Raw genomic sequence first — 57377 nt, forward strand, 5'->3', positions numbered from 1 at the left:
GGTTCGTTAGAGCGCGGAACTGCTCCTCGAAGCGGAACTCCTTGCGGTGCTGACCGATGAAGTCCAAGACGGTGAGGACAGCCTTGTCCTCGGTGCGACGCAACCCGCGGCCCAACTGCTGAAGGAAGACCGTGGCGCTGGAGGTGGGGCGCAGCAGGAGCAAGGTGTCAACGTCGGGGATGTCGAGGCCCTCGTTGAACAGGTCGACCGAGAAGATGACTTGGAGCGCCCCGGAGCGCAGATCTTCCAGTGCGGTCTTGCGGTCAAGCGGCGGAGTCTCGCCGGACAGTGCGATGGCGTTGAGGCCTGCCTGTCGGAAGTAGTCAGCCATGAAGTGCGCGTGCGCAACCGACACGCAGAACCCCAGGGCGCGCATCGAGCCAGGGTCGGTGACCTTGTCCTTCACTGCTTGCACGACGAGCCGAGCTCGTGCCTTGTTGCCTGTGAAGAGATTGCTCAGCGCTGTGGAGTCGTAGGCCCCACGCTTCCACGTGACAGCGCTCAGGTCCGTGTTGTCCGTGACGCCGAAATAGTGGAAGGGGCTGAGAAGTTCGTTCTCCAACGCTTCCCAGAGCCGCATCTCCGCCGCGATCCGGCCATGGAAGAACTCGTCCTGGATGTTCAAGCCATCCATGCGTTCCGGTGTCGCCGTCAGGCCCAAAAGCTCCTGCGGTTGGAAGTGCTCCACGATCTTGCGGTACGTGGGCGACGTGCCGTGGTGGAACTCGTCGATCACGATGCTGTCGAAGTGGTCTGGTGCGATACGGTCCAGAGCCTGCGCTGTGAGGGACTGGACGCTGGCGAACACATGGTTCCAGCGGCTAGGGATCTCGCCGCTGAACAACAACTCACCGAAGTTCGCATCGATGAGGACATTCTGGTAGACGCGCAAGGACTGCTCCAGGATCTCCTTGCGGTGCGCTACGAAGAGCAGGCGCGGGTTGCGACCGAGCGCCTGGCGCAGGCGCTTGTAGTCCAGCGCCGCCATGACTGTTTTCCCAGTGCCCGTGGCTGCGACAAGGAGATTTCGGTGCCGGTCGTGGACCTTGCGTTCGACTTCGAGGCGTTCGAGCATGTCTCGCTGGTGAGGATACGGGCGGACCTCTAGGCCGGAAAGAGTGATGCCCGTAGACCCGGGGCGGCTGTTGCCACCGGCGCGAGACAAGGCGTCGTCCAGCCTCTGTGCGTCCTTGTCAGGGTCGTACGACTCGAAAGCGGCCTCACTCCAATACGCGTCGAAGGTCGCCTCGAACTTACGGATCACCGACGGTGTAGCGACAGACGAGAGGCGGACGTTCCATTCGAGCCCGTCCAGGAGTGCGGCCTTGGAGAGGTTCGAGCTGCCGACATATGCCGTGTCGAAGCCGCTGTCCCGGCGGAAGAGCCACGCTTTGGCATGGAGACGGGTCGAGCGGAGCTCATAATTGACCTTTACCTCGGCGCCGAAGTCTCGCACCAGGCGGTCCAGCGCCCGGCGTTCGGTGGCGCCGATGTACGTCGTCGTGAGTACACGGATCGGAATACCGCGCTCACGCGCCGATGACAGGGACTTCTCCAGGACGCGGAGCCCGTGCCACTTCACGAATGCGCAAAGGAGGTCGACTCGGTCGGCGGTGGCCAACTCGGCACGAAGCTCGAAGCCGAGGCTGGGATCCTCAGGGGAGTTGGTAATGAGTGCCGTCTCGGACAACGGTGTTGCTGGGCGTATCGCGTAGACGCCCGGCGCCTCCTGTTCCGCCACGGCCAACAGTTGCCGCGGCCCGTCGATGACGAGATCGACCCACTCTGTCGCACCCTCGATAGTGTTGAGCGATTCCAGGATGTGATTGGCCGCAATCACCTGCTCGGTAGGTGAGAGGCCCTGCAGTACCTGCCGCACTGTGGCCCCGATATGGCGGGAGAGTACGTGAGGCGCCGATTCCTTGCCAACCGAGGCATCGATGGAGCGCCAGCCCGTGGAGTCGAGATGCTTCATCCGTTCAGCGAGCCGATGTGTGATGAGTGACTCGTAGAGCCCAGCAACTGGTGCGTCGTCCGAAATGTCGTTGGGCATGCCCCGAGTCCCCCTCATTTGGCTGCGTACTACATGAGCAGTTGTATCAAGGGGAACTGACAGCCGAGGCGACAGCTTGCGACACCAGCAGGGGCCACCACCGCTACATCACGGTCGGCGGCCCCTGCCAAGGACGTGCGGTAGACGTCACCCGCCCCCGTGGCACCCCCCATAAGCCTCCCCCGACCCGCACCAGCAGGCAGCCGTGCGCGAAGGCGGCCAAGGGGTGGCGCGGCCTCGGGCGGCGAGGGTGGTGGCGTATTGGGGGAGCAGGCGCGCGTCGGCGGGGGACGCGGCTTCCGAGGCGGCGAAGGCCTCGTACGAGGGGACCGTGCCCGTCACGATGCCCAGGTTCGGGGTGCCCGTCGCGTTGAGGTCGCGCAGGGACGCCTCCAGGCGGGACAGGTGCGTCGCGCGGTCCACGTACTCCTCGGTCAACTCGGGGTACGCCGTCAGGAGTTCGCGGAGTTCCCGCTCGGGCCAGTGCAGCACCGCCACAGGGAACGGGCGCGACAGCGCCGTGCGGTACGTGCCCAGTTCCGCGCGCAGGCGGGTGATCTCCGCCTTCAGCTCCACCGGGTCCGACGAGCCCAGCGACCACAGGCGCTTCGGGTCGTGCAGCTCGTCCAGGGGGACCGGGGCCGTGTGCAGCGCGCCGGCCAGTTCGTCCCAGGCGTCGTGGTCCAGGCCCATCAGCCGGCGCACCCGGTGCCTCCCCGTCAGCAGCGACTGCGTGGCGTACGGGACCTCCTCGCCGGGGGCCAGCAGCAGTGTCAGCGCGGTCGAGAAGTAGTCGTGCGCCGACTCCAGCTCGTCGTGCGACTCCAGGGTCTCGGCGGCGACCTGCCAGGGCGCCGCGTCCAGCGGGCCCGCGGCGCGGATGCCCTCGATGATCGCGCGGGCCTCGGCCTCGTGCCCGTACTCCCAGAGGTTGGACGCCTTCAGGGCCTTGATCAGGTGCGGGTTCTCGACGGTGGACTCGGGGGCGGCCAGCAGATCGTCGTAGAGCGTGCTCGCGCGGGAACGGTCACCGGCGAGTTCCAGATGGGCCGCGGCCTGGAGGACCAGCGGTTCCTGGTCCTCGGGGTACTGCGCCGCGGTGCGCAGCAGGCGCTCGGCTTCGGTGGTGTGGTCGGCAGGCGTGTCGGGGCGCATGGACCACACGGTACTGCCGGACCGCGGCCGTCGGGAGGAGAGGTCGAAAGCGGGGTCCCGAGCGGGAGGGGAGAGGTGGGGGAGGGATTCGGCGGGCAGGTGCGGGGATGGATGTGCGGAGAGGTATGGAGAGTTCCGGGGGTTGGTCCTATCGTGCCCGCCGTGTGGGAACGGGAACGGGGGCGCGATCGGGGGCGGGCACCGGCGCGTGGTGGTGCGGGGCCGGGAGCGGGTGCGTGGTGCGCTGCGGAGTCGGGGCCGGGACCCGGTGCGTGACGCGGTGCGGGGTCGGGGCCCGGAGCCGGTCCGGGGCCGGGACCCGGCGCGTGGTGCGGTACGAGGTCGGGCACCGGTACGGGGTCGGGTGTCGGTGCGTGGCGCGGTACGGCGGTGGGGGGCGCGGTCCGGTCGTCGCGGGCGACACGTCCTCGCGCGCGGGCTCTGGGTCTCCGCGGAGCTCGTCGTCACCCTGGGCGTCGTGCTCCTGCTCCTTGTCGTCCATCAGCTGTGGTGGACCAACCGGCAGGCCCGCGAGGACGCCGGGCACGCCGTCGAGGCCCTTCAGCGCGGGTGGGACCTGCCCCCTTCGGAGCTGCCCCTCGCGGAGTCGCCTTCTTCCGCCGCCCGAAGCGGCGATCCCTCGGTGCGCGAGTCGCCTTCACCCGTCCGTCCCGCCGTCACCGCGCACCCGGCCGCCCCGCCCGCCCCCGCCCGCGCCTCCCCCCGCCGGGACCAGGCCTACGCCGTCCTGCGCATCCCCCGCATCGGCCTCACCGCCCCCGTCGCCGAGGGCACCAGCAAGGGCGGCGTCCTCGACCGTGGGTACGTCGGGCACTACACGCGCACCGCCCAGGCCGGGCGGGCCGGGAACTTCGCGCTCGCCGGGCACCGCAACACCCACGGCGAGTCCTTCCGGCGCATCGACCGGCTGCGGCGGGGCGACCGGATCAGCGTCGAGACCCGGGACGCCGTGTACACGTACACCGTCGACAAGAGCCTCGCCCGGACCGCGCCCTCCGACAGCGGGGTCATCGCCCCCGTACCGCGCAGCAACATCACCACGTCCGCCGGGTACAGCGCGCCCGGCTACTACCTGACCCTCACCACCTGCACCCCCGAGTTCAGCTCCCGCTACCGGCTCGTCGTCTGGGGCAAGCTCACCGCCATGCGGCCGCGGTGACCGGCAACCTCCGACCGCAACCGGGCCCGGCCGATCATCGTGTATAACGAATGGAGTGCCAGGATCCACCCGAACGCCGTACGGAAACGGAAAGGAGACGCCGATGCGTGACGCCAACCGTCTGCGCGGCGCCTTCGCCCGGCTGCTCCGGCCCCTCGGCCTCCTGGCCCTCCTCCTCGCCGAGGTCCTCCTCGCCGAAGGCGGCAGCCTCTCCGCCGCGGTCGCGCTCGCCGCCACCGCCGCGGCCGGCACCGCGCTCCTCGCCTGCTCCGTCATCAGCGCCCGCTGCGCGCCCCTGGTGCCCCGCACCCGGGTCCGTACGGCGATCAGGGACCGCGAGAAGCGCACCGCCTTCCTGCCCCAGCGCGACCCCGACGCGCGCGGCCGGACCAGGCCCCGAGCGCCCGGGCACGCCCTCCTGACGGCCGCCGTCGCCGCGTAGGGCGCTCCCGCACCACCACGTGACACCTCGTAGCGCCCTTCCGCACCGGTCGTCATGCCGAGTACCGCACCACGTACCTCGCCCGGCACGACGAGACCCCCGGAGGGCTCACCCATGTCCGCCTTCATGTCCGCTTTCGCCGACCTGGTCGGCTCCCTCGCCGATCTGCTCCAGCCGCTGTTCCACGGCGCGTCCGCCGCCGCTGCGATCGTCCTGTTCACCGCCCTCGTCCGGCTCGCCGTCCACCCCCTCTCGCGGGCCGCCGCGCGCGGGCAGAAGGCGCGCACCCGGCTCCAGCCGCAGATCGCCGAGCTCCGCGAGAAGCACGGGAAGAACCCCGAGCGGATGCAGAAGGCGATCATGGAGCTGCACGCCGCCGAGAAGGTCACGCCGCTCTCCGGCTGCCTGCCGAGCATGCTCCAGATGCCCGCCTTCTTCCTGCTGTACCACCTGTTCTCCAGCGGCTCCATCGGCGGCGAGCCCAACGCGCTCCTCGGCCACGACCTCCTCGGTGCCCCGCTCGGCGGGCGCTGGCACGACGCCCTCGCCGCCGGCGGGGTCCTCGGGGCGCACGGCCTGGTGTACGTCGGGCTCTTCGCGCTCGTCCTCGCCGTGGCCACCTTCAGCTACCGGCTGACCAAGCGGCAGATGGCGGCCAACCCGATGGCCCCCGTCCTGGGGCCCGACGGGCAGCCCGTGCCCGGTATGGGGGCGATGGTGAAGATGATGCCGCTGCTCTCGTTCGCCACCCTGATCACCGTCGCCGTCGTACCGCTCGCCGCCGCCCTGTACGTCGTCACCACGACCGCCTGGAGCGCCGTCGAGCGGGCCTTCCTCTACCGGGACCTGTACCGGGACCCGTCCGTGGCGGGCAGCGCCATGGCCAAAGCGGCGTAATCGGGCCGGGCCACCGCGCCGGTCCAGTGTGTGAACGAGGTCTTGCGGAGTGATCGCAACTCTTGGAGGATCAGCCAAGCCCGTCGCCGGCCGCAACCCGCCGAAGGGCCCCACCTCGAACAAGAGGAGTTGGACCGTTGAAGCTGCTTCGAGTCGGTACGGCGGGCGCGGAGCGCCCCGCGCTTCTCGACCGCGACGGGACTCTGCGTGATCTGTCGGGGATCGTCCCCGACATCGACGGCGATCTGCTCGCCGACGCCTCCGCCCTCGCCCGGGTACGGGCGGCCGCCGACGCTCCCGGTGTGCTGCCCGCCCTCGACCCGGCGGGGCTGCGCGTCGGGCCGCCGCTGGGACGCATCGGCAAGATCGTGTGCATCGGGCTGAACTACCACGACCACGCCGCCGAGACCGGGGCGGACATCCCGGCGGAGCCGATCCTGTTCTTCAAGGCTCCCGACACCGTCGTCGGGCCCGAGGACACCGTGCTCGTGCCACGCGGCAGCCGTAAGACGGACTGGGAGGTCGAGCTCGCCGTCGTCATCGGGCGCACCGCCCGCTACCTGGACTCCGCCGAGGAGGGGCTCGCCCATGTCGCCGGGTACGCGACGGCGCACGACGTCTCGGAGCGCGAGTTCCAGATCGAGCGCGGCGGCACCTGGGACAAGGGCAAGAACTGCGAGACCTTCAACCCGCTGGGCCCCTGGCTGGTGACCGCCGACGAGGTGCCCGACCCGCAGGCCCTGCCGCTGCGCCTGTGGGTCAACGGCGAGCTGAAGCAGGACGGCACCACCGCCGAGCAGATCTTCCCGGTCGGCGAAGTCGTCCGCTACCTCAGCCACTTCATGACGCTCTACCCGGGCGACGTGATCAACACCGGTACGCCCGCCGGGGTCGCCATGGGGCAGCCCGAGCCGAAGCCGTACCTGAGGGCGGGGGATGTGGTCGAGCTGGAGGTGGCGGGGCTCGGCCGGCAGCGGCAGGTGCTGAAGGGGGCGTAGGGCGGGAAGCGGAGGCGCCGTCACTTCTACGGTGACGGCGCCCCCGGTCAGGTACGTACGCCCCTCACGCCCCCAGCGTCGCCGCGAACTGCTCCAGCGCCTCGACCACCATCGCGTGGTCCTCCGCCTGCGCCAGCCCCGAGACCGTGACCGTGCCGATCACGCCCGCCCCCGCCACCGCGACCGGGAACGAACCACCGTGCGCCGCGTACGTGTCCGGGTCCAGGCGGGACGACTCCTCGAACGTCGTGCCCTTCGCGCGGAACCGGGTGCCGACCAGGTACGAGCTCTCGCCGTACCGCTCGACCACCTTGCGCTTGCGGTCGATCCACGCGTCGTTGTCCGCACTCGAACCCGGCAGCGCCGCGTGGAACAGCTGCTGCGCGCCGCGCCGGATGTCGATCGCCACCGGGGCGTGCCGCTCCCGGGCCAGTGTGACCAGCAGGCTGCCGAGTGCGAACGCGTCGTCGTAGCCGAAGTGCGGGAGCGTGAGCCGGCGCTCCTGGGCGATCAGCTCGGAGATCGCGGGGGAGGTGGTGGTCATGAGGTGTGCTGCTCCTTCGTCTGCCGGCCGGGGTGGGGGAGGAGGGTGACGGAGACGCCTTCGCGGGCCGAGCGGCGGGCGGCCTCCAGCACGTCCAGCGCGGCGGCGGCCTGGAGCGCGGTGACCGGGTTGCCGCCCGTTCCGCGCAGGGCGGCGGTGACGGCGGCGTAGTACGCGGGGTAGTCGCCGGGCAGCGTGCGGACCGGGGTGCCGCCGCCGGTCAGCGGGGACTCGCCGGAACCGAGCCGGCCCCACAGCTCCTCGCCCTCCTCGCCCCACGGCTCACCGGCCGCCGGGCGCCTGCCCTCGCGCAGGGCCGCCTCCTGCGGGTCCAGGCCGTACTTCACATAGCCGGCCGCCGAGCCGAGCACCCGGAAGCGCGGGCCGAGCTGGGCCGTGGTGGCGCTGACGTACAGGTGCGAGCGGACCCCGTTCGCGTGCGTGACCGCGATGAACGTGTCGTCGTCGGCCGCCGCACCCGTACGCCGCACGTCGGACTCGGCGTACACCCGGACCGCCGGGCCGAACAGGACGAGCGCCTGGTCGACGACGTGGCTGCCCAGGTCGTAGAGCAGACCGCCGATCTCCTCCGGGTCGCCCGACTCGCGCCAGCCGCCCTTCGGCTGCGGGCGCCAGCGCTCGAACCGGGACTCGAAGCGCTGGACCTCGCCCAGCTCACCGTCGGCGATCAGCGTGGCGAGCGTGCGGAAGTCGTTGTCCCAGCGACGGTTCTGGAAGACCGAGAGCAACAGCCCGCGCTCCTCGGCGAGGGCCGCCAGCTCGCGGGCCTCGGCGGCGGTCCCGGCGATCGGCTTGTCCACGACCACGGGGAGGCCGGCCTTGAGGGCGGCCGTCGCCAGCGAGACGTGCGTCCTGTTCGGGGAGGCGATCACGACCAGGTCCAGCTCGTCCGCGCGCTCCCACAGCTCGTCCGGTGAGGCGGCGAACCGGACCTCCGGATACGCGGCGCGGGCCTCGGCCCGGCGCTCCTCGTTCGATGTGACGACCGTGTCGAGGACCAATCCCTCGGTCGCGCTGATCAACGGGGCGTGGAAGACGGAGCCGGCCAGGCCGTAGCCGACGAGGGCGACGCGGAGAGGGGCGTTGGCAGTCATGCCCGCCACTTAAGCAACGCTGTTGCCAAAGTGCAAGCGACCGGCACAATGGGACGGGTGAAGGGGAGTGGACCGTGAACACGAGCAGGGCGAAGGCCCCGGCCGGAGTGAACCTGCCGGCGCTGCGCGACCACAACGCGGCGCTGGTGCTGGACCTGCTGCGGGCCGCCGGGACGGAGGGCATCAGCCGGCTGGAGCTCGCCGAGCGCACCGGCCTCACCCCGCAGGCCGTCAGCAAGATCACCGCCCGGCTGCGGGCGGAGGGCCTGGCCGTCGGCGCGGGCCTGCGCCCCTCCACCGGCGGCAAGCCGCGCACGGTGCTCCGGCTCGTCCCCGACGCCCGGTTCGCCGTCGGCCTCCACCTGGACCGCGACGGGCTCACCGCCGTCCTGGTCGACCTGGCCGGGCGCCCGGCCGCGGTCACCACCGCCCCGCTCGACTTCGGCGCCCCGGCGGAGCAGGTGCTCGCCGACGCGGCGGACGCCGTACGGGACCTGGGCGCGGCCGAGCCGCACAAGCCGCTGCTGGGGGTGGGGGTCGCCGTACCCGGCCCGCTCGACCACCGGGACGGCGTACTGCACCGGGTCACCGGCTTCCCGCGGTGGGACGGCTTCCCGCTCCGTGACGCGCTCGCCGAACGGACCGGGCTGCCGGTCACCGTCGACAAGGACACCAACGCCGCCGCCCTCGCCCTGGCCCTTTCGTCGAGTGAGCCGCTCGGCGACTTCGCCTACCTCCACCTCGGTACGGGGCTCGGCGCCGGGCTCGTCCTGGGCGGCGAGGTGCACCGGGGCGCGCGGACGGGGGCGGGCGAGTTCGGCCACCAGACCCTCCAGCTGGACGGGGTCCGGTGTGAGTGCGGCGGGCGCGGCTGCATCGAGGCGCTCTGCCTGGCCGCCGAGGCGCGCGGCGACCGGGCGGAGGCCGCGCGGATCCTGGGCGCCGGGGCGGCGAACCTGGTCGGGCTGCTCGACATCGACCGGGTGGTGCTGGGCGGGCGGACGGTGGCCGCCGACGAGGACGCGTACGTACGAGGCGTCCGGGCCGTGATCGAGGAACGGGCCGCCCGGGGCCAGGGCGGGGGCGAAGTGACGGTCACCGTCGCGGGGGGCGGGGACCGGCCCGTAGCCGAGGGGGCGGCGCAACTGGTGCTCGCGCCGGTGTTCAGGCGGGTGGGCGAGCGGGGGTAGGCGAGGAGGGGGGCAGACCCTCTGATCGGCTGCGGGGGTGTCCGGAGTCGGAGCCGGTCCCGGTCCCGGTCCCGGAGCCGGTCCCGGAGCCGGTCCCGAATCCCGAGCCGGACCCGGAGCCGGACCCGAATCCCGAGCCGGACCCGGAGCCGGACCCGGACCCGGAGCCGGACCCGAAGCCGGTCGGGTGATCGTATGAACGGTATCGGCATGTCGATTTTCTGAGTTCGCGCGCGCGTGCTTGCGTCGAAGGCCACAACCGGTGGCCCCCGCCCCGGTCGTCAGCGAGCGGCGAAGGGTGTCCCCATGTCCCCCACCTCCTGCGCGCGGCTGCGTGACGCCCGTGCGCTCGCCGCCCTCGGGCTGGCCGCCGGGATCGCGGTGCCCGCCGCGCTCCTGGGCGGCGGCCCGCAGGCCGCCGCCAGCGCCGCCCCGGCCGCACCCGCGCCCTTAGTGGCCGAGACGACGGCCGGGTCAGCGGCCGAGGCGCCGGCCGGGACGGCCGCCGAGGCAGCGACCGAGACCGCCGACGAAAGCGCCGCCGGGACCGCCGCCGAGCAGTCCGTCTGCGGTGATCCGGGCGCCAAGGAGTTCCCCATCGAGACCCGGATCCAGGGCGCCCCGAAGACGTACGCCTCCGGCAGCGGCTACGGCACCTGGTTCCTCCAGCTCACCAACAGCACCGACACCCCCTGCCGTGCCCTGCACCCGGTGCTCGTCCTCAACGACGAGGACCGCAGGCTGACCGCCGAACAGATCCAGCTGAAGTTCTCCGAGCCCGGCCGCCCCGGCACCGAACACCGGGTGACCTGGGAGACCACCGACCGGCACGAGCAGATCGGGGTCTTCGACGGCGGTGCCCCTGATCCCGTCCGCGCCGAAGACTCCGGCGACTCCGAAGACTCCGGCGACTCCGGCGACTCCGGCGACTCCGGCGGCTCCGGTGAACCCGACGACGGCTTCCTCGGGTTCACCATCCCCGCCCGGGGCACCATCGGCGTCCGGGTCCAGCTGGCCTTCACCTCCGATACCCGCCCCGGTCGGGTCACCGCCCACGCCGCCGTCGTCCAGCGCCGGCACCAGGACAAGGCCAAGGGAGGCGGCCGCGAGGACGGCGACTGGGTGGGGGAGTCGGAGGCGTACCGGTTCGTGATCGCCGACGGTTCCACGGGCGAGGTTCCCCGGCCGGAGCGCACCGAGGAGGACCGCGACAGCCGTACGGACGTTCCCGCCGAGCCCCGACCCCGTACGGACACGTCCTCCGGCGCCGCCACGCCCAGGCCCCCGGCTACGCCCCAACCCACGGCTACCCCCATCCCCATCTACACAGGCCCTGGCAAAGAGCCCGCCCCCACCCACCCAGGCCCTGGCAAAGAGCCCGCCCCCACCCACCCAGGCCCCGGCAAAGAGCCCGCCCCCACCCACCCCGGCCCCGGCAAGGAGCCCGCCCCCGGTCTCAGCTCCCTTCCCCGCCCGGACGGTTCGTCGGCCCCCGGGGAGGGTGGCGGCGGCAAGGAGCGGCCCATGCGGCCGCCCCACTACGGGACCGGGCGCCTCCTCCCCGAACTCGCCCGTACCGGGCCGGAGCTCCTGCCCTGGGCCGGAGCCACCGCGGCGGCGCTCGTCCTCTGCGGAGGCGCCCTCGTGCTGAAGGGCCGCCGGATGCGCCGGACAGCGGGCTGACAGCGGCTGGGCCCGGGCCGTTCACCGGCGTCTGCCACCATCGGGCGGTGGACTACCCGAACGACCAGGCACCTGGCGCACCGATCCGCTCCGGCATCCCGGAGCACGGCCGCATTCCCAAGTACTACGCGGTCAAGGCCCAGATCTCGCTGCTCCTCGACGAGTTGGGGGAGGGCGGGCTCCTGCCCACCGAGCGGGACCTCGCCCTGCGCCACGAGGTGTCGCGCGAGACCGTCCGGCAAGCGCTGCGCGAACTCCTGCTGGAGGGGCGGCTGCGGAGGCAGGGGCGCGGCACCGTCGTCGCCGGGCCCAAGCTGGAGCAGCCGCTCTCGCTCGCCAGCTACACCGAAGGGGTCCGGCGCCAGGGCAGGCGCCCCGGCCGGCACCTCATCGGGCTGGAACGCTTCCCCTGCCCCGAAGCGCTCGCCGCCGAGATCGGGGTGGGCCGCGGCGAACCCGTCTGGCACCTGGAGCGGGTGCTGCTCGCCGACGACGAGCGGGTCGGGTTGGAGAGCACCTACGTCAGCTTCTCCCGACTCCCGTCACTGGATACGGAGTTCGACCCGGACTCCTCCTTCTACGCCTACCTCCGCGACCGGCTCGGCATCGCGTTCGGGGACGCCGACGAGCGCATCGAGACCGTGCTCGCCACCCCGCGCGAGGCGCTGCTCATCGGGACCCCGCCCGCCCTGCCGATGCTCCTGCTGCACCGGCTCTCCCGGGACCCGGAGGGGCGGCCGCTGGAGCGGGTGCGGACCCTGTTCCGGGGGGACCGGTTCTCCTTCACCACGCACCTGGGCGGTGGCGGACGGGAGTGACGGAGGCGAGGGTCGCCTGCGACCCTCACCCCGCAGCGGGCCGCCCTCGGGGACGCGGTCGATAACGGAAATGTAACGGGTCTGGTCCAAGCTTGGGGGGTCGTTCACCGTCCCGTCGTCGACCGGATGTGTCCGGGACACCCGCCCCGAGGAGCGTGGCCGCCGTGAGAGTCATCGTCGTAGGAGCCGGCGTGGTGGGAACCATGCACGCCTGGCACGCAGTCAGCCGCGGCCACGAGGTCGTACAGATCGAGCGCGAGAGCGAGGCGCGCGGGGCATCGCTCCGCAATTTCGGACAGATTTGGGTCAGCGGCCGTGCCGGTGGCGAGGAGCTGGAGACCGCCCTGCGGGCGCGGGAGCTGTGGGAGGGCCTCGGACAGCGGGTGCCGGGGCTCGGCTTCCGGGCCTGCGGTTCGCTCACCCCCCTGCGGACCGCGGCCGAGGTCGCCGTCGCCGAGTCGGCGCTCGCCCGGCCCGACGCCGCCGCGCGCGGCTACCAGCTGCTCACCGCCGGGGAGGCCCGCGCCCTCAACCCCGCCCTGCGCGGCACGTTCACCGCCGCCCTGTGGTGCGAGCGCGACGCGGCGGTCGAACCGCGCACCGCCCAACTCGCCCTGAAAGCGGAGCTGCTGGCCTCCGGGCGGTACACCTACCTCGGTGGCCGCGAGGTCCGCGAAGTCGTCGGTGCCGCATCCGTGCGCGACGACCACGGTGACGTCCACACCGGTGACGCCGTGATCCTGGCGACCGGCGCCTGGCTCGGCGGGCTCGTCCGCGAACTGGCCGGACCGGAACTGCCCGTGCGCCGCGTCCGGCTCCAGATGATGCAGACCGACCCGCTCGGCGAGCCCCTCACCACCTCGGTGGCCGACGCCGACAGCTTCCGCTACTACCCCGCCTACCGCGGCGAGGCGCTCGACGCCCTCAACGCCCGCCAACCCCAGGACCCGGTCGCCGCCGAGCACCGCATGCAGCTGCTCATGGTGCAGCGGAGCGACGGCGGGCTGACGATCGGGGACACCCACGAGTACGAGCACCCCTTCGCGTTCGACACCGTCGAGGAGCCGTACGAGCACCTCACCCGGGTCGTCGAGGCCTTCCTCGGCCGGCCGCTGCCGCGCGTCAGGCACCGCTGGGCGGGCGTCTACGCCCAGTGCACCGACACCTCACGCGTCGTCCACCGCCGGCAGGTGCGCGACGGGGTCTGGCTGGTGACCGGACCCGGCGGCCGGGGCATGACGTGCTCGCCCGCCATCGCCGAAACGACCGCCGAACAACTGGGCTGGTGAGACAAGTGACTTCAGCACCGCAGGCACCGAACGACACCTCCTTCGGCCTCGTCGTCCTCGACATGGCCGGGACCACCGTCGCCGACGGCGGACTCGTCGAGCAGGCCTTCTCCGCCGCCGCCGGACGCCTCGGCGTGGAGCCCGGGACCGAGGAGCACGAGCGCCAACTCGGCTACGTCCGGGCCACCATGGGCGAGTCCAAGATCTCCGTCTTCCGGCACCTCTTCGGGGACGAGGAGAAGGCCCGGTACGCCAACACCGCCTTCGAGGAGGCGTACGGGGAGCTGGTCGACGGCGGCCGTATCGCCCCGATCCCCGGGGCCCGGGAGGCCGTCGAACGGCTCACCGCCGAGGGTCGGACCGTCGTCCTGACCACCGGGTTCGCCCGCACCACCCAGGACGCCATCCTCGCCGCCCTCGGCTGGCAGGACCTCGTCCCCCTCACCCTCTGCCCGGCCGACGCGGGCGGCCGCGGGCGCCCCTACCCGGACCTGGTGCTGGCCGCCTTCCTGCGCACGGGTGCGGTGGACGACGTGCGCCGGATGGTGGTGGCGGGGGACACCTCGTACGACATGCTCTGCGGCGTACGCTCCGGCGCCGGGCTCGTCGCGGGCGTCCTCACCGGCGCCCACGACCGCGAGCAGCTGACCCGGCACGGCGCGACCCACGTCCTCGGGTCCGTCGCCGAGCTGCCCGACCTCATCGCCCGGGCCGAGGCGGCCGAGCTGCCCGACCTCATCGCGCGGACCGAGTCATGAGCGGCGGACCCGCCACCGCGCCCAGCGGCATCCGGTTCGACGGGGTCAGCGTCGCCTACGGGGACACCACCGTCCTGGACCGGCTCGACCTCACCGTCGAACCCGGCGAGTTCATGGCCCTCCTCGGGCCCTCCGGCTCCGGCAAGACCACCGCCCTGCGCGCCGTCGCCGGATTCGTCCGGCCCGCCTCCGGGCGCGTGCTCATCGGCGGGCGGGACGTCACCCGGCTGCCCCCGCACCGGCGCGGCATCGGCATGGTGGTCCAGCAGTACGCCCTCTTCCCCCACCTCAAGGTGCGGGACAACGTCGCCTTCGGCCTGAAGGCCCACCGCACCCCCAGGGCCGAGATCGCCGGGCGGGTGACCGAGGCCCTCGAACTCGTCGGCATGGCCGCCTACGCCACCCGCCACCCCCGCGAGCTCTCCGGTGGCCAGCAGCAGCGCGTCGCCATCGCCCGCGCCCTGGCCATCCGCCCCGGCGTCCTGCTCCTCGACGAACCGCTCTCCGCGCTCGACGCCCGGCTGCGCTCCGGCATGCTCGCCGAACTCGCCCGCCTGCACCGCGAGTTGCCGGACGTGTCCATCCTGTACGTCACCCACGACCAGGTCGAGGCGCTCACCCTGGCCGACCGGATCGCCGTCATGGACCGCGCCCGGCTCCAGGACCGCGGCACCCCCGAGGAGCTCTACCGGCGGCCCCGTACGGAGTTCACCGCCTCGTTCGTCGGCAACGCCAACCTCCTCCCGGTCACCGTCACCGGCCCGGGGCGCGTCGAGCTGGCGGGCGCCGCCCTCGACGTCCCCACGGAGACCGCCTCCCCCGGAGCCACCGCCACCCTCTGCGTCCGGCCGCACCTGGTCGGGCTCGGCGCCGGGCCCAACGCGCTCACCGGCACGGTCACCGAGGTCCAGTGGCGCGGCTCCACCCACCGCGTCCACGCCGACATCGACGGCCACCGCCTCCTGGCCGACCTCCGCGAACTGCGCGACCCCCCGGCCATCGGCGACCCGGTCACCCTGCACTTCGCGGCGCAGGACGCGGTGCTGCTCCCGGCGGGCACCACCCCGGAAGCCACCCCGGCCAAGGAGCGGGAGGTGGCCAGTGGCTAGCACCACCGCCCCCGGCCGCACCACTCCCGTCCGCCGGAAACCCGCAGGCCCGCCCACTCCCGTCCGCCGGAAGCGCGTAAGCCGCACCGGGCTCCCCACCTGGGCCTGGGCCCTCCCGCCCGTCCTGATCCTCGCGCTCGGCTTCCTCTACCCCCTGGCCCTCGTCGTCCGGCAGTCCCTCACCCCCGACTCCCTGGACGAAGGCGGCGGTGTCTCCCTCACCCCCTACACCGAGGTCTTCGCCTCCACCGCCTTCCGCGAGGCGCTCACCACCACCGTCTGGCTCGCGGCCGGCGCCACCGCCGGCTGCCTGGTCCTCGGCTTCGTCCTCGCGCTGGTCATCGCCTTCGTCCCGTTCCCCGGCGGCAAGGCCGTCGCCCGGTTCATCGACGTCTTCCTCTCCTTCCCGTCCTTCCTCATCACGCTGGCCCTCCTCTTCGTCTACGGGTCGGTCGGGATGGCCAACGGCGCCTGGACCGGCGTCACCGGAGCGGCCGAAGGGCCCTTCCACTTCCTGACCACCCCCTGGGGCGTCCTGCTCGCGGAGATCACCTACTTCACGCCCTTCGTGATGCGCCCGCTGCTCGCCGCGTTCTCCCAACTCGACACCGCCCAGCTGGAGGTGGCCTCCTCGCTCGGTGCCGGACCCGGGCGGATCGTGCGGCAGGTGATCCTGCCCGAGGCGCTGCCGGCGCTCGCGGCGGGCGGCAGCCTGGTCCTGGTGCTCTGCCTCAACGAGTTCGGGATCGTCCTGTTCACCGGGGCGAAAGGGGTCACGACGCTGCCGACGCTCGTCTACAGCGAGGCGATCCTGGAGTCGGACTACCCGGCCGCCTGTGTCGTCGCCGTCGTCAACATCGCTCTCTCCGTGGGCCTTTACAGCCTGTACCGGGGGGTGAGCCGTCGTGCTGGTGCATAGCCGGGCGGGCAGGTGGGCCACCTGGTCCGCGTTCGCGCTCCTCTTCGTGCCGCTCTTCGCGGTGCCCCTCCTCGTCATCCTCGCCGCCTCGTTCTCCACGAACTGGTCCGGCGCCCTGCCCTCCGGCCCCACCGCCGAGCGCTACGCCGCCGCCACGAGCGGCGACTCCCTCCGGGCGCTCACCACCAGCCTGGTGACCGCGCTGTGCGCCAGTGTGTTCGCCCTGGTCCTCGGCGCTTGGGCGGCGCTCGCCGCGAGCTCCCTCGGCCGCCGCGGCAGACGCCTCCTGGACGCGCTGTTCATGCTGCCGGTCGCCGTGCCGTCCGTGGTCGTCGGCCTCGCGGTGCTCGTCACGTTCAGCCGGCCGCCGGTGCTCCTCAACGGCACCCGCTGGATCGTGATCATCGCGCACACCGTCCTGGTCACCGCCTTCGCCTACCAGTCCGTCTCGGCCGCGGCCCGCCGGCTGGACCCGATGTACGAACAGGCGGCGGCCGGCCTCGGCGCGAGCCCGGCCCGGGTCCTGTGGCGGGTCAGGCTGCCGCTCCTGCTGCCCTCCCTCACCGCGGCGGCCGGGCTCTGCTTCGCCCTGTCCATGGGGGAGCTGAGCGCCACGATGATGCTCTACCCGCCCGACTGGACCCCGCTGCCGGTGCAGATCTTCGCCGCCACCGACCGCGGTTCGCTCTTCACCGGCGCCGCCCTCGCCGTGGTCCTGATGGGGACGACGCTCCTCGTCCTGACCGCCGTCTCCCGCATCCGGATCCGCGCCTCCTACCGCTGAGACTCCGGCCCCTTCCCGTAACCCTTCCGCCGCTCCAGGAGAAGACATCCCATGCGCACCCCTGCCCTCCAGCAGCCCCTCGCCGCCCTCGGCGCCCTCTCCCTCGCCGTCGTCACCCTCACCGCCTGCGGGGGGACCTCCGCCGCCTCCGACGAGAGGGTCGTCACCGTCTACAGCGCCGACGGCCTCAAGGGCGAGAGGGGTGACGGCTGGTACGACAAGGTCTTCGCGGACTTCGAGAAGAAGACCGGCATCAAGGTGAAGTACGTGGAGGGCGGCTCCGGCGAGATGGTGCAGCGGGCCGTCCGCGAGAAGTCCAACACCCAGGCCGACGTGCTCGTCACCCTGCCGCCCTTCATCCAGCAGGCCGACGCCAAGGGGCTCCTCGCGGCGTACGAGCCCGAGGGCGCCGCCCAGGTCGCAGCGGCGGACAAGGCGCCCGACGCCAAGTGGACCTCCGTCGTCAACAACTACTTCGGCTTCGTCTACAACAAGAAGCGGCTCACCACCCCGCCCCGCACCTGGGAGGAGCTGCTGGACCCCTCGTACCAGGAGAAGGTCCAGTACTCCACCCCCGGCGTCGCCGGTGACGGAACCGCCGTCCTCGTCAAGGCGATGCACGACTTCGGCGGCCAGGAGCCGGCGATGGCCTACCTCAAGCGGCTCCAGACCAACAACGTCGGCCCGTCCGCCTCCACCGGCAAGCTCGCCCCCAAGGTCGACAAGGGCGAACTGCTCGTCGCCAACGGGGACGTACAGATGAACTACGCCCAGTCCAAGGACATGCCGAACCTCGGGATCTGGTTCCCGGCGAAGGGCGACGGGAAGCCCACCAGCTTCGCCCTCCCCTACGCGGCCGGGCTCCTGGCCAAGGCCCCGCACAGCGAGAACGGCAAGAAGCTGCTCGACTTCCTCCTCTCCGAGCCGGCGCAGCGCGATGTCAGCGCGGTCGGCGGGGGCTTCGCGGCCCGCCAGGACATCGAGGCGTCCGACCCCGACGCCGTCGAGCTCGACGGCCTGATGAAGGGCGTCGAGATCTTCGAGCCGGACTGGTCGGACATCAGCACCGGCCTGGACACGTACATCGACGCCTGGAAGTCGGCCACCGGCAGCTGACCGGCCACCTTTCGGCCACAGACCCCTGCGAAGGTCTGGACCCGGCCCGCTCGTCTCGCCAAGGTAACGGGTCTGGTCCACAGAGCAGTTCACGCCCGACCCGCCCCGCTCGTCCCCTGGAGGATCACGTGTCCCGAGGCATGTCCCGACGCTCCGTGCTCGCCACCACCGCCGCCGCGGCCTCCGCCGCGGCCGTCGGCCCCCTCGCCACCACCGCGTACGCCGCCCCGCCCACGCTCCCGAACGGCACCAGCAAGGACAAGGTCCTCGTCGTCGGCGTCGACGGGCTCCGCCACGACGTCATCGCCGCCGCCGGCGCCCCGCACCTCAAGGCGATGATGGCCAACGGCACGTACGGCACCTCGCTGCTGTACACCAACCCGATGGCCGCCACCTCCTCCGGCCCCGGCTGGTCGACCATCTCCACCGGCGTCTGGCCCGACAAGCACGGCGTGAAGGACAACACCTTCGCCGGCAAGAACTACGCGAAGTACCCCGGCTTCCTCGCCCGCCTCGCCCAGGTCCGGCCCCAGCTCTCCACGTACGCGGCCGTCGACTGGAAGCCGCTGGACGCCCAGGGCACGGTCACCCCGGGCGCCGACGCCAAGCTCGTCCTGGACGGTGACCGCGACGGCTACACCGGCCACGACGCCACCATCGCCGCCGACACCGAGTCGATCCTGCGCAACCAGAACCCGGACGTGGTCTTCGCCTACCTCGGGCAGGTCGACATCGTCGGCCACAACCTCGGCGCGGCCAGCCCCCGCTACCGCGAGGCGATCGACGTCGTGGACGGCTACCTCGGCCGGCTCCTCGCCGCGATCAAGGCCCGCCCCTCGTACGCCACCGAGCGGTGGACCGTCATCGTCACCACCGACCACGGCCACACCGACCCCGGCGGCCACGGCGGCAGCTCCATCGAGGAGCGCCGCACCTTCGTCCTCGCCCAGGGCCCCGGCATCGCGGCCGGTGCCCGGCCCGCCGACACCCGGCTCGTCGATGTCGCCGCCACCGTCTTCAAGCAGCTCGGCATCGTCCCCGACCCTGCCTGGGGCCTGGACGGCAAGCCCATCCAGGAGCGCTCCACCGACCCCTTCGAAACCCTGTACCCGGCACTCACCGGCCGCGTCGACGAGACCGGCATCCCGGCCGACGTCCTCGGCTGGACCCACACCGCGCCCAGCGGCTGGTCGGTCATCAACTCCGCGATGGGCACCGGGGGAGTGGCCGAGTGGCGCGGCTGGTCCTTCGCCACCGACGAGTTCTGGAGCCGCTCCCAGCGCGACCAGTCCCGTGAGCTGAACGTCCGCTCGCGCGGGATCTTCGCGGTCGCCGACTCCGACGAGTGGGACGACAAGGCCTCCTCCGGCCCGTACGACTCCACGCTCGTCACCCCGGCGTACGCGGTCGGCGGCAAGGCGTCCGTGACGCTGGACTTCACCACCCTGTACCGGCAGGAGGGCGGCCAGAGCGCCCGCGTCCTCGCCTCCTGGAACGGCGGAACCCCGGCCGTCGTCAAGAGCTACACCTCGGACGTGATCTCCCAGCCGCAGTCGCTGAACCTGACCGTCCCGGCCGGGGCGACCAGCGTGAGCTTCCGCTTCCACTACACGGGCAGCAACAACTGGTACTGGGTGATCGACGGGGTGAAGATCACCGCGGGCTAATTATGCTGGGGGTGCCGGGACGGCGTGGTCCGGGCACCCCCAGCGTGCAGTACGTACGGCAGGAGTCCCCGCACATGGCAGACCGCAAGCCGATCAGTTCCTGGCTCACCGACATGGACGGCGTCCTCATCCACGAGGGGACCCCCATCCCCGGCGCCGACGCCTTCATCAAGCGGCTGCGGGATTCCGGGCTCCCCTTCCTCGTCCTCACCAACAACTCCATCTACACCGCGCGCGACCTGCACGCCCGCCTCGCCCGCATGGGCCTGGACGTGCCGGTGGAGAACATCTGGACCTCTGCCCTGGCCACCGCCCAGTTCCTGGACGACCAGCGTCCCGGCGGCACCGCGTACGTCATCGGCGAGGCCGGGCTCACGACCGCGCTGCACGACATCGGCTACGTGCTGACCGACCACGCCCCCGACTACGTGGTGCTCGGCGAGACCCGTACGTACAGCTTCGAGGCGCTCACCAAGGCGATCCGGCTGATCAACGCGGGCGCCCGCTTCATCTGCACCAACCCGGACGAGACCGGCCCGTCCGCCGAGGGCCCGCTCCCCGCCACCGGTGCGGTCGCCGCCCTGATCACCAAGGCCACCGGCAAGAAGCCGTACTTCGCGGGCAAGCCCAACCCGCTGATGATGCGGACCGGGCTGAACGCCATCGGCGCCCACTCCGAGACCAGCGCCATGATCGGCGACCGGATGGACACCGACGTCCTGGCGGGCCTGGAGGCGGGGATGCAGACCTTCCTGGTCCTGACCGGGCTCACGACGGTCCCGGACATCGACCGCTATCCGTTCCGGCCCTCCCACGTCGTCGACTCCATCGCGGACCTCGTCGACCTCATCGACCTGCCGGACCGGTCCGACCGCCCCTGACCAGCGGGGATCGCATCCGCAGTCGCACGAGCGCCACGCGAGCTCAGTTCGAGCGTCACGCGAACGTCGCCCGAACGGAGGACTGCGGATGCGGGCCGCCGCACCAGGCGTGACCCTTCCCGTAGGAGGTTCACGATGCGTTCAGCACCCACCACGTTCTGTGCCGCGGCGGCGGCCGCACTCATAGCCCTGCCCCTGCCCGCCGCTCAGGCATCCCCGGCCGCCCGGACCGGTGACGGTGACCGGGGCACCCTGTCGGTCACCCCGTCCACGATCGCCCCGGGCGGGCAGGTGGAGCTCTGGGCCGACGTCTGCGGCAAGGACCGGCAGGCCAAGGGCAACTCCGACGCCTTCGTCTCGGAGGCCCATTTCACCCCCGCCGACGACAAAGGCCTCTTCGCCGAGGCCACCATCCGCTCCGACGCCGAACCCCGCACCTACGACGTCTGGGTGACGTGCAAGGACGGCAGGGGCAAGGCGACCGGCACCCTGACCGTCATCCACCACACCCGCCCCTCGCCCGTGGCCCCCGTCAAGGCGGGCGGCGGAGGCACCGCCACCCTCGCCGAGCGGGCCGCCGAGTCCGAGGGCCCCGGCACCCGGCACGCGGTGATCGGCCTGGCGCTCGCCGCCGTCGCCTCCGTGGCCGTCGCCCTGCGCACCTCGCGCCGCCGCCGCGACCCGGCCGCGGACTGACGTGTCCGCCCCGGACCGCCCGGCGGGCACCGGGCGACTGCTCACCGGTGTGGCCTGGGCCGTACTGCTGCTCGGCCTCTGGCTGTGGGGGCGCGATATGTCGGGCGGGCTGTCGGCGCCCACCACCGGCGACGTCGCCGCGGTCGGCCGCCCGCTCGGGGCGCCGCTGCCCCCCGCGCGCGAACCGCTCGACGGCGCCGCCCCGCGCAGCGTGCGGGTTCCCTCGGTCGGGATCGACGCCCCGGTCGTCCCGCGCGGCCTGGACGAGGACGGGGCCATCGACCCGCCCCCGTACGACCTGCCGCAGACGGCCGGCTGGTACGGCAAGGGCACCCGGCCCGGCGCCGAGGGGCCGGCCCTGCTGGTCGGCCACGTCGACACCGAGACCAGACCGGCCGTCTTCTACGGGCTCAGCGCGGTACGCCCCGGCGAGAGGGTGGAGGTGACCCGCGACGACGGCAGCGTCACCGAGTTCACCGTGGACGACGTCCAGGTGGTCACCCGGGAACGCTTCGACGCGGAGCAGGCGTACGGGCCCCGCGTGGCCGGCCGGGCGGAGCTTCGGCTGATCACCTGCGGTGGCACGTACGACGAGAAGTCCCGCTCCTACACGGCGAACGTGGTGGTCTCGGCCTACCTCACGGGAGCGCGGGACACCTAGGGGCCACGCGGCCCGCGAAGGACATCCGGCCCGGCCGGCACGCCCCGCCAGGGGTGCGCCGCCCGGGCCGGCCTCGACCGCGTGCACCGGGCCGCGGGAGTTGCCCGGCGCGGTACGGGAGGTCCGTGAGGTACGGCGTCGATCTCCGCCGCCACTGTAGGGGGACGGGTACCCCGGGGACGCGGTTTCGAACAGGATGTCCGGAACCCGGCGCCTTGGGGGGACGGTGGGGGCGTCGGCACCGGGCGCCCGGCGGCCGGGGTACCCGCTGCCGCCCGGCCGTACCGTGCGACCCGCTGCCGCCCGGCCGTACCGTGCGACCCGCTACCGTCCGGCCGTACCGTGCGAGCCGCTGCCGCCCGGCCGTACCGTGCGACCCGCTGCTGACCGTGGCAGGGCGACCAGGTGAACACCTGTCGACCGGCCCCTCCGGTCTTCCGCCACCCACACGATCCCCACTGGCCATGAGCTCGTTCCAGCTCAAATACCGCCGATAAGTCGCTGATACGCTAATAGCGCTGCCGCGAACCGCCGGGGTGGGGGAGAGGGCGGGAGGCTGCCGCCCGCACACTGATCCCCGGCACCACGGGGCAGCGTCGGCACAGGCATCGCAGCACATCGGCGCCCTGAACGCTGGGCCATCCCAGCGCCGGGGTTCGTGATGGGCGTACAAGAACGCGTGGACCGTCACAGAGCTACGCGGCTAGCCGGAGGAGCAGCGGGGTTGGGGACCAGGCCGGTGGTCGGAAGAAGTGCCAAGGGGTGGGTGACCGGACGTTCCGCCAGTCCGAAGGGATGCGGACCGGGGGCCGTTCATGGCAGACGCGGAGCACGGGCGCCGAAGGTACGCACGGTGTGGGGGGTGTCGTGAGCGCAGGAACGAGGAGTGACGCGGACCGGCAGCCCGGCTCGCGGCGCCGTGGGGCCCGCCGAAAGCCCACGCGCGCCTCTGCATCGGTCGGGCGGCTGGCTACGGCCGTCCGCGGCTTCCGGATCTCCTATCCCCGACCGGGGCGCGCCGGCTGGCGGCGGTGGGTGCCTTCGTGGCGCCAGTCTCTCGCAAGCTGCGGACTGGTCATCGGACTGAGCGGTTCGATGCTCGGCATCGCCTATGCGACCACCAACATACCGCATGATCTGAATACCTATGCCACCCAGCAGGACAACGTCTATTTCTGGGCGGATGGAACTCCCATGGCCCGGACCGGATGGGTGCGACGTCAGGAGATGCCGCTGAACGGCGTGCCGGAAAATGTGCGCTGGGCGGTTCTGGCAGCGGAGAACGAGAACTTCTACTCCGATCCGGGCATCTCCGTCAGCGGTATCGGCCGGGCCCTTGCGCGGACCGTGGGAGGGGGAAGCGTGCAGGGTGGGTCGACCATTACCCAGCAATATGTGAAGAACGTCTACCTGAACCAGGACCGTTCGATCAGCCGCAAGTTCACCGAGGCGATGATCGCGCTCAAGCTCGATCAGAAGATGACTAAAGACGAGATCCTGGAGGGTTACCTCAACACCAGCTGGTTCGGGCGCGGCACCTACGGCATCCAGCGGGCCTCCCAGGCCTACTACGGCAAGGAAGTGGGTCAGCTGAACGCCAGCGAGGCGGCGTTTCTCGCTTCCCTGCTCAAGGGTGCAGGGCTGTTCGATCCGTCCTTGAGCCGTGCGAACCATGCGCGCGCTGTGGAACGCTGGTCCTGGACGCTGGACCGTATGGTCGACATCGGGAAACTGTCCTCCGCCGAACGGGCGGGTTACCAGAAGTTCCCGGAACCTCTTGCGAAGTCCCAGGCGTACGACACGGGAAAACAGAGCGACTACCTGCTGGTGTTGGCCACCCAGTACGCCAAGAAGGCGGCGCGTATCTCGGACAGGGACTTCGATCTGGGCGGCTACCAGATCTACACGACCTTCGACCGGAAACGGGAGACAGCCCTCACCGACGCCGTGACCAAAGCTCGTAAGAAAGCTTTGAAAAGCCACCCCGCTGTCGCAAGGACGGCGCATTACGGCGCCGCCTCGGTGGCCGACGACGGCAAGATCCTGGCAGTCTACGGCGGGCCGGACCACCGCAAGCAGGGGTATAACGAGTCCAACGCATCGACGATCCCGGCCGGTTCGGCTTTCCTGCCGTTCGTCTATGCAGCCGGCCTGGAACACGGCATTCGCACGACCCGTGAGGGTTCGACGACCCCGGTCTCGCCGGACTCCCTTTACGACGGCAACGACGGCGTTCCGGTCCGCACGCCCGAAGGTCCCTACTGGGACCGCAGCGGAAAGAAGGTCGTCGCACAAAACGACGGCAACATATCCTACGGGCAGATCACTCTGCACAAGGCGCTGGCGGCGTCGGTGAACGGCCCGTTCCTGCAACTCGGCGTGGACACCGGTCTGGACAAGGTGCGCCGGACCGCCGCGGCGGCGGGAATGCTGCCCTCCAGCCTGGGGCCCCAAGTGCCCGCCCTGTCTTTGGGCAGCTCGACACCCAGCGCCATCCGGATGGCCAACGCCTACGCGACCTTTGCCGCGGAGGGGCTGCACGTCGAGCCGTACTCGGTGCGCCGCATCACCCGGAACGGCTCCCGGATCGCGCTGGACACGCCCGCGCCACGCCGCGCGATGCGCGCCGGCGTGGCGCACCAGGTCACCGAAGCGCTGAAGGACTCCTACCGGCTCGCGCACGGTGACTCCAACCCCGCCTCGGCGGAGGTGGCCGGGAAGGCCGGCCTCACCCGCGACGATCTGGCGGCCTGGTACGTAGGCACCAGTCGGTCGGTGTCGACCGCCGTCGTCGTGTACCGGATGGATCTGGCCAAGAGCCTTGAGCCGTTGCCGCTCAAGGGCATCGACGGTCCGTCCGAAGCCCCGGTCCCCTACGGCATCTGGTCGAGTGCCATGACTCCTCACTGATTCCGAGGACCGATCCCGCCCGCTCCTCGGCGCCGGGCTTCCCTGGCCGACGGCGGTGGTGGCCACCACCCCCCGACTTCCTCATTGCCTCGCAGAATGTGCCCCGATGAAACCGAAACAGAGTCGCCACCGCCGTCGCCGCCGCACGTCTGTTGCGGGCTCGTTCAGCTTCTCCAACCGGAAGGCGTTCGCCGCCTCCGCGGTCGTCCTCGTCGTCGCTTCCACAGCCATAACCTACGGCGTAGTGAAAAGTGACGGCACCACACCGGCGATATCCTCTGCGCGTCACTCGGAAGTAGCCGACAGCAAAGCTGAGAAGCAGCCGGAGTGGGACGGCCGGACCAAGCTGATCGGTGACGGCTCCACTTCCTACACCGGACCGCAGAAGGGACGACTCGAACCGGTTCGGCTCAAGCCCGGGGAGAAGCCGCCCCAGTTCGTGGTCTTCTCCTGGGACGGCGCCCTTCAGGGGGATGACGAACTGTTCTCGCACTACCGCGAGCTGGCCAAACAGTACGACGCCCATATGACCTTCTTCCTCACGGGTATCTATGTGGTACCGAAGGACAAGAAGACGCTTTATGAGCCGCCCATGCACTCATCGGGCGCTGCGGCGATCAGCTATCCGACCGATGAGCACATCCGCACCACGCTGCTCGAACTGGGGAAGGCGTGGAAAGACGGACACGAAATAGGGACCCACTTCAACGGTCACTTCTGCGGCGAAAAGGGGGGAGGTGACTGGAGCGTGGAGGACTGGAAGAGCGAGATCGATCAGTTCTTCTCCTTCGTCGGTAATTGGAAGACCAATACCGGGTACACCGACCTGCCGGCCCTGCCCTTCGATCCCGCCCGCGATGTCAGCGGCGGCAGGGCGCCGTGCCTCGAAGGCCAGAAGAACCTTCTCAAGGCGATGAAAGCCACCGGGAAAAAGTATCAGTGGCGCTATGACGCCAGTTCTGCGGGCGACTTCCAGATATGGCCCGTCAAGAAGGAGGGTGTATGGGATTTTCCCCTCCAGATGCTGCCCTACGAGGGCGGCAAATATCAGGGCCTGTCCATGGACTTCAATTTTCTCTACAACCAGTCAGGGGGCGAGACGACCGGAGACCCGGCCAAGTACCCGCAGTGGCAGGAAGAGACCGTGAAATCGTATATGAACGGGTTCAACCGCGTATATTACGGAAGCCGGGCGCCACTGTTCATCGGCAACCATTTCGAGGACTGGAACGGCGGGATCTACATGAAAGCCGTCGATCAGGTCGTCAAAGACGTGTGCTCGAAGAAGGACGTTCGGTGCGTCTCGTTCCGTGAACTGTCCGACTGGCTCGACGCACAGAAGAGCGAAACGCTGGAGCGGCTGCGCAGCCTGGATCCGGCACAGTCCCCGGACTGGTCTTCCGTGGTGAAGTGACCAAATCTCAACCGGAACCTCCTTTACAACAAGCGCACACGACGTGCGAAGATTCTGCCCCCGGCACTGGTGTGCCCGGGTAGAGGGGAATCTTCAGTGAAGTCAAGAAAATTGAGCCGGAAGAAGCAGCGCGTCACGATATTGACCGCTTTGTCCGCTTCCGTTATTTCAGGTGTGGCGCTGCTTCCGAACTGGAGTGCCGGCGCGTCGACTACGGCGGCCGACGTTCCCAGCGTCAACCAGGACACCCGGGCCACCTTCCAGCGGCTGGCGGACGCGGTCCTCACCGATCGCACCGAAGCCCTGGTGGACGCGCGGCGCTCCACACGGCACAGGTCGCTCAATGACCGCTTCTCCGGTGAGGTCCGCATATCCTCCGGCGTCCGGAGCGCGGAGAACTCGGCGGTCTCCGAGCTGCGCGGGCGCAAGTCCCGTCTCGCGGCGCTGGGCGAGAAGTACAGCGACGCCAAGACCAGCGTCTCGCTCGACAAGACCGTCGTGCGGGGCCGGCACGCCATCGTCGACGTCACCGAGACCACGACGCTGACGTACGGGCATGTCCGTGGCGACGAACCGCGGACCACCGGTTTCCAGGCGCGCCACGAGCTTCGGTTCTCGGCTGACCGGCACGGCAACTGGCAGCTGACGAAGGTGCGCTCCGAGGACGAGGGCTACGCGGCGGTCAACCAGCCCAGCAAGCCCGTCGCCGCACCTGCCGTCAAGGATGACGGCATGCCCGCGGCTGCGCGCGCGGCCATCACCTGGCCCGCGCCCTCCGCGACCAAGAAGCTGACCGGCGGCGCCTACGACTACAAGGCCATGGCGTCGTACGCGGAGAAGTACTGGAGCAATTACAACCCCGCGTACCCGAACTACAACTCCAAGGGCGGCGACTGCACCAACTTCGTCAGCCAGGCGTTGCGGGCCGGCGGGTGGAAGGACGTGACCGGCTCGTCCTCGAACGTGCGCAGTTGGTTCTCCACCTCGGCCGGCCAGTCCGCCTCGTTCGTCGGTGTCAATGAGCTCTCCTGGTTCACCCTGAACTCGAAGCGAGCCACCAACCTCGCCAACGTGTACCAGATGGGCGTGGGTGACGTTCTCCAGATGGACTTCAACAAGGACGGGTCCAAGGACCACGCCATGATCGTCACGTACCGCAGCGCGCGGGGCGTGCCGTACCTGACCTACCACTCCACCAACACCTACCGCAGGTCGGTGGCCAGCATCATCGCTTCGTACCCCAACTCGGCGTACTACGCGTACCGCACCTGAGTATCTGCTGCAGTGGTCTCCCCGCGGGCGGCCACTGCAGCACCGGTCACCCGTCGTGGCGCAGAAAACGATCAAGGCCCCCTCACGCTCGGTGAGGGGGCCTTGATGGTGCGTGCGCCGTCAGGGACTCGAACCCCGGACCCGCTGATTAAGAGTCAGCTGCTCTAACCAACTGAGCTAACGGCGCCTGCTGACCTGGAGAACTTTACCCGACCCCAGCAGGTGCTCCGAACCATTTACCCTCCGCCACGCCCCGTCGGATGGTCGTTTTTTTCCACTGATCCGTCAAAATGCCTTATGTCGGGAGAGTTAAGACACTGACGCCCGTCGCGGCTGCGCCCAAGGATCTTGACGAGTGACGAGTGCGGAGGGGAATCGCATGACTGTGCCGGTCTTCGAGGAGTACGAGCCCGCCATCGACTGCACCTGTGCGGGGTGCGCCGTGCAGCGGCGGACCGCCGCGCGCGCGGTCGCGGTGCGGTACGGCGGCCACCCCGCCGCCCACGGCGCCCGCCGCGCCCTGGTGCTGGCCGCGGCCGCCGGGGTGGTCCTCTCCTGCGGGGCCGCCGGAGCCGCGGCAGCCGCCGGCCACAGCACCGGCGCGCCCCGGGTCAGCAAGGACCCCGAGCCCGTACCGGACACCCCGCAGGGCGAGAAGGGTCCGCTGAAGGGCTCCGGCGCCTCCGGGCCGCCGTCCGACAGCGCGGTCCTGCGCAAGACCACCCGGGCCGAGATCATCGACCGGGCCAAGCGGTGGGTCGCCGCGAAGGTCCCGTACAGCATGGGGAAGTACTGGTCGGACGGGTACCGGCAGGACTGCTCCGGCTATGTGTCGATGGCCTGGAACCTCGGCACCAACGAGTGGACCGGCAGCCTGGCGAGCTTCGGGACCCGGATCGCCCGCGCCGACCTCCAGCCCGGCGACATGCTCCTCTTCCACAACGCCGCCGACCCCTCCCAGGGCTCCCACGTCACCCTCTTCGGCGGCTGGACCGACCACACGCACACCCACTACATCGCCTACGAGCAGGCCCGCCCGCAGACGCGGAAGCAGTCGACGCCCATGGCGTACTGGAACAACTCCGACCGGTACGCCGCCTACCGCTACAAGGGCGTCAGCGCCGGCTCACCCGGCTCGGGCTCCGCCACGGCCTTCCCGGGCACCGACCAGTTCGGCCCCGGCGCGGACAACGCCCATGTCACCCGGCTCGGCGAGCTGCTGGTCGAACGCGGTGGCAAGCGGTTCTACGAGGTCGGGCCCGGGCCCGTGTGGAGCGCGTCGGACCGGCGGGCGACACAGGCGTTCCAGCAGGCCCAGGGGTGGCAGGGCGCGGAGGCGGACGGCATCCCCGGCCCGGACACCTGGCGCCTGCTGGCCACGGGCACCGGCCGCGACATCCCGGCCGCCACCACGGGCGGCAGCCCGAACACCGCGGTGATCTTCCCCGGGCGCGGCTATTTCCAGCCGGGTCAGGTCAACGGCCATGTCAACCGGCTCGGCAGGCAGTTGGTGAAGAAGGGGTACGGCAAGCACTACGTGTCGGGCCCCGGACCGCGCTGGTCCGAGGCGGACCGCCGCAACGTCGAGGCGTTCCAGCGTGCCCAGGGCTGGCGCGGCAGCGCGGCCGACGGATACCCGGGGCCGAAGACCTGGCGCCGGCTCTTCGCCTGACGGACCTGAGGACCTGAGGACCTGAACACCTGAGGGCCTGACGGACCCGAGGGATGACGGAAACGGAAAGGAACCGGGAACCGGTGACCCCAGACCAGAACCCCCACCCCCTGACTGACCACCACGCCCGCGCCCCCCGCGGCGAGACCCCCATGCCGCTGGTCGACGACGTGGCCCTGCACCAGCCGGCACTCGCGGCCCCGCCGCCGCTGTTCCGCCCGAAGGCGGAGGCGGCAGAGCGGGAGCCGTCGGGGGAGGCGGTGCCGAGCCCGGTGCCGGAGCCGAGCCCGGTGCCGGTGCCGAGCCCGGTGCCGGTGCCGAGCCCGGTGCCGGGGCCCGGGGTGAGCGCGGGCCCGGGGCCCGACGCGAGCCCGACCGCTGGGCCGGGTACCCCGCCGGAGTCGGCACCCCTGGATGACCCGGGTCGGAGCCTGCACCTGGAACCCGGCTCCCCGCACGTCAGGCGGGTGAGCCCGGAGAGCCTGAAGCACGCCGAGTCCGCCTCCTCCGTAAGCGGGGTGTGGGGTCCACTCGGTCGAGGGTTCCGTCCTCAAACGCCGGACGGGCTGGAAGCGCGCGACACGCAGACGGACAAGGGCACGGCCACGGGCATCGACACGGCCCCCTGTACCGGCGCCGCCCCCGGCCCCGACATCGAGCTGGACCGCGTCCCCGGCCTCGCCCCCGAAACCGGCACCGTCCCCACCCCTGGCCCCGGGCTGAACCGCGTCCCCGGCCTCGCCCCCGAAACCGCCCCCGCCCCTGGCCCCGGGCTGAACCGCGTCCCCGGCCTCACCCCCGAAACCGCCCCCGCCCCTGGCCCCGGGCTGAACCGCGTCCCCGGCCTCACCCCCGATACCGTCCCCGGCACCGCCCCCGTCCCCGGCCTCACCCCCGACACCGGCACCGCCCCCCGCCCCGAGCTGGACCGCGTCCCCGACCTCGCCCCCGATACCGGCCTAGTCCCGGACACCGGCACCGCCCGCGCCCCCGTCCCCGACGCCGAGCTGGACCGCGTCCTCGCCCCCGCCCCCGATACCGAGCCGGACCGCGTCCCCGCCCCCGCCCCCGACGCCGAGCTGGACCTCGTCCTCGATCTCGCCCCCGGGGCCCGGGCCGCCTCTGCCACCCTCTCCGTGCCGGCCCCGCAACCCCCGCCCCGCCCCCGCCGGCACACCGTCATCGCCAACGAGTCCACCGCCGCCATCCCCGTACACCTCCTCTTCCGGGACGACCCGGAGCAGGCCGAACCCGCCGCCGTCCCCATGACCGTCGCCCGCCACACCACCGGCACCACCCCGGCCGACCGCACCCCCCGCCCCCGCTCCCCCCACCCCCGCGTCGAGCCCCCCACCCGCCCCGCACCCCTCGCCGACCCCCGCCTCGTCGAGCGCCCCGGCCCCGCCCTCCCCGGGTACGCCGCCCTGCTCGCCGGGGCTGCCGGACTCCTCGGCGTACTGGCCCTGCTGTGGTGGTGCGGCGCCCTGCCCGCCGCCGCACCGGGCGCCGTCGGCCTGGCCCCCCGCCCGTACGAGGGCATCGGCGTCGCGGTCTGGGCCGGCCTCGCCCTCCTGGTCACGGTGGTCGTCCTCGCGCTCGGCGGTCTGGGCCGAGGCCGGGTCGGGCACGCCTGGGTGCTCACGCTCTTCGGCGACTACCGGGGGAGCGTCCGCCGCACCGGACTGGTCTGGGTCTCACCCCTGCTGCTGCGCCGCCGCGTCGACGTACGCCTGCGGCACTGGCGCAGCGAGCCGCTCCCCGCGGTGGACGCGACCGGCACCGCGCTGCGCGTCGTCGTCCTGGTGGTCTGGCGGATCAAGGACACGGTGCGCGCCGCCCTCGGGATCGAGGACCACGAGGCGTACCTGAGCGCACAGGTCGAGTCCGCCATGGCCCGGGTCCTCTCGCAGCTGCCCGCCGACGCGTTCCACGAGGACGCCCCCACCCTCCGTAACGCGGAGGCCGTCGGTGACGCGCTGACCCGGATGCTGAAGGCGGACTGCGAGCCGGTCGGGGTGGAGGTGTACTCGGCGCAGCCGACCGGGATCGAGTACGCCCCCGAGGTCGCGGCGGCGATGCAGCGGCGGCGGATCGCCGCCATCGACGCCAGGCACCGCGACAGCGTGCTGACCTCGGTGGTGGACGCGGTCGACGACACCGTCAACCGGCTCACCACGCGCGGCATCGTCGACCTCGACGACTACGAACGCAAAGCGCTGGTCAAGGACTTGACGGTCGCCTTCTATGCCAGCCGCAGCAGCGGAGGCGAGAGCGTCTGAGCGGACCGTGAGCGGCGGAAGGGGCCCCGAGGCGTCACGCCGGGCCCCTTCCGCGCTGCGGAATCCGATGCCTATTGGTCTGGACATGTTCATGCGGCGTCAATAATCTAAGACTTGGTCTAGACCGCAGCACCCCCACCACGCACCAAGCGCGCAGCATGTCGAGCAATGCTCATGGAACCTCCCCCACGTTCTAGAGGAGCGACAGCAATGCGGAAAAAGGCAAGCGCGGCCGTGATCGGCCTGGCGATAGCGGGCGTTTCGGTGCTCGCCACCACCAGCGCCAGCAGCCACGGCTACACGGACTCCCCCATCAGCCGTCAGAAACTCTGTGCCAACGGCTCGGTCACCGGCTGCGGCAACATCCAGTGGGAGCCGCAGAGCGTCGAGGGGCCCAAGGGCTTCCCGGCGTCGGGCCCCGCCGACGGCAAGATCTGCTCGGGCGGCAACGGACAGTTCGCCCAGCTCGACGACCCGCGCGGCGGCAACTGGCCCGCCACCAAGGTCACCGGCGGACAGGGCTACAGCTTCCGCTGGCAGTTCACCGCCCGCCACTCCACCAGCGACTTCCGCTACTACATCACCAAGAACGGCTGGGACTCCACCAAGCCGCTCACCCGGGCCGCGCTCGAATCGCAGCCCTTCATGACCGTGCCGTACGGGAACCAGCAGCCGCCGGCCACGCTGACCCACCAGGGCACGATCCCCACCCAGAAGAGCGGCAAGCACATCATCCTCGCCGTCTGGAACGTCGCGGACACCACCAACGCGTTCTACGCGTGCTCGGACGTCAAGTTCTGACACCCGCGTCAAGTTCCTCGGGGTGCCGCTGGACAGCACCCCTGACTTTCCGCTGTGGCTCAGCGCGGCGGCCCTGGCCGGGGCCGCCGTCGCGGGCATCGACCCCACCCGGCGCGGACCCGAGCCGGCCCGCGGCATCCTGCACCCGGGTCCGGCTTCGGTACCCGGAGCACGGGACACGGCCGCCCGGTGACTGAGGCCCCCGGTGGCCGGAAGGGGCCGGGAACAGCACTGTGGGCGGCCTCCGCGAAGGAGACCGCCCACAGGTGTGTCGTGCGCCGTCAGGGACTCGAACCCCGGACCCGCTGATTAAGAGTCAGCTGCTCTAACCAACTGAGCTAACGGCGCCTGCTGACTCGAAAATAATACCTGGTCCCGAGGAGTGCTGCTGACACCCTCCGAGCAGGGCCCTTTCCGGTGCCTACAGCGCCAGCGCCAGCAGCACCGGAGCCGCGCGCCGGTTCAGGGTGTCCGCCGCCTCGCGGAGCCGGTGGGCGTCCTCGACCGGCAGCGAGAGAGCGAGGCATCCGGCCGTGGCCCCGGCCGTCAGCGGCACCGCCGCGCAGACGGTGCCCACCGCGTACTCCTGGAGGTCCAGCACCGGGACGGTGGCGGGCTGGGTGTCGAGCTTGGCGAAAAGCACCTTCTCGTTGGTGATCGTCCGCGAGGTGAGCCGGGCGATCCGGTGCCGGGAGAGGTGGTCGCGCCGCGCCTCGTGGTCGAGCTGGGCCAGCAGGCACTTGCCGACCGCGCTGGCGTGCGCGGAGGAGCGGAAGTCCACCCACTCGTTGACCGCCGGGGTGAGCGGGCCGTCGGCCACCTGGACGACGTCGACCTCGCCGTCCACGTACCGGCTGAGGTAGACGGCGGCGCCGACCGAGTCGCGCAGATGGTCCAGGGCGTGCTGGAGCCTGCCCTCCAGGGCCTGGCGGCGGGCCGCACCGGAGCCGAGGAGGAGCAGGGAGGCCCCGGTGACGTACGCGCCGTCGCTGACCTGCTCGACGTACCCCTCGCGGCGCAGCGTCAGGAGCAGGGAGGCGAGATGGCCGGGCGGCAGGCCCGTCTCCCGGGAGATCTGGGCGTCGGTCACACCGTCGCCGTGCCGGGAGACCGATTCGAGCACGCGCAGGGCGTACTGCACCGAGTGGAACGGTGCGGTCGGCTCGGGCTTCAACGCCACGGTGTCCCCCTACCAGGTTGTGACCGCAAGCTACGGGCCCACGATAGCCGCCGGGTCCCGCTTTCGGGGTGGCAGTGGACAAGCCGGCGGGCGCACCCCACCCCCGTCAACTGGGGCGCACCCGTCCGGCATATGCCAGAGTCATGAACAGTGGCTCAACTCCGAGGTCACAGGACCGCGTCGAGTAACTCGCGCGTACGTTCGTGCGACGGACCGGAGAAGATTTTCTCCGGGGTCCCGGACTCCACGAGCCGGCCCGCGTCGAACATCAGCACCTTCTGCGAGACGTCCCGGGCGAAGTTCGTCTCGTGGGTCACACAGACCATGGTGATGTCTGGAGGTCGAACGGTCCGGACAGGGGGAGTGCCTGCCCGATCCCGTACGTCTATGCAGGAAGCCGGCCCATGTAACCGAACGGCGCCCGGAAGGTGGCCCTTCCGAGGCCCAGCACGGGCGGAGGATGACGGGGTCACTGCGGGGAGGTGCTCTCGGTGCCCTCCGGGTCCGACGGCCCTTCCAGGGTCGGGGAGTTGTCCGTGGACGGGACATAACCCCGGTGCTTGTCCACCACGTTGGGCAACGGGTCCCCGTGCGCCCACAGTTCGTACATCGTCACGAACTGCTCACCCAGCCGGTCCCGCCAGCCGACCGTGTCCCCGCTCAGGTGCGGGGAGACCAGCAGCCCCGGTACGTCCCACAACGGGCTGTCCTCGCCCAGCGGTTCGTCCTGGAACACATCCAGCGCCGCCCCCGCGAGCCAGCGCCGGTTCAGCGCCGCCACGAGGTCGGCCTCCACCACGCTGGCCCCGCGCCCCACGTTGATGAACCGCGCCGACGGCTGGAGCAACCCGAAGAACCGGGTGTCGAACATCCCGTACGTGGACGGGGTCAGCGGCAGCGCGGAGACGACCCAGTCCGCCCGCGCCGCCAGCCGGTCCAGATCCCCGATGCCGTGGATGGTGCGCCGGGCCCGCCGGCCCACCAGCGCCACCTGGACCCCCAGACCGTGCAGCAGCCGGGTGATCTCCCGCCCGACCGGGCCCGCGCCGACGACCACCGCCCGCGAACCGGCGACCCGCTGCCCCTCCCGGTGGTGCCAGCGCCGCTCCCGCTGGAGGGCCAGGGTGGTGGGCAGGTCCTTGGCGAAGGCCAGCACCAGAGCCGCCACGTACTCGGCGACCGGCCGCTCGAAGACGCCCCGCGCGTTGGTCAGGACCGTGTCGGACGCGACCAGCTCCGGGCACAGCAGCCGGTCCACGCCCGCGCTCGCCGCGTGCACCCAGCGCGGCCGGGGCCCGTCGCCCGGCCAGGCCTCGCGCACCGCGTTTGAGGTGAAGTCCCACACCAGCAGCACATCGGCCTCGGGCAACCGGGCGGCGAGGCCCGCCGCGCCCGTACGCAGGACCCGGGCCCGGCCGGTCAGCCGGCCGAGGCGCGGGGAGGGATCGGCATCGAGGACGAGAACGACGGGTTCCGGCATCGGTGGCTCATCACTCCGCAACGTCGCAGGTCGCCGAAGGCGCAGGCATGATCATGATCTCCGCGGGGACCACGCTCGCAGCAGCTTCCCTCCGCGTCAACACGGCCCACGGCGCGTCCCGGCCACCCTCCGTCCCCGCCCCACCGGGGGAATACTTGACAGGGACAGGGGCACCAGTGGCTTCCGCGCCCGACGCCGAAGGATGGGTGAACATGACGACCGTAGGACTTCTCTACCCGGGTCACGCCGCCGAGGACGACTTCCCGCGGATCGAGATCACGCTGGACACCGACATCAGGCTGCCGCTGTTCTCCACCGAGGCCGGCGAGGACGTCCACCGGCCTGGCACCCTGCTGGAGACCGGGGCACCGGACCGGCTCGCCGAAGGCGTCGAGGAGCTGCGCCTCGCGGGCGCGGAGGCGCTCGTCTGGGCCAGCCCCGCCGGCAGCTTCGTCTACGGCTGGGCGGGCGCGCACAACCAGATCGCCACGCTCGCCCGGAGCGCGGGCCTGCCCGCGTCCAGTACCGCCTTCGGCTTCGTCCACGCGGTACGGGAGCTGGGTGCCGGCCGGGTCGCGGTCGCGGCCGCCTGGCCGGAGGACGTCACGACGTTCTTCACGGAGTTCCTGGTGGCGGGCGCCACGGAGGTGGTGTCCGCCCACAGCGCCGGTGTCGCCACGGCCGCCGAGGTCGCCGCGTGGGAGCCGCACCAGGTCAAGGAGCTCGCGCTCGCCGCGGACCACCCGGACGCCGAGGTACTGCTGCTCCCGGACGCGGCCCTGCACACGGCGGCCTTCATCCCCGAACTGGAGGAGGCGCTCGGCAAGCCGGTCCTCACGGCGAACCAGGTGACGGTCTGGGAGGGCCTGCGGCTGAGCGACCGCCGGATCTGGGCCCCGACGCTCGGCACTCTCTTCGCCGCCCGCCGACCGGCGCCGGGGACGGTGGAGCCCAAGGGGATCGAGGTGCGGGAGTAGTCCCGCCGGCCCGGGGAGCGGCTGCCGAGGCCCCGACGGCCCGTCCCGGAATCACCGCCCAGGAATAACCGGAGCCATCCTCCTGTTGTACGCCTCCGATACGTACGACGAGCAGCACCGGGAGAGGGCCGACACGTGGACGAGATCCGAGGCGACGAGACGGGCGGCGCGAGGGACGGCGGAAGCGACAGCGGCGGCATCCGGGCCACCGCGGCCGGGACGGCCCCCGTACCGCTCTCCGTGCTCGACCTGGTGACCGTGGGCCAGGGCCGCACCGCGACCCAGGCCCTGCGCACCGGCGTGGAGATCGCCAAGCTCACCGAGAGCCGCGGTTTCCACCGCTACTGGGTCGCCGAGCACCATTCCATGCCCGGGGTCGCCTCGTCCTCCCCGGCCGTGATCCTCGCGCACATCGCCGCCCACACCGAGCACATCCGGCTCGGCTCCGGCGGCGTGATGCTGCCCAACCACGCCCCGCTGGTGATCGCCGAGCAGTTCGGCACCCTAGAGGCGATGGCCCCCGGCCGCGTCGACCTCGGTCTCGGCCGGGCCCCCGGCACCGACGGCGCGACGGCGGCCGCCCTGCGCCGCAGCGACCGGTTGAACGAAGGGGCCGATGACTTTCCGCAGCAGCTCGGCGAGCTGATCCGGTTCCTGGACGACGACTTCCCCGACGGCCACCCGTACGCCCGCATCCACGCCGTACCGGGCCCGGTCCAGGCGACCGCCCCCGGCGGGGTGCAGTCCGCGCACCGGCCGCCCGTCTGGCTGCTGGGTTCCTCCGGCTTCAGCGCCCGGCTGGCCGGCATGCTCGGCCTGCCGTTCGCCTTCGCCCACCACTTCTCGGCGCAGAACACGATCCCGGCGCTCGACCTGTACCGGAGCTCCTTCCGGCCCTCCGCGGTGCTGGACGCCCCGTACGCCCTGATCGGGGTCTCCGCGCTGGCCTGCGACGACGAGCGCGAGGCCCGCCGCCAGGTGCTGACCGGCGCGCTGTCGATGGTCCGGCTGCGCACCGGGCGGCCGGGGCTGATCCCGAGCCCCGAGGAGGCGGCGGCGTACGACTTCTCCCCGATGGAGCGGGAGTTCGTCGAGGGCTGGCTCGCCAACGTGATCCACGGCACCGCCGACGAGGTCCGCACCGGCCTGGACGACCTGGCCAAGCGCACCGGCGCCGACGAGCTGATGATCACCGCCAACGCGCACGGCGGCGACGCACGGCTGCGCAGCTACGAGCTGATCGCGGACGCGTACGGGCTGCCGACGGCCTGATCCCGTACGGGCTGCCGGCGCCCTGACTCCGCACGGGCGGGCCGGCAGCCTGATTCCGTACGGGCTGCCGAACCCGCCTGACTCCGTACACGCCGCCGACCCGCCTGGTTCCGGACCGCAGCCCGGGCGTCAGGCCTGTTCGGCCGCCGGCCGGGCCGTGATCAGTGCCGCGATCAGCTCCGGCGCCACGGCCCGGGAGTACAGCCACCCCTGTCCGGTGTCGCAGCCGATCCGGCGCAGCCGCTCCGCCTGCCCGGCCGTCTCCACGCACTCCGCGGTGACGGTCAGGCCCAGGCGGTGCGCCAGCTGCACCATCGCCTCCACGATCGTCTCGTCGGCGGGGCTGGGGTGCGTGCCGTCCTCGTACCGGAAGCCCTTCACGAACGCCCCGTCCAGCTTCAGTACGGAGACGGGCAGCCGGCTGAGGTAGGCGAGGTTCGAATACCCGGTCCCGAAGTCGTCGATGGCGATCCGCACGCCCATGTCGCTCAGCGCCTGGAGCGCCCGCAGCGGGCGTCCCCCCGAGCCCATCACCGCCGACTCGGTCAGTTCCAGCTGGAGCAGCCCGGGGGCCAGACCCGTCTCGCCCAGGATCTGCGCCACATCGGCGACCAGGTCGGAGTCCCAGACCTGGCGCACGGCGACATTGACGCTGATGAAGAGCGCCGACTCGTCCGGGTGGTCCAGCTGCCAGCGCCGCGCCTGCCGGCACGCCGTGCGCAGGATCCACCGGCCGAGCTGCACGATCGAGCCGTCCTCCTCGGCGATCCCGACGAACCGATTCGGCGACAGCACGCCGAACTGCGGATGGTTCCAGCGCACCAGCGCCTCCACCCCGCGCACCACCCCGTCCGCCATGCCGACCAGCGGCTGGTACTCCAGGGTGAACTCACCGCGCTCCACGGCGGGCCGGAGCGTGGAGGAGAGCGCCTGGCGGGTCATCCGGTGGGCGTTGCGCTCGGGGTCGAAAAGGGTCCACCGGGCCCGGCCGTCGGCCTTCGCCCAGTACAGCGTGGTGTCGGCGGCCTGCATCAGACCGGTGGGCGAGGTACCCGCGACCGGCCGCTCCACCACGCCGATCGAGGCGGAGACCGAGAGCCGCTGCCCGGCCAGGTCGAAGGGGTGCTGGAGGGCGGCCAGGACCGAACGGGCCAGTTCCGTGAGAGCCTCCGTACCGCCCGAGTCCTCCACCAGGATCGCGAACTCGTCACCGCCCAGGCGCGCCACCAGCCGGCTGCCGCCCGGGTTGCGGCTCGCGTCGTTCTCGGCGCAGTCGGTGAGCCGTGCGGCGACGGCGGCCAGCAGCCGGTCGCCGATCCGGTGGCCCAGGGTGTCGTTGATGGCCTTGAAGCCGTCCAGGTCCAGGTAGCAGAGCCCGATCCGGCCGTGTCGGGGGAGCATCGTGTCGTCCTGGTACGGCGGGGTCTCCAGGGCCACCGAGAGGCGCTCGAAGAACAGCGTCCGGTTGGGCAGCCGGGTCACCGGGTCGTGCATCTGGAGGTGGCGCAGCCGGTCCTGGAGCTCGCGCCGGTCACTGATGTCCGCCACCGCCAGCAGGACCCGCGCGGGCTCAGCCGCCGACGTCCCGGTCATGGGGACGACGGTGACCTCGGCCCACAGGGTGCGCCCGTCGGGGTGTTTGAGGCGGCGGGTGCAGCGGAAGCGGGAGCGGCGGCCCTGGAGCACCTCGCGGTAGGCGTGCCAGGTCCGGTCGTCGGAGGCGAGGTCCACCAGTTCGCACGCCTGGCGGTCGGCCAGCGCCCCGGGCGTGGTGCCCAGGAGCCCGCCGAGCGAGTCGTTGGCCCGGACGACATGCCCCCGGCCGTCCACCACGGCCATGGGCAGGGTGGCGGCGTTGAAGGCGGCCCGGTGGTCGCGCAGCTCGGTGGCGGCGGCGTCCGCGGCGCTCCGGAGCGATTCCGGGGGGCGTGCCGTAGACCCCGCCGAATGACGCTCCGTGACCGGTGTGTCCACGGCGTCCGGGGACGTGCCCGCCGGGGCCCCGGGCCCTTCGGAGGTTCCGCTCACCGCTCGCTCCCGCTGTGAAGGTTGTCGTGAACTGGTGGGGTCGGACAGCACACCGGGTGGGGAACCCGTGAAGGGGCCCGAGCCACGCGGGAAAGCGTGGTGAAGCATAGAGGGTGGCGCGTCGGGCGTTCCAGCTCGCATCCGGCCACGGGTATCGGGAACGGCCGGTCTGCGCCGTTCCGCTTTGCCCGCCCCTGATGGTTTCTGCGCGCTTCTGTGGCATCGGACGGTCGGCCTGGGGCGTCGGTCACGTTCCGTAATGGTCTGGGGTGTGGTGTTGGTCGGGTCCCGGCGCCGTGACCCGTGTGGCCCATGTGACCCATGTGGGGCAGCACAACAGGGCGCATCACCAGGAAACGGCACAGGGTGGACGGGACGTACCGCGTTCCCCACCCGGAGGTCGATGTGCAGCGTGAGCCCGGACCCGAGGAAGCGGAGCGGCCGAAGCTGCGCAGTCTGGCGGCCGCCCTGACCTCCCTCCTGGCGCTCGCCGCCACCTCGCTGGTCGCGGGCCCCGCCGTGGCCGCCGTACGCGACGCGACCCCGTGCGCGCTCCCCAGGACGGCGGCGCACCACTCGCTCGGCGTGGACAGCTGGAACACGGCCTACCCCCAGCCGGTCCGACGCCTCGACGCGGTCATGATCTTCCTCTCGTTCCCGGACTCCGAGCCCGTCCTCACCCCCGGACTGCTGACCGCCGACCACTTCCCCTCGACCACCCGCTTCTTCGAACGTGCCAGCTATGGCCGGTTCACCCTGCGCCCGCACCCGCAGCGGAGCTGGACGCGGATGCCCCGCTCCTCCACCTGGTACGGCATGGAGCGCGACTGGGACGCCGGGCGGCGCACCGCCTACCTCCGCGACGCGATCGCCGCCGCCGACGGGGACGTCGACTTCTCGGCGTACGACATCGTCTACCTGGTCGCCGACCCCGACGCGCCGGGCGTCGACTCCGACGCCACCAAGGTCGTCAACTTCGACCGCCCGCTGCGCGCCGACGGCACCGACATCCGCCGTGTCGTCACCGTCTTCGAGCAGCACCCGCCCGACCGCAACGTCCTCGCCCACGAGACCGGGCACGTCTTCGACCTGGCCGATCTCTACCACCGCCCCACCGACGGCAAGGGCGACTGGGACACCTACGTCGGCGACTGGGACGTCATGGGCAGCCAGTTCGGTCTGGCCCCGGACCTGTTCGGCTGGCACAAGTGGAAGCTCGGCTGGCTGGACGGGCCCCAGGTCGTCTGCGTCCAGGGCGCGGCCGACCTCACCCTGGAGCCGGTCTCCGCCGCGCCCGTGCCCGGCGGGACGATCGGGACCCGGCTCGCCGTCGTGCGGACCGGCGGGGACAGCGTCCTGGCGATCGAGGCCCGCGGTGCCACCGGCAACGACCGGGGGACCTGCACCGAGGGCATCCTGATCTACCGGGTCCGCAGCGGGAAGGCCTCCGGCGGCGGCCCGGTCGAGGTGGTGGACACCCACCCGGAAACCGGGGCCTGCTGGGACCGCTCGGTCTACCCGGCGCTCGCCGACGCCCCGCTCACCGAGGGCGAGACCTACACCGTGCCGGGCGAACGCACCCGCGTGGAGGTCGCCGACCGTACGCCGTCCGGCTCCTGGACGGTCCGGATCACCGCCGGCGTCTGAACCGTGCCGTGGCCACGGCACACGAAGAAACCCCCCGCTTCCGCGAGGGGCTTCTTCCGTCGGTGCGCCGTCAGGGACTCGAACCCCGGACCCGCTGATTAAGAGTCAGCTGCTCTAACCAACTGAGCTAACGGCGCCTGCTGACGTCGTAGACATTAGCACCCTGATCCGCCCGAGGAAAAATCGAATGACCGGCCCCCTGGGACGCCGCCGCCCGGCTCACCCGCACACACGCCCAGAGCAGCACATCGGGTCCGGGCAGCCACGGACCACGGGTGTCCGGCGCCACCAGCCAGCGCGGCCCGGAACCACCGGACGGGCAGGTCAGCGGCGGTACGGTGACGGCGTCGCCGGTGCCGTGACAGAGCAGCGGGGGCACCTCACCGCGCGGCGTGCGCGACCCCTCGCCGCCGCCGGCCCCCCACTCCTCCCAGGCCAGCAGCGAGGGCAGCCGCTGGGCCGTCCCGGGGGCGGCGAAGAGCAGCATCCGGCCCCGGTGCACGGCCACGGGACCGGTGCCGGGGCCCTCGGCCCACAGCTGCTCCAGCATCCGTCGCCCGAACAGCGCGGGCACGTTGACGACGTCGAACTGGGAGCCGCAGGGAAGCACCCCGGGCGAGGTCGGGCGCTCCTTCCACCGCGCGAGCGTGGAGCGCGGGTAGGCCGAGGCCCCCGCCAGCCAGGCGGCACCGGCGGCGGTCACCTGGGCGGCCTGCGCTCCGGTCTGGTCCCGCAGCAGGGCGAAGATGTCGACGGCGCGGGACGCGGCGGCTCCGCCGGCTTGCAGGGTCGTCTGGTCTTTCAGCCAAGCGCTCATGGAGAAAAGGTCTACCGGGAGTGACGGATCCGATTCCGAGAGTTGCCGAAAACCGGGACAGGGCGGAAGGGGAGGGAGTATCTTGCCCGCCGTAATATGCCAACGGACCTGACCCTCGGCCTGAGAGCCCCCGACGCCTTGGGCGCCCGGCGTCAGCCGGTGGAGGACGCGTCGAGCAGGGACCGTCCGAACTCGATCATCTTCTTCGCGTAGTCCTCGGTCCACTCCGCGCGCTCCGCGACATCCGCTGCGGTCAGCCGGTCGAACCGGCGCGGATCGGCGAGCTGCGCCGCCGCCATCGCCTGGAACTCCACCGACCGGTCCGTCGCCGCGCGGAAGGCCTGGGTCAGTTCCGTCGCACGGGCCAGCAGCTCACGGGGGTCGTCCATCGACTCCAGGTCGAAGAAGTGCTCCGGGTCGGCCACCGCCTCCGACGGCTCGAAGAGCAGCGGCGCGGGGCGCAGCCGCTGCCGTTCGTTCCGTTCGGACTGTGTCATGTGCTGTTCCTCCCTAGGGGCGCCTCTCCGGGCGGCCACCCCCCATTGTCCAACCCCGCGCAAGAGGGCCACCGGCCTTGCGCGCGCTACGGCTTCTTCACGGCTTCCACCGCACCCGGTGCTCACCGAGGTGGGCCAGCACCGCGTGGTTCGCCTCCCAGCCGTCGGGGAACTTCACCGTGACGCCGAGCTGCACCGGCTCCGTGGACGGGTGCTCGTCCAGCAGGTCCGCCACCCCCTCCCGGCACACCACGACGCAGGCGTGCCGGTGGCGGGAGGCCAGCACGCACAGGCGGCCCGTCTCCAGGTGGAACGCCGTCGCGTCGGGGCGGCCCGACAGCGGGTGCAGGACCACCGTGACGTCGAACTCGCGGCCCTGGAGCCGGTTCGCCGTGTCCACCGCCACCCCCGTGACGCCCAGCTCCGCGAGGGCCGCCCGCACCGCCGCCGCCTGGTCGCGGTGGGCCGTGCCGACCGCGACCCGGTCCGCCGTCACCGGCACCGGCTCCTCGGCGCGCTCACTGGTGGCGACGCCGCCCCGGTCCAGCAGCCGCCGCACCACCAGCGCCACCGCCCGCACCGCCTCGGGGTCGGTGCGCGGGGTGTGCCGGGCCGGCAGCTCCAGCAGCCCCCACCCGGCCTCGGCCGCCTCGTCCAGCACCCGGTCCGGGCCCGACCCGTCGGAGGCCACCCCGAAGGAGAGCTTGCGGTCCCCGTGGTCCGTACCGCTGCGGAAGGGCGTGTACGGGTAGAACGCGTCCGACACCAGGGGCGCCGCCGACGCCGGGAGCCGCCAGGAGACCGGCAGCCGGTGCTGCGGCAGCTCCGGGTTGTGGGCGAGCAGCGTGGAGACCGCGCTCGCGGAGGGGTCGTAGCTCAGCCCGGCCCACTGGTCCGCGCCCACGATCGAGAACGGGTCCAGCTGACCCGGGTCCCCGACGAACAGCGCCCGCTCGAACAGCCCGGCCACGGCCAGCAGCGCGTCCGAGCGCATCTGGTACGCCTCGTCGACGATGGCGTGCCCCCACGGCTCCACGTTCTTCACGTGCGCCCACTTGGCGGCCGTCGAGATCACCACGTCGAGCCCGGCCAGGTCCGCCGCCTTCGCCGATTTCGTCACGTTGTCCAGCCCGTCGAGCACCTTGTCGTACGGGTCGGAGTCGTTGCTGTGCAGCCGGCCCACCGGCAGCTCCGGTTCCTTCTCCGCGAGCCGCACCACCAGGTCGTCGACCTGGGCGTTGGTCTGCGCGACCACCATCAGCGGGTGCCCGGCGGCGGCCAGCTCCAGGGCCGCCCGGACCACCAGGGTCGACTTCCCGGCGCCGGGCGGGGAGTCCACGACGATGCCGCGCGCACTGCCGCGCAGGGTGTCGTCGAGGATCGCCCCGGTCGCCCGCGCCGCCTCCGCACCGGGGTCGAAGACGACGGTCACAGCAGGTCCTCCCAGATGGCGGTCGTCACAGCAGGTCCTCCGGGGTCACGGGGTCGGGGCGCTCCGCGCGGACGGCGGCGTCCGCGCCGGGCGGGCCGCCGTGGGTCCACGGGGTCTCCTCCGGGTCGGGGAGCTTCGGTCCGCCGCGCTGATCGTGCTCGAACAGGGTCCAGGCGATCCGCTCCCCGGCCTCCGGCAGCGAACCGGGCGCGGGCTCCCTGCCCCGGCCCATCCGGTCCATGATCCGCAGGACGAGCAGGATCTCGCCGTCCTCCGGGGCCTCGGAGGCGTACCGCACGAACTCCGCCGTCTGCGGCTTGCCGTCCAGCGAGCGGTACACCTTGGTCCGCTCGCCCAGCTGCGGCCGCTCATCCGTGCGGAGGGTGACCAGCGGGCGCGGGGACGGCCGTTTGGACTCCGTGTACGCCATCTCGACGCCGGTCACCGTGGCGAGGAATGCCTCACCCGCCAGTCGCCGTCCCGCCAGCACCAGCGGATCGTCCAAGGCCTCCTGGGCCTCCAGCCGGGCCTGCGCGGTCTCCCGGGAGGCCAGCTTCTGTGCGGCCGTCACCGCGTCGTCCCGCCTGGGCTGCGGCGGCTCACCGGAGCGGACCCGGTCGCGGTGGGCGGTGAACGACCAGCGGTCCCGGGTCCAGCGGTCCTCGGCCCGGGACCCCTCGGGCAGCTCCCGCAGCAGGTCGAGTCCCCGCCACACCTTGTCCCAGGTCGGCAGCGTCACGTCGGCGAGCAGGGAGCGGATCTCGCGCTCGGCGGTGCTCAACTCGCCGAGCCGCCCGTCCGCCGCGAGCCCGTCCTCGGCCGCCGCGAACGCCGTGCGCGCCCGGTCGTACCGCTCGATCGCGGGGGCGAGGAGCCGGTTGTCGAAGTCCGGGTCGGTGGCGGGCCCGGCCGGCGGGCAGAGGAGCTGCCCGTCCTGGTCGCGGCCCAGCTCGGCCCGGAGGGCGGCCTCCGCTCCGGAGGCGTCCCCCGGCGGGTCGATCCAGGCGAGCAGCGCCCCCAGGTGCTGGTCCTCCAGGCTGCTCTGGCCGGTCGCCCAGTGCCGGTTGAGCAGGTCCGTGGCGGCGAGCAGCAGCGAGGAGCCGGGCACCCGGGCCCGCTCCCCGTAGTGCGTGAGCCAGCGGCCGAGCAGCGGGACGCGCGCCGGGGCGGGGTACGGCGTCTCCGGGTCGTCCTCGGCGGTCCGGCGGAACCGCATCGACCGGCCGAGCAGCCGGACGAACTCGATGCCCGCCCGGCTCGGCACGATCAGCTGCGGGGCGTCCGTGCACAGCTCGACCTCGACCTCGGTCTTCTTGTCGGTCGCCGGGTCGGTCCCTCCCCCCGCCTTCGGCCGGGAGGTGCCCCCTCGCTCGGCGGGCTCGACCACGTCCGCGTACGCCTCGATGTGCGGGAGCACCGCCTCCGCCAGCTCGGCCAGGAACGCGAACCGCAGGTCCCGGTCGCGCGGCTGGGCGACGACCAGCAGCCGGGGCGCCTCGCGGTCCGTGCCGACCAGGGCGCCCAGCGGCGCCCCGGCCTCCCCGGCGGTGGTGAGCGGCACGAGCACCAGCGGCCGGTCGGTGAGGTGGCGGTGGCGGACGGTCGCGAGCGGCTGGGCGCGGCCCGAGTCGACCGCCTCCAGCCGGGCGAGCGTGGTGATCAGCGACATGCGGCCGCACCCTCCAGCGCCTCGGCACGCAGGGCCGCGGCACTCTCCAGGGCGTCGGCGCGCAGGGCGGCGGCCCGGCGCAGCGCGGCCACGGTCGGGTCGGCGGGGTCGCCCTCCTTGCCGGCGGCGGCTGCCAGCACCCCGGCGACCGTGGTCAGCCCGCCCAGCTCACCGCGCACACTCCGGCCGAGCGTCTCCACGGCCCCCTCGGCCCGGGACCGCGCCCGGCAGTGGAAGGCCAGCTCACAGGCGGCCAGGCACTCGGGTGCGTAGGCGGCGGTGACGGAGGAGACGGCGGACTCCAGCTCCTGCGGCGAGCACGCCGGGTCGAAGGTCGTCCCCTCCGGGAGCGCCTCGGCGATGTCCTCGATGCGGGTCAGCCGGGTCAGCTGGCGGCGGGTCACGGCGCGCTGCTTGCGTACGTCGACGACGGAGGCGGTCGGCAGGTTGGAGAAGTCCTTCGGGCAGACCAGCAGCACCCGGTGGCCGACCTCGGCGCCCTCGGTCACCGCCGCGACCCGCTCCAGCGCCAGCACGTACACCGCGGCCTGCCGGGCGGCGGCGCCGACCTTCGCGGCGTCGGCGGAGGTGTCGATCATCGGGAACGACTTGATCTCGACCACGGTCCAGCGGCCGTCGGGGTGCACCACCACCGCGTCCGGTTCCAGATAGGCGGGGGAGCCCGCCACCTCCAGGGCCAGCATCGGGTGGTCCAGCAGCGCCCAGCCCCCCGCCGCCGTGGCCTCCCGCAGCGCGAGCGCGGTCCGCGCGGCCCGGCCCTCGGGGCCGGCCGCGCTCAGATCGGGCGTGGCGGCGTCCTGGTCCGGGGCGGGGGAGCCGTCGCCGAGCCGCTCGTACAGCAGGCGCAGCAGCTCCGCTCCGCCGTCGGCCTTGACCCTGGCCTCGAACGCGTTCCCCCGCATGAAGGCGAACTGGGACTGGCCGAAGGGGGCCGGGGAGCCGAGAGCGGTGGCGAGCACTCCCTTGTCGACCCCGGCGCCATCCAGCAGGGCGCGGCGCTTGCAGCCGGGGTTGGCGGCGAGGGCGGCCAGCGCGCGGGCGTCGAGCGGGTGCGGCGCGACGGAGGGGCCGCGCAGCTCAGCGAGCCGCTGCCGGAGCGTCGTCGGCCGAGGCGCTCGCACCGTCGGCTGCCGCGTCGGGGGAATCTGCGGAGGAGGTCCGCTGGCCGGGGATTCGCTCACCCGCGGAAGTCTTGCATCCGGCACTGACAATCGGGGACCGCACCGGCTCGGAGGCGGTACGCACCGTGGCGGAGAAGGCCCCCAGACGCCCCTTCACCCGGTCCGCCAGCCGCGTGACCGGCCTGGCCAGCAGGGCGCCGAGCCCCATCACGGCGGCCCCGGCCACCGCGTCCAGGAAATAGTGGTTGGCGGTGCCCATGACGACGATGACGGTGATCAACGGGTAGGCGACGCCGGCAGCCCGCAGCAGCGGGTGCCTGGCGTGCCGCCAGAGCAGGATGCCGCACCACAGGGACCAGCCGACGTGCAGGCTCGGCATGGCCGCGTACTGGTTGGTCATCCCGCTCAGCCCGCGCGGGGCGCTCGCGCCGGCGCCCCACCAGCCGTACGCGCTGTACTGCGCCATCGTGTCGACGAAGCCGTGGCTCGCGTCCAGCAGCCGGGGCGGGCAGGTCGGCATCAGCGTGAAGCCGACCAGACCCAGCAGGGTCGAGTTCATCAGCCAGACCCGGGCCGCCCGGTACGCGGCCGATCTGCGCCGGAACATCCAGACCAGGACCGCCGGGGTGACCAGGTAGTGCAGGGAGGCGTACGCGAAGTCGGCGGGTATGCCCAGGGACGGGGTGCCGGTGAAGAGACGATTCAGCGGGTGCTCGGCGTTGAGGTGGAGCGCCTGCTCGAACCGGAGGATCGCCAGCCCGTTGTCGACCGCCGTCGTCACGTCGCCGCGCACCAGCAGGCGGCCTAGGGAGTACAGGCCGTACACCACCGCGATCAGTGGGAGTTCCGTCCACCAGCGGGGTCGATGACCGGTCGCGGGCGGCGCGGTGGCGTGCGGCATCCGGTAGCTCTCCCCATGTCCATGCGGCCGACGACGAACGTTCAACCGTACGGCGGCGGCGGCCGCCGGCTCCCCCGGGGGTCCCCTTGCGGACGTCCCGTACGCAGCCTGCCCCCGTCACGGCTCCGGCACCCGCGGCGGCTGACTGCGCAGGGAGGGACGCCGTCGCCGCCCCGGAGGTTGCCCGCCGGGCCGGTGCGGGATGATGGAAGGCCCAGCACCACCGTTCCAGGGAGAGCCTTCATGGCACCGCGCATCCTGCTCGCCCGGCATGGCCAGACCCAGTGGTCGGTCCAGGGCAACCACACCGGCAGGACGGACATCCCGCTCCTGGACACCGGCCGTGAGGGCGCGAAACTGCTGGGCGAGCGGCTGCACCGGGCGCCGTGGGGCGGGCTGCCCGGGGTCGAGGTCCGCACGAGTCCGCTGGTCCGGGCCGCCGAGACGTGCGAGATCGCCGGCTTCGGGGAGCGGGCGGAGGCGTGGGACGCGCTGATGGAGTGGGACTACGGGGCGTACGAGGGCCTGACCCCGGCGCAGATCAAGGCGGACCGGCCCGACTGGCTGATCTGGCGTGACGGGGCCCCGGATGGCGAGAGCGTCGCGGAGGTCGCCGCCCGCGCGGACGAGGTGGTCGGCTGGGCGCGCTCGGCCGACCGCGACGTGCTGGTCTTCGCCCATGGCCACATCCTGCGCGCCCTCGCCGCGCGGTGGCTCGGCGAGGACCTGTCCTTCGGCGCCCGCATCCGCCTGGAGCCGACGTCGCTGTCGGTGCTGGGGTGGGCGTACGGTCTGCCGGCGCTGGAACGCTGGAACGACACGGGGCACCTGGACAGCCTCTGAGCCCGTCCGAAGCCGCCCCCCTCGGCGGAGGGCCTCAGGACGGCAAGGACTCCCGGTGGCGGGTCAGGAACGAGGCCGCCGCCGGCACCCCACCCCGCCCGGCCTCCAGCACCCGTACCGCCCCCGCCACCATCCCCCGGAGGCGCGAGGACTGGACCCGGTCCAGCAGGTCCAGCACCTGGTGGCCCGTCGCCGCCGCCTCCTCCACCCGGCCCGCCCGCGCCAGGTCCCCCGTCAGCTGCGCCCGGTACAGCGCCAGGTTCCTGGTGAAGTGCGCGTCCTGGAGCGTCACCGCCCGCCGTCCGTGCCGCGCCGCCCGGGACCAGTCGCCCAGCGCCGACCAGCACTGCGCCTCCAGCAGCTCCAGCTCCGCCTCCCGGAAGAAGCTCATCCACTCCGGATCACCCCCGGCGGGCCCCCGCTCGAACGCCGCCCGGGCCCGCCCGATCGCCCGGTCGCACCCGGTACGGTCCCCGAGCCCCGCCCGGCCCCCCGCCTCCCGCAGCGCGAGCAGCGCCAGCAGCCGGGGCGAGCCCAGCGTGCGGGCCGCGCGCTGCCCGGCCTCGGCCGCCCGTACCGCCTCGCGCGGCCGTCCCGCGTCCCGTGCCAGGAACGAGGTGTTGCAGAACGCGTGCGCCTCAAGACCCGCGTCCCCCGCCAGCCGTGCCGTCGCCAGCGCCTCCGCGTAGTGCGAGCGCGCGTCGTCGAAGCGTCCCGAGTCATGGGCCAGCCACCCCACCGAGATGGCCAGCTCACCCGCGCCCGCGCGCAGCCGGTCCGCGGTGGCCCGCCGCGTGGTGGTCCCGGCGTCCAGCAGCTCGTACGCCGCCCGCAACGGCCGCGCCGCCTGCCGGTACAGCCCGTCCGCCCCGTGCCGGTCGTCCAGTACGCGGATCCGCCGTACCGCCTGCTCGACGGCGTCCACCTCGCTCTCACCGACCCGGCGCTGTGCGGGCAGGGAGATCCTGGCGGCGGATGCGGGCACCCCGCCCAGGCCCAGGGAAGCGGCGGCCACGGTGGCGGTGCCGCTCATCATGAACACGCGACGCAGCACGTCGCTCTCCTCGTCGGTGTGGTCGGTGTGGTCGGTGTCGCGGTGCAGCACGGCGGGCTGTGCCGGTGGGGTCGGCGACGGCTCGGACGACACCCGCGCCCCCCGCCCCCGAACGCTCTCGCGGTCCGAGAACCCCAGGTCGGCCAGGGAGGTCCCGGGGAACATATGCAGGAAGACCCGTTCGTAGGCGTAGTTGGGACAGCGGATCTCCCCGGACTCCACGCGTCCGATGTACCGGGCGTCGCACGCCACCTGCTCACCGATCTCCCGCGCCGCCCTGCGCACGGCCGCCGCGAACTCCCCTGCCGAGCGCTGTCCGCGCAGCTGACGGAAGACGAGATTGGGAACTGCCCCTGTCGACACCATGGCCGACCCCTCTCCGGTGCGAGCCGGGTTCTGCTTTCCGGTGTCCCGGCGGAGCAAGAACGTACCTGCTGTGACGGGGAACACACACAGTGTTTCGGTGCGTAACGGGACATCTCGCCCGTGATCCGCCATGAAGTGCCACCCTTTGCGGCGGTGTGGTCCCGTAGCCCTTGACGCTCTCGCGCCGTTGGTCCATGCGGAGACGGAGTGTGGCTCCGTTCGGCGATGAGAGGAGGGGTTCCCTTGCCGCACATCGGCACGGAGACCGGCTCACGGACGACCGCGACGAACCCGACGACGACCACGACCCCCACCACGGACCCCGCACCGGCGCCGGCACCCGCACCGGTGCCGGCGGACCAGTCCTGCGACCTGGTCACCGTCCCCGCCCGGCAGGGGCTGGAGGCCGTCGACATCCTCCGCCGCGGCCGGGACCACGAGGCCGTCGGACCGGTCCTGCACAACGGCGCCTGCGACACCCTCGGCTTCCTCGTCCCGCCGGGCACCGCCGACGCCTGGGACGTACCGGGCAGCGCCTGCACGCGGACGGACGGCCGGGGCCTGCGCATCCCCGCCGAGCCGCCCGCCGTCGGCTCCGGCTGGCTGCTCCCGCCCGCCGCGGACGCCCCCGTCACCGACCCCGCCGTACTCCGTGCCGCCCTCGCCCAGGCGGCCCGCCTGCTGAAGGCGGCCGACGGCTGCAACTGAGCCGTGTGCCACCGGGGCGCCCCGCGACTCCCGCCGCGCCCATAATGGGTGCACGGGCGGAACCCCGCCGCGGCCGGTATCCCGGGCCCCCACCAGCAAGGACCAGCGCACGTGGCACGTCGAGGAGCGCCGGCCGGAGGCAAGGGCAAGGGCAAGAAGGACCGCCCGAGCGGCAGGGTGGAGCGCGAACCCTTCTCCGGCCGTGTCGACAGCGGTCTCGCCGAGCTGATACCCGACCGGGAGCGCCCGGACGGCTGGACACTGCTGCTCGACGGCGCCCCGCAGTCCCACGTGGACCTCGGCGACCCCGCGTACCTCTCCTTCGCCTACCAGCGCAGGATCGGCCACATCATCGACCTCGCCGCGCCCCCGCTCCAGCCCCTGCACGTCCTGCACCTGGGCGGCGGCGCCTTCACCCTCGCCCGGTACGCCGCCGCCACCCGCCCCCGCTCCACCCAGCAGGTCGTGGAGGTCGACGCGGCCCTCGTCCAGCTCGTCCGCGACCGGCTCCCGCTGGACCCGCAGGCCCGGGTACGGGTCAGGGCGGTGGACGCCCGCGAAGGGCTCGGCAGGCTCCCGGACGGCTGGGCGGACCTGGTCATCGCGGACGTCTTCAGTGGGGCCCGCACCCCCGCCCACCTCACCTCCGCCGAGTTCCTGACCGAGGTGCGCCGGGTGCTGAAGCCCTCGGGCCAGTACGCCGCGAACCTCGCCGACGGCCCCCCGCTCGCCCATCTGCGCGGCCAGGTCGCCACCGCCGCCGCCGTCTTCCCCGAGCTGGCGCTCGCCGCCGACCCCGTGGTCTGGCGCGGCCGCCGCTTCGGCAACGCGGTCCTGCTCGCCTCCGCCCTGCCGCTCGCGGTCGCCGAGTTCACCCGCCGGGTGGCGAGCGACCCGCACCCCGGCCGGGTCGAACACGGACGGGCGCTCACGGACTTCACCGGTGGCGCGGCCGTCGTCACCGACGCGGCGGCCAAGGCGTCACCGGCGCCCCCGCCGTCCGTCTTCGAGAACTCCTGAACGAAGGGCTACGGACTCCTGGACGAGGGCGACGAACTCCTGGACGAAGGCTACGGACCCTTGGACGAAGGCTACGGACCCCTGGACGAAGGCTACGAACTCCTGCACGAAGGCTACGGACCCCTGGACGAAGGCTACGGTTCGACGACCTGCACCGTCGGCGGCGTCCCGTTCCAGGTGCAGAACACCGAGTACGTCTTCCCGTTCGCCCCGCCCCCGTCGCCGAAGTCGACCCGGATCCAGGCGTCGTTCGTCCACACCTGCATCGACCAGCCCGGCTCCGGTGTCGCCGAGACCAGCTTGGCCGAGCTCTTCCCCAGCTCGAACACGACCCGGCCGCCGTCGGTGCGGTACCCCTTCACCCCGCCGGAGTTCGCGGCCGCCCCGGCGGAGGCGGGCGGCTTCGCCGGGGCGCTCGACGGCGTACGGGAAGGGCGAACGGCCGACGGTGAAGGGCTCACGCCGCGGCTGCGCACCGAAGGGGTGGGCGACGGCGAGACGCGGTACGTCGAGGAGGCGAGCGGCTCATCGGTGGACTGCGCGATCCGCTTCGGCGTCCCCGCACCCGCCGAGACCGGCATGGCCCGGGGCGGGTCGTACGCCGTCCCGGTCATGACCGAGTGCACGCCCCACCACGACAGCGTGACCGCCGCGCCGGTGGCGAGCGACCACGCGAGCGCGTGTACGAGTCCTCGTTGCATCCGGCACATCCTGCACCACCCGGGCCTGGACTGTCCCCCTCCGGTACCTCCCGTTCCGGCCTTCGCGGAGGTTTCCGGCGGCGGCGGGACCGGTGTCGGCGCCATGGCGTACGGTGCCGCCCATGGCAAATGTGCTCGTGGTCGAGGACGACCAGTTCGTACGTTCCGCCCTCATCCGGCACCTCAGGGAGGCCTCCCACACGGTACGGAGTGTGGGTACCGCGCTCGAAGCGCTCCGCGAGGTCGCGCACTTCCGCTTCGACGTGGTCATCCTCGACCTCGGACTGCCCGACCTGGACGGCGCCGAGGCGCTCAAGATGCTGCGGTCCATCACCGACGTGCCGGTGATCATCGCCACCGCCCGGGACGACGAGAGCGAGATCGTCCGGCTGCTCAACGACGGCGCCGACGATTACCTGACAAAACCTTTCTCCGTCGAGCACCTCTCCGCCCGCATGGCCGCCGTACTGCGCCGCTCACGCGCGGCCGGCGGCCAGGCCCCGCCGCCCCGGGTCATCCGCGTCGGCGGGCTCGCCATCGACCCGCTGCGCCGCCGCGCCGAACTGGACGGCTCCGAACTCGACCTGACCCGGCGAGAGTTCGACCTGCTGACCTTCCTCGCCGGACGCCCCGGGGTGGTCGTCGCCCGCAAGGAGCTGCTGGCCGAGGTGTGGCAGCAGTCCTACGGCGACGACCAGACCATCGACGTCCACCTGTCCTGGCTGCGCCGCAAGCTCGGTGAGACCGCCGCCCGGCCGCGCTATCTGCACACCCTGCGCGGCGTCGGCGTCAAGCTCCAGCCGCCCGCCGACGCTCCGGCCACGGAGCCGCCCGCATGAGGTGGGCGCTGGTCAAGGTGTGTCTGGCGGTCACCGCGATGGTCGTCATCGCCTTCGCCGTACCGCTCGGGCTCGTCATCCGGGAGATGGCCGGCGACCGGGCCTTCTCCGACGCGGAGCGCCAGGCCGCGATGATCGCCCCGGCGCTCTCCATCACCACCGACCGCGAGGAGCTGACCCGGGCCGTCCTCTCCACCGAACCGGGCGACCGGGGGCGGCTCGCCGTCCACGTCCCCGCCCAGCGACAGGCGGCGGGCAAGGCCCTGGACATCGGCACCCGGCGTGCGACGCCCAAGGACGTGGCGACCGTACGCAAGGCCGGGCGCGCCTCCATCGCCGAGGTCACCGGCGGCTTCGCCCTCCTCCAGCCCACCGCGCTCAGCAGCGGCGACATCGCCGTCGTGGAGGTCTTCGTCCCCGAGGGCGAGGTCTCCAACGGGGTCGCCACCGCCTGGCTGATCCTGGCCGGGGTCGGCGTCGCCCTGATCGTCGGCTCGGTGGCGGTCGCGGACCGGCTCGGCGTACGGATGGTCCAGCCCGCCCAGCGCCTCGCGGGCGCCGCCCACGACCTGGGGGAGGGGTGGCTCTCCACCCGGGTCCCGGAAGAGGGCCCCACCGAACTGCGCTCCGCCGCCGTCGCGTTCAACTCCATGGCCGACCAGGTCGTCCAGCTCCTGGCCAACGAGCGCGAGCTGGCCGCCGACCTCTCGCACCGGCTGCGCACCCCGCTCACCGTGCTCCGGCTGAACGCCGCCTCCCTCGGCGAGGGCCCGGCGGCCGACCAGACCCGGGCGGCGGTCGAGCAGCTGGAGCACGAGGTGGACACCATCATCCGGACCGCCCGCGAACAGCGCCCGCAGACCCAGGGCGGCCGGGCCGGCGCCGGAGCCGGGTGCGACGCCTCCGAGGTGATCTTGGAACGCATGGGGTTCTGGTCGGCGCTGGCGGAGGACGAGGGGCGCGAGGTGCGGCTCGCGGGAGTGGACCGTACGGTACGCATCCCCGTCGCCCGCCCCGAACTGGCCGCCGCCCTGGACGCGTTGCTCGGCAACGTCTTCCGCCACACCCCCGAGGGCACCGCCTTCGCCGTCGACGTCCACCACAGCGGCGACGCGGTGATCGTCCTCGTCTCCGACGCGGGCCCCGGGATCGCCGACCCGGAGGCGGCCCTCGCCCGGGGAACCAGCGGGGGCGGCACCAGGGCGGGCGCGGTCGGCTCCACCGGGCTCGGCCTGGACATCGTGCGCCGGGTCGCCGAGTCCACCGGCGGTGACCTGCGCATCGGCCGGTCCGTGCTCGGCGGCACCGAGGTCCGGATCTGGATCGGCCTGCACGGCAGCCGCCCCGAGCACGGGCGGCGCGGACACCGCCGCCGGGTGGGCCGGCAGCGGGGCAGGGAGCCCCGGGCCACGGCCGGTCCCGGACCGGATCATTAACCCGCCCCCACGCGTTCCTTAAGCGCGCCCTAAGAACATCGACTCCGGTCCGCAACGCCCGCTTTGCCCGTTCCGCTGCCGCTAGCGTGCTCTCGGCACCCCCCGGGGAAATCCCCAGTTCGCAGAGGCAGGCAGGGCACGTTGATGGGTTCCAGTACGCACCGCCGCACGACGAGCACCCGTACCAAGGCGGTCGGTACGGTCGTCGCCGCGGCGGTCATCGGCGGGGCGGTCTTCGCCCTGACCGGTACGGCGCAGGCGGCCGCGATCGGGGCGGCGTACACCCGGACCAGCGACTGGACCGGCGGCTACACGGGCCAGTACGTCGTCACCAACGGGACCGGCAAGGTCCTCACCGACTGGACCCTCCGGTTCGAGCTCCCGGCCGGCACGAAGATCGGTTCGCTCTGGAACGGCGAGCACACGGTGAAGGGCAACCGCGTCACCGTGAAGCCCGCGAGCTGGGACAAGGAGCTGGCCCCCGGGAAATCCGTGACGGTCGGCTTCGTCACCTCGGCCACCGGCACCGCGGGCGACCCGGCCTCCTGCCTCATCGACGACATCGCCTGCTCCGTGGACGGCGGTCCGGCTCCCACCCCCAGCGGCCGCCCCACGAACTCCCCCACGACCGCACCCACCCCCTCCGCCTCTCCCACCGCGACCGCGTCCCCCAGCGCGACCGCACCGACCCCCACGCCGACCCCCACCGCCACCGGTCGCCCCGGTGGCGGCGGGGAGACCGGCGGCCGGTTCGCCCCCTACATCGACACCTCGCTCCACCCCGCCTACGACCTCCTCGACACCGCCGCCAGGACCGGCGTGAAGGAGTTCCATCTCGCCTTCATCACCTCCGGCGGCGGCTGCGCCCCGCTCTGGGGCGGAGTCACCGGACTCGGCGACGACAAGCTGGCCGCGCAGATCGGCGCGCTGCGGGGCAAGGGCGGCGACGTCCGGGTCTCCTTCGGTGGCGCCGCCGGTGCCGAACTGGCCCGGAACTGCTCCTCCGCCGCCGATCTCGCCGCCGCCTACGGCAAGGTCGTCGACGCCTACCGGCTCACCAAGGTCGACTTCGACATCGAGGGCGCGGCCCTGCCCGACACGGCCGCCAACGCCCGCCGCGCCCAGGCCATCGCCCGGCTCCAGAAGAAGCACCCGGACCTGGACGTGGCCTTCACCCTGCCCGCCATGCCCGAGGGGCTGACCCGCCCGGGCGTCGACCTGCTGGCCGACGCCAGGAAGAACGGCGTCCGGATCGACGCGGTCAACATCATGGCGATGGACTACGGGCCCGCGTACAGCGACGACATGGGCGCGTACGCCATCCAGGCGGCGACCGCCACGCAGGCCCAGCTCAAGGGCGTCCTCGGGCTCTCCGACACCGCCGCGTGGAAGACCGTCGCGGTGACCCCGATGATCGGTGTGAACGACGTCGTCACCGAGGTCTTCACGGTCGAGGACGCCACCCAGGTGGTGAAGTTCGCCCAGGAGAAGGGCATCGGCCGCCTCGCGATGTGGTCCGGCACCCGGGACAAGGCGTGCCCGGGCGAACCCAAGCCGGCCGCCGACGCCACGTGCAGCTCGATCGCGCAGGAGCCGCTGGCCTTCACGAAGGCGTTCGCGGCCTTCGGATAGCCCTCTTCGACCACCCCGCGCCCCCCACGCGCGCGCCCCGGCCGGGCCACCCCGCCTCCGGCCGGGGCGTGCCCGCTTTCCGCGCCCGAGAAGATGCCCTCAAGCGCCGGACGGGCCGGAGGTGCCACCCGCCCGCCACTCCTCCGCGTACTCGTCGAAGATCGCCCGCAGATGGTGCCCGATCTTCAGGTAGTCCAGATCGTCCAGATTGGCCAGCGACACCCGTACCGACCACTCCGGACCGTCGAAGCCGCCCCCGTTCAGCAGGACCACCGAGGTCTGCTCGGCCAGCCGGAACAGCGGGTCCACCGGCTCCTGGGCACCCGGCGGAACGTTCCCGAACGTCGGGTACTTCCCGCGGATCCAGCCGAAGACCGGTCCGCCCCCCTTCACCTCTCGACGGATGGCCGGGGCCGGTGCCCCCGCGTGAGGCGCCGGACATCCTTCGGCAACGGAATCGTCTTCGACTCTTGACACCCACCCCCTTGAGGCAGGAACCTTCCGGCATCGGCGTATGGGAGCGCTCCCACGACGACGGGGAGGGGATCCCGCGCGCTCCCGTCCGCAGGACTTCCCGCCCGTAGGACTTCCCGCCCGTAGGACTTCCCGCCCGTAGGACTCCCCGCCCGTAGGACTTCCCGTCCTTTCCGAAGGACTTCCCCGCAACAAGGAGCAGTGGAATGCGCATCACCCGCAGCGTCGCCGGTCGACGCCGGAGAACCGCGATCGTGGCCACCACGGGCCTGACGGTCACCGCCCTGCTGCTCACCGGCTGCGGCGGCTCGTCCGACTCCGGCAGCAAGGGCCCCGACGCCGACGGCAACATCACGCTGACCGTGGCCGACTTCGGCCAGTTCGGGTACAAGGAGGCCGGGCTCTTCGAGAAGTACCACAAGCTGAACCCGAAGATCACGGTCGAGGAGGACACCACCGCCGAGGAGAAGAACTACTACCCCAAGCTGCTCCAGCAGCTGAACTCGGGCAGTGGCCTCGCGGACGTCCACGGCATCGAGGTCGGCCGGATCAAGGAGATCGTCGACACCAAGGCGGACTCCTTCGCCGACCTCTCCCGGGTGATCGACGTCGACGAGTGGGGCTCCTGGAAGGCCAAGCAGGCCACCGCCCCCAGCGGTGCGGTGATCGGCGCGGGCACCGACATCGGCCCCATGTCGCTCTGCTACAACCGCGAGCTGTTCGAGAAGGCCGGCCTGCCCACCGACCGCGCCGAGGTCGCCAAGCGCACGGCCGGCGGCTGGGAGGACTTCCTGGCGCTCGGCGAGGAGTACAAGAAGAAGGCGCCCAAGGGCACGTACTTCATGGACTCCGCGAGCGCCATGTTCAACGCGGTCGTCAGCTCCAGCCCCGAGCAGTACTACGACGCGAGCGGCAAGCCGGTCTACAAGGAGAGCGCCAGCGTCAAGAAGGGCTGGGAC

The 57377-nt window shown here is 72.4% G+C and carries 49 protein-coding genes, 3 tRNA genes and 2 pseudogenes (2 of these 54 cut by a window edge); 34 read left to right on the forward strand and 20 right to left on the reverse strand.

What is annotated here, in order from left to right:
* Both ACIQAK_RS06360 and ACIQAK_RS06365 read right to left on the reverse strand, forming a co-directional pair.
* Positions 1-2053, reverse strand: partial view of a DUF3427 domain-containing protein gene (locus ACIQAK_RS06360; RefSeq protein WP_366387148.1) — the 5' portion only. 1085 nt of this gene lie to the left of the window's left edge; the window shows 2053 of its 3138 coding nt (coding positions 1-2053); it begins with the start codon at positions 2051-2053; its stop codon lies off the left edge, out of view.
* 147 nt (positions 2054-2200) lie between these two features.
* Positions 2201-3208, reverse strand: coding sequence for an SEC-C domain-containing protein (locus tag ACIQAK_RS06365; protein WP_366387149.1), 1008 nt, complete (start codon positions 3206-3208; stop codon positions 2201-2203).
* A 364-nt stretch (positions 3209-3572) separates the two neighbouring features.
* Here ACIQAK_RS06365 and ACIQAK_RS06370 point away from each other — a divergent pair, with 364 nt between their 5' ends.
* From ACIQAK_RS06370 to ACIQAK_RS06385, 4 genes are all read left to right on the forward strand, one after another.
* On the forward strand, positions 3573-4388 hold the full coding sequence (locus ACIQAK_RS06370) for a class E sortase (protein ID WP_401364497.1): 816 nt from the start codon (positions 3573-3575) through the stop codon (positions 4386-4388).
* Between the two features lie 103 nt (positions 4389-4491).
* Positions 4492-4830, forward strand: a complete 339-nt coding sequence (locus ACIQAK_RS06375; RefSeq protein WP_366387151.1) for a DUF6412 domain-containing protein — start codon at positions 4492-4494, stop codon at positions 4828-4830.
* A gap of 114 nt (positions 4831-4944) precedes the next feature.
* Positions 4945-5727 carry a YidC/Oxa1 family membrane protein insertase gene (locus tag ACIQAK_RS06380; protein ID WP_366387152.1) on the forward strand — a complete coding sequence of 261 codons (783 nt, stop codon included), beginning with the start codon at positions 4945-4947 and terminating at the stop codon, positions 5725-5727.
* Between the two features lie 137 nt (positions 5728-5864).
* Positions 5865-6725 carry a fumarylacetoacetate hydrolase family protein gene (locus ACIQAK_RS06385; RefSeq protein ID WP_366387153.1) on the forward strand — a complete coding sequence of 287 codons (861 nt, stop codon included), beginning with the start codon at positions 5865-5867 and terminating at the stop codon, positions 6723-6725.
* Positions 6726-6789: 64 nt separating this feature from the next.
* Here the strand turns inward: ACIQAK_RS06385 and ACIQAK_RS06390 are convergent, their stop codons facing one another.
* On the reverse strand, positions 6790-7269 hold the full coding sequence (locus ACIQAK_RS06390) for a heme-degrading domain-containing protein (RefSeq protein ID WP_366387154.1): 480 nt from the start codon (positions 7267-7269) through the stop codon (positions 6790-6792).
* The gene (locus ACIQAK_RS06395) at positions 7266-8384 is read right to left on the reverse strand and encodes a Gfo/Idh/MocA family oxidoreductase (protein WP_366387155.1); all 1119 of its coding nucleotides are present in this window, start codon (positions 8382-8384) and stop codon (positions 7266-7268) included. Before ACIQAK_RS06395 ends, ACIQAK_RS06390 begins: the two co-directional genes overlap by 4 nt.
* 74 nt (positions 8385-8458) lie before the next feature.
* On the opposite strand from ACIQAK_RS06395, the gene ACIQAK_RS06400 reads away from it, so the two are divergent.
* From ACIQAK_RS06400 to ACIQAK_RS06475, 16 genes are all read left to right on the forward strand, one after another.
* The gene (locus tag ACIQAK_RS06400; protein WP_366387156.1) at positions 8459-9574 is read left to right on the forward strand and encodes an ROK family transcriptional regulator; all 1116 of its coding nucleotides are present in this window, start codon (positions 8459-8461) and stop codon (positions 9572-9574) included.
* A 306-nt stretch (positions 9575-9880) separates the two neighbouring features.
* Positions 9881-11257: a peptidase gene (locus ACIQAK_RS06405; protein WP_366387157.1), complete on the forward strand. Its 1377-nt coding sequence runs from the start codon at positions 9881-9883 to the stop codon at positions 11255-11257.
* A gap of 47 nt (positions 11258-11304) precedes the next feature.
* Positions 11305-12075, forward strand: coding sequence for a GntR family transcriptional regulator (locus tag ACIQAK_RS06410; protein ID WP_366387158.1), 771 nt, complete (start codon positions 11305-11307; stop codon positions 12073-12075).
* A 164-nt stretch (positions 12076-12239) separates the two neighbouring features.
* A complete protein-coding gene (locus ACIQAK_RS06415) occupies positions 12240-13364 on the forward strand; it encodes a TIGR03364 family FAD-dependent oxidoreductase (protein WP_366387159.1) in 1125 nt (374 codons plus the stop codon).
* Positions 13361-14122 carry a phosphonatase-like hydrolase gene (locus ACIQAK_RS06420; protein WP_401847774.1) on the forward strand — a complete coding sequence of 254 codons (762 nt, stop codon included), beginning with the start codon at positions 13361-13363 and terminating at the stop codon, positions 14120-14122. The genes ACIQAK_RS06415 and ACIQAK_RS06420 overlap by 4 nt, the downstream gene beginning before the upstream one ends.
* Entirely contained in the window at positions 14119-15231 is a 1113-nt protein-coding gene (locus tag ACIQAK_RS06425) for an ABC transporter ATP-binding protein (RefSeq protein WP_366387161.1), read from the forward strand. The genes ACIQAK_RS06420 and ACIQAK_RS06425 overlap by 4 nt, the downstream gene beginning before the upstream one ends.
* Positions 15224-16150, forward strand: a complete 927-nt coding sequence (locus tag ACIQAK_RS06430; protein WP_366387162.1) for a 2-aminoethylphosphonate ABC transporter permease subunit — start codon at positions 15224-15226, stop codon at positions 16148-16150. The genes ACIQAK_RS06425 and ACIQAK_RS06430 overlap by 8 nt, the downstream gene beginning before the upstream one ends.
* A complete protein-coding gene (locus ACIQAK_RS06435; protein ID WP_366387163.1) occupies positions 16137-16934 on the forward strand; it encodes an ABC transporter permease subunit in 798 nt (265 codons plus the stop codon). Before ACIQAK_RS06430 ends, ACIQAK_RS06435 begins: the two co-directional genes overlap by 14 nt.
* Positions 16935-16985: 51 nt before the next feature.
* Positions 16986-18050 (forward strand): 2-aminoethylphosphonate ABC transporter substrate-binding protein, encoded by a 1065-nt coding sequence (locus tag ACIQAK_RS06440; RefSeq protein ID WP_366387164.1) that lies wholly within the window; start codon positions 16986-16988, stop codon positions 18048-18050.
* Positions 18051-18178: 128 nt separating this feature from the next.
* Positions 18179-19717 (forward strand): alkaline phosphatase family protein, encoded by a 1539-nt coding sequence (locus tag ACIQAK_RS06445; protein ID WP_366387165.1) that lies wholly within the window; start codon positions 18179-18181, stop codon positions 19715-19717.
* Between the two features lie 74 nt (positions 19718-19791).
* Positions 19792-20598, forward strand: a complete 807-nt coding sequence (locus ACIQAK_RS06450; RefSeq protein ID WP_366387166.1) for an HAD-IIA family hydrolase — start codon at positions 19792-19794, stop codon at positions 20596-20598.
* A 135-nt stretch (positions 20599-20733) separates the two neighbouring features.
* Complete coding sequence (locus ACIQAK_RS06455) at positions 20734-21294, forward strand: hypothetical protein (protein ID WP_366387167.1); 561 nt, start codon at positions 20734-20736, stop codon at positions 21292-21294.
* A gap of 1 nt (position 21295) precedes the next feature.
* Entirely contained in the window at positions 21296-21955 is a 660-nt protein-coding gene (locus ACIQAK_RS06460; protein ID WP_366387168.1) for a class F sortase, read from the forward strand.
* Positions 21956-22750: 795 nt separating this feature from the next.
* Complete coding sequence (locus ACIQAK_RS06465; RefSeq protein ID WP_366387799.1) at positions 22751-24865, forward strand: transglycosylase domain-containing protein; 2115 nt, start codon at positions 22751-22753, stop codon at positions 24863-24865.
* A 106-nt stretch (positions 24866-24971) separates the two neighbouring features.
* Positions 24972-26279 (forward strand): hypothetical protein, encoded by a 1308-nt coding sequence (locus ACIQAK_RS06470; protein ID WP_366387169.1) that lies wholly within the window; start codon positions 24972-24974, stop codon positions 26277-26279.
* A gap of 174 nt (positions 26280-26453) precedes the next feature.
* Positions 26454-27551 carry an amidase domain-containing protein gene (locus tag ACIQAK_RS06475; protein ID WP_366387170.1) on the forward strand — a complete coding sequence of 366 codons (1098 nt, stop codon included), beginning with the start codon at positions 26454-26456 and terminating at the stop codon, positions 27549-27551.
* 113 nt (positions 27552-27664) lie between these two features.
* On the opposite strand, the gene ACIQAK_RS06480 is transcribed toward ACIQAK_RS06475, so the two are convergent.
* Positions 27665-27738 (reverse strand) — tRNA-Lys (locus ACIQAK_RS06480).
* Between the two features lie 192 nt (positions 27739-27930).
* On the opposite strand from ACIQAK_RS06480, the gene ACIQAK_RS06485 reads away from it, so the two are divergent.
* The 4 genes from ACIQAK_RS06485 to ACIQAK_RS06500 all read left to right on the forward strand — a co-directional run bounded on the left by ACIQAK_RS06485 (position 27931) and on the right by ACIQAK_RS06500 (position 32496).
* Positions 27931-29223, forward strand: coding sequence for a peptidoglycan-binding protein (locus ACIQAK_RS06485; RefSeq protein ID WP_366387171.1), 1293 nt, complete (start codon positions 27931-27933; stop codon positions 29221-29223).
* Positions 29224-29375: 152 nt separating this feature from the next.
* Entirely contained in the window at positions 29376-31502 is a 2127-nt protein-coding gene (locus ACIQAK_RS06490) for an SPFH domain-containing protein (protein WP_401847861.1), read from the forward strand.
* A 210-nt stretch (positions 31503-31712) separates the two neighbouring features.
* Positions 31713-32303 (forward strand): lytic polysaccharide monooxygenase auxiliary activity family 9 protein, encoded by a 591-nt coding sequence (locus tag ACIQAK_RS06495; RefSeq protein WP_366387173.1) that lies wholly within the window; start codon positions 31713-31715, stop codon positions 32301-32303.
* 22 nt (positions 32304-32325) lie between these two features.
* On the forward strand, positions 32326-32496 hold the full coding sequence (locus tag ACIQAK_RS06500; protein ID WP_366387174.1) for a hypothetical protein: 171 nt from the start codon (positions 32326-32328) through the stop codon (positions 32494-32496).
* 81 nt (positions 32497-32577) lie between these two features.
* Here the strand turns inward: ACIQAK_RS06500 and ACIQAK_RS06505 are convergent.
* The 4 genes and pseudogenes from ACIQAK_RS06505 to ACIQAK_RS06520 form a co-directional block, all read right to left on the reverse strand.
* Positions 32578-32651 (reverse strand) — tRNA-Lys (locus ACIQAK_RS06505).
* 73 nt (positions 32652-32724) lie between these two features.
* A complete protein-coding gene (locus ACIQAK_RS06510; RefSeq protein ID WP_366387175.1) occupies positions 32725-33483 on the reverse strand; it encodes an IclR family transcriptional regulator C-terminal domain-containing protein in 759 nt (252 codons plus the stop codon).
* A gap of 167 nt (positions 33484-33650) precedes the next feature.
* Positions 33651-33827: pseudogene (locus ACIQAK_RS06515) on the reverse strand (L-cystine ABC transporter ATP-binding protein YecC); the annotation flags it as partial.
* A gap of 125 nt (positions 33828-33952) precedes the next feature.
* The gene (locus tag ACIQAK_RS06520; protein WP_366387176.1) at positions 33953-34963 is read right to left on the reverse strand and encodes a D-2-hydroxyacid dehydrogenase; all 1011 of its coding nucleotides are present in this window, start codon (positions 34961-34963) and stop codon (positions 33953-33955) included.
* A gap of 212 nt (positions 34964-35175) precedes the next feature.
* Here ACIQAK_RS06520 and ACIQAK_RS06525 point away from each other — a divergent pair, with 212 nt between their 5' ends.
* Together ACIQAK_RS06525 and ACIQAK_RS06530 are read left to right on the forward strand one after the other, a co-directional pair.
* The gene (locus ACIQAK_RS06525; protein ID WP_366387177.1) at positions 35176-35940 is read left to right on the forward strand and encodes a decarboxylase; all 765 of its coding nucleotides are present in this window, start codon (positions 35176-35178) and stop codon (positions 35938-35940) included.
* 135 nt (positions 35941-36075) lie between these two features.
* On the forward strand, positions 36076-37212 hold the full coding sequence (locus tag ACIQAK_RS06530) for an LLM class flavin-dependent oxidoreductase (protein ID WP_366387178.1): 1137 nt from the start codon (positions 36076-36078) through the stop codon (positions 37210-37212).
* 129 nt (positions 37213-37341) lie between these two features.
* On the opposite strand, the gene ACIQAK_RS06535 is transcribed toward ACIQAK_RS06530, so the two are convergent.
* Positions 37342-39240, reverse strand: coding sequence for an EAL domain-containing protein (locus ACIQAK_RS06535; protein WP_366387179.1), 1899 nt, complete (start codon positions 39238-39240; stop codon positions 37342-37344).
* A gap of 366 nt (positions 39241-39606) precedes the next feature.
* Here ACIQAK_RS06535 and ACIQAK_RS06540 point away from each other — a divergent pair, with 366 nt between their 5' ends.
* A complete protein-coding gene (locus ACIQAK_RS06540) occupies positions 39607-40887 on the forward strand; it encodes a M6 family metalloprotease domain-containing protein (RefSeq protein ID WP_366387180.1) in 1281 nt (426 codons plus the stop codon).
* A 63-nt stretch (positions 40888-40950) separates the two neighbouring features.
* On the opposite strand, the gene ACIQAK_RS06545 is transcribed toward ACIQAK_RS06540, so the two are convergent.
* From ACIQAK_RS06545 to ACIQAK_RS06575, 7 genes are all read right to left on the reverse strand, one after another.
* A tRNA-Lys gene (locus tag ACIQAK_RS06545) sits at positions 40951-41024 on the reverse strand.
* A complete protein-coding gene (locus ACIQAK_RS06550) occupies positions 41015-41704 on the reverse strand; it encodes a bifunctional DNA primase/polymerase (protein ID WP_366387181.1) in 690 nt (229 codons plus the stop codon). The genes ACIQAK_RS06545 and ACIQAK_RS06550 overlap by 10 nt, the downstream gene beginning before the upstream one ends.
* Positions 41705-41856: 152 nt before the next feature.
* A complete protein-coding gene (locus ACIQAK_RS06555) occupies positions 41857-42201 on the reverse strand; it encodes a hypothetical protein (RefSeq protein WP_366387182.1) in 345 nt (114 codons plus the stop codon).
* 97 nt (positions 42202-42298) lie between these two features.
* Positions 42299-43633 (reverse strand): AAA domain-containing protein, encoded by a 1335-nt coding sequence (locus tag ACIQAK_RS06560; RefSeq protein ID WP_366387183.1) that lies wholly within the window; start codon positions 43631-43633, stop codon positions 42299-42301.
* Between the two features lie 25 nt (positions 43634-43658).
* Positions 43659-45302, reverse strand: a complete 1644-nt coding sequence (locus ACIQAK_RS06565) for a hypothetical protein (RefSeq protein WP_366387184.1) — start codon at positions 45300-45302, stop codon at positions 43659-43661.
* A complete protein-coding gene (locus tag ACIQAK_RS06570; RefSeq protein ID WP_366387185.1) occupies positions 45293-46504 on the reverse strand; it encodes a hypothetical protein in 1212 nt (403 codons plus the stop codon). The genes ACIQAK_RS06565 and ACIQAK_RS06570 overlap by 10 nt, the downstream gene beginning before the upstream one ends.
* Positions 46401-47345: a phosphatase PAP2 family protein gene (locus tag ACIQAK_RS06575; protein ID WP_366387186.1), complete on the reverse strand. Its 945-nt coding sequence runs from the start codon at positions 47343-47345 to the stop codon at positions 46401-46403. The genes ACIQAK_RS06570 and ACIQAK_RS06575 overlap by 104 nt, the downstream gene beginning before the upstream one ends.
* A gap of 243 nt (positions 47346-47588) precedes the next feature.
* Here ACIQAK_RS06575 and ACIQAK_RS06580 point away from each other — a divergent pair, with 243 nt between their 5' ends.
* Positions 47589-48188 carry a histidine phosphatase family protein gene (locus tag ACIQAK_RS06580; RefSeq protein ID WP_366387187.1) on the forward strand — a complete coding sequence of 200 codons (600 nt, stop codon included), beginning with the start codon at positions 47589-47591 and terminating at the stop codon, positions 48186-48188.
* A gap of 34 nt (positions 48189-48222) precedes the next feature.
* Here the strand turns inward: ACIQAK_RS06580 and ACIQAK_RS06585 are convergent, their stop codons facing one another.
* The gene (locus ACIQAK_RS06585; RefSeq protein ID WP_366387188.1) at positions 48223-49608 is read right to left on the reverse strand and encodes a tetratricopeptide repeat protein; all 1386 of its coding nucleotides are present in this window, start codon (positions 49606-49608) and stop codon (positions 48223-48225) included.
* A gap of 243 nt (positions 49609-49851) precedes the next feature.
* Here ACIQAK_RS06585 and ACIQAK_RS06590 point away from each other — a divergent pair, with 243 nt between their 5' ends.
* Positions 49852-50316, forward strand: a complete 465-nt coding sequence (locus tag ACIQAK_RS06590) for a hypothetical protein (RefSeq protein WP_366387189.1) — start codon at positions 49852-49854, stop codon at positions 50314-50316.
* Positions 50317-50427: 111 nt separating this feature from the next.
* The gene (locus ACIQAK_RS06595) at positions 50428-51336 is read left to right on the forward strand and encodes a fused MFS/spermidine synthase (RefSeq protein ID WP_366387190.1); all 909 of its coding nucleotides are present in this window, start codon (positions 50428-50430) and stop codon (positions 51334-51336) included.
* 134 nt (positions 51337-51470) lie between these two features.
* Here the strand turns inward: ACIQAK_RS06595 and ACIQAK_RS06600 are convergent, their stop codons facing one another.
* The gene (locus ACIQAK_RS06600; protein WP_366387191.1) at positions 51471-52037 is read right to left on the reverse strand and encodes a hypothetical protein; all 567 of its coding nucleotides are present in this window, start codon (positions 52035-52037) and stop codon (positions 51471-51473) included.
* A 122-nt stretch (positions 52038-52159) separates the two neighbouring features.
* Between ACIQAK_RS06600 and ACIQAK_RS06605 the strand changes: the two genes are divergently transcribed.
* From ACIQAK_RS06605 to ACIQAK_RS06615, 3 genes are all read left to right on the forward strand, one after another.
* Positions 52160-52876, forward strand: coding sequence for a response regulator transcription factor (locus tag ACIQAK_RS06605; protein ID WP_366387192.1), 717 nt, complete (start codon positions 52160-52162; stop codon positions 52874-52876).
* On the forward strand, positions 52873-54312 hold the full coding sequence (locus ACIQAK_RS06610; RefSeq protein WP_366387193.1) for a HAMP domain-containing sensor histidine kinase: 1440 nt from the start codon (positions 52873-52875) through the stop codon (positions 54310-54312). The genes ACIQAK_RS06605 and ACIQAK_RS06610 overlap by 4 nt, the downstream gene beginning before the upstream one ends.
* Positions 54313-54456: 144 nt before the next feature.
* Positions 54457-55944 carry a cellulose binding domain-containing protein gene (locus tag ACIQAK_RS06615; RefSeq protein WP_366387194.1) on the forward strand — a complete coding sequence of 496 codons (1488 nt, stop codon included), beginning with the start codon at positions 54457-54459 and terminating at the stop codon, positions 55942-55944.
* Positions 55945-56043: 99 nt separating this feature from the next.
* Here ACIQAK_RS06615 and ACIQAK_RS06620 read toward each other — a convergent pair.
* Positions 56044-56259: pseudogene (locus tag ACIQAK_RS06620) on the reverse strand (aspartate 4-decarboxylase); the annotation flags it as partial.
* Between the two features lie 365 nt (positions 56260-56624).
* Between ACIQAK_RS06620 and ACIQAK_RS06625 the strand changes: the two are divergent.
* Positions 56625-57377: the 5' portion of an extracellular solute-binding protein gene (locus ACIQAK_RS06625; protein ID WP_366387195.1), read on the forward strand. It continues 573 nt past the right edge of the window; 753 of the gene's 1326 nt are visible here — the first part of the coding sequence; its start codon is at positions 56625-56627; its stop codon lies off the right edge, out of view.

Origin of the sequence: Streptomyces sp. NPDC088706 (assembly GCF_044752765.1) — a bacterium.
Classification (GTDB): domain Bacteria; phylum Actinomycetota; class Actinomycetes; order Streptomycetales; family Streptomycetaceae; genus Streptomyces.

Coding starts and splice junctions, on each gene's coding strand:
- ACIQAK_RS06375 (WP_366387151.1), top strand. CDS start 4,492: ATGCGTGACGCCAACCGTCTGCGCGGCGCCTTCGCCCGGCTGCTCCGG.
- ACIQAK_RS06395 (WP_366387155.1), bottom strand. CDS start 8,384: ATGACTGCCAACGCCCCTCTCCGCGTCGCCCTCGTCGGCTACGGCCTG.
- ACIQAK_RS06455 (WP_366387167.1), top strand. CDS start 20,734: ATGCGTTCAGCACCCACCACGTTCTGTGCCGCGGCGGCGGCCGCACTC.
- ACIQAK_RS06525 (WP_366387177.1), top strand. CDS start 35,176: ATGACGACCGTAGGACTTCTCTACCCGGGTCACGCCGCCGAGGACGAC.
- ACIQAK_RS06610 (WP_366387193.1), top strand. CDS start 52,873: ATGAGGTGGGCGCTGGTCAAGGTGTGTCTGGCGGTCACCGCGATGGTC.
- ACIQAK_RS06580 (WP_366387187.1), top strand. CDS start 47,589: ATGGCACCGCGCATCCTGCTCGCCCGGCATGGCCAGACCCAGTGGTCG.
- ACIQAK_RS06380 (WP_366387152.1), top strand. CDS start 4,945: ATGTCCGCCTTCATGTCCGCTTTCGCCGACCTGGTCGGCTCCCTCGCC.
- ACIQAK_RS06440 (WP_366387164.1), top strand. CDS start 16,986: ATGCGCACCCCTGCCCTCCAGCAGCCCCTCGCCGCCCTCGGCGCCCTC.
- ACIQAK_RS06365 (WP_366387149.1), bottom strand. CDS start 3,208: ATGCGCCCCGACACGCCTGCCGACCACACCACCGAAGCCGAGCGCCTG.
- ACIQAK_RS06605 (WP_366387192.1), top strand. CDS start 52,160: ATGGCAAATGTGCTCGTGGTCGAGGACGACCAGTTCGTACGTTCCGCC.
- ACIQAK_RS06390 (WP_366387154.1), bottom strand. CDS start 7,269: ATGACCACCACCTCCCCCGCGATCTCCGAGCTGATCGCCCAGGAGCGC.
- ACIQAK_RS06495 (WP_366387173.1), top strand. CDS start 31,713: ATGCGGAAAAAGGCAAGCGCGGCCGTGATCGGCCTGGCGATAGCGGGC.
- ACIQAK_RS06600 (WP_366387191.1), bottom strand. CDS start 52,037: ATGCAACGAGGACTCGTACACGCGCTCGCGTGGTCGCTCGCCACCGGC.
- ACIQAK_RS06405 (WP_366387157.1), top strand. CDS start 9,881: ATGTCCCCCACCTCCTGCGCGCGGCTGCGTGACGCCCGTGCGCTCGCC.
- ACIQAK_RS06465 (WP_366387799.1), top strand. CDS start 22,751: ATGCGGACCGGGGGCCGTTCATGGCAGACGCGGAGCACGGGCGCCGAA.
- ACIQAK_RS06565 (WP_366387184.1), bottom strand. CDS start 45,302: ATGTCGCTGATCACCACGCTCGCCCGGCTGGAGGCGGTCGACTCGGGC.
- ACIQAK_RS06615 (WP_366387194.1), top strand. CDS start 54,457: ATGGGTTCCAGTACGCACCGCCGCACGACGAGCACCCGTACCAAGGCG.
- ACIQAK_RS06485 (WP_366387171.1), top strand. CDS start 27,931: ATGACTGTGCCGGTCTTCGAGGAGTACGAGCCCGCCATCGACTGCACC.
- ACIQAK_RS06585 (WP_366387188.1), bottom strand. CDS start 49,608: ATGGTGTCGACAGGGGCAGTTCCCAATCTCGTCTTCCGTCAGCTGCGC.
- ACIQAK_RS06520 (WP_366387176.1), bottom strand. CDS start 34,963: ATGCCGGAACCCGTCGTTCTCGTCCTCGATGCCGATCCCTCCCCGCGC.
- ACIQAK_RS06490 (WP_401847861.1), top strand. CDS start 29,376: ATGCCGCTGGTCGACGACGTGGCCCTGCACCAGCCGGCACTCGCGGCC.
- ACIQAK_RS06470 (WP_366387169.1), top strand. CDS start 24,972: ATGAAACCGAAACAGAGTCGCCACCGCCGTCGCCGCCGCACGTCTGTT.
- ACIQAK_RS06575 (WP_366387186.1), bottom strand. CDS start 47,345: ATGCCGCACGCCACCGCGCCGCCCGCGACCGGTCATCGACCCCGCTGG.
- ACIQAK_RS06550 (WP_366387181.1), bottom strand. CDS start 41,704: ATGAGCGCTTGGCTGAAAGACCAGACGACCCTGCAAGCCGGCGGAGCC.
- ACIQAK_RS06450 (WP_366387166.1), top strand. CDS start 19,792: ATGGCAGACCGCAAGCCGATCAGTTCCTGGCTCACCGACATGGACGGC.
- ACIQAK_RS06425 (WP_366387161.1), top strand. CDS start 14,119: ATGAGCGGCGGACCCGCCACCGCGCCCAGCGGCATCCGGTTCGACGGG.
- ACIQAK_RS06555 (WP_366387182.1), bottom strand. CDS start 42,201: ATGACACAGTCCGAACGGAACGAACGGCAGCGGCTGCGCCCCGCGCCG.